Source organism: Kitasatospora sp. NPDC048365 (genome assembly GCF_043200835.1).
Taxonomy (GTDB): domain Bacteria; phylum Actinomycetota; class Actinomycetes; order Streptomycetales; family Streptomycetaceae; genus Kitasatospora; species Kitasatospora terrestris.
Genome location: NZ_JBICYJ010000023.1, coordinates 1 through 56397 on the forward strand (window position 1 = coordinate 1; position 56397 = coordinate 56397).

Annotated in this window: 50 protein-coding genes and 1 pseudogene (1 of these 51 only partly in view); 23 read left to right on the plus strand and 28 right to left on the minus strand. The window is 73.0% G+C overall.

The window, feature by feature from the left end:
- Positions 1 to 83: 83 nt before the first annotated feature.
- Complete coding sequence (locus tag ACGFX4_RS22975; RefSeq protein WP_393077452.1) at positions 84 to 1346, minus strand: choice-of-anchor A family protein; 1263 nt, start codon at positions 1344 to 1346, stop codon at positions 84 to 86.
- Positions 1347 to 1537: 191 nt separating this feature from the next.
- Here ACGFX4_RS22975 and ACGFX4_RS22980 point away from each other — a divergent pair, with 191 nt between their 5' ends.
- The gene (locus ACGFX4_RS22980) at positions 1538 to 2506 is read left to right on the plus strand and encodes a heme A synthase (protein WP_393077454.1); all 969 of its coding nucleotides are present in this window, start codon (positions 1538 to 1540) and stop codon (positions 2504 to 2506) included.
- Between the two features lie 61 nt (positions 2507 to 2567).
- Here ACGFX4_RS22980 and ACGFX4_RS22985 read toward each other — a convergent pair whose 3' ends face one another.
- The 3 genes from ACGFX4_RS22985 to ACGFX4_RS22995 all read right to left on the minus strand — a co-directional run bounded on the left by ACGFX4_RS22985 (position 2568) and on the right by ACGFX4_RS22995 (position 3704).
- On the minus strand, positions 2568 to 2897 hold the full coding sequence (locus tag ACGFX4_RS22985; RefSeq protein WP_345699415.1) for a hypothetical protein: 330 nt from the start codon (positions 2895 to 2897) through the stop codon (positions 2568 to 2570).
- Between the two features lie 91 nt (positions 2898 to 2988).
- Positions 2989 to 3189, minus strand: a complete 201-nt coding sequence (locus tag ACGFX4_RS22990) for a hypothetical protein (RefSeq protein ID WP_393077458.1) — start codon at positions 3187 to 3189, stop codon at positions 2989 to 2991.
- A complete protein-coding gene (locus ACGFX4_RS22995) occupies positions 3186 to 3704 on the minus strand; it encodes a carboxymuconolactone decarboxylase family protein (protein WP_393077461.1) in 519 nt (172 codons plus the stop codon). Before ACGFX4_RS22995 ends, ACGFX4_RS22990 begins: the two co-directional genes overlap by 4 nt.
- A 109-nt stretch (positions 3705 to 3813) precedes the next feature.
- On the opposite strand from ACGFX4_RS22995, the gene ACGFX4_RS23000 reads away from it, so the two are divergent.
- The gene (locus ACGFX4_RS23000; RefSeq protein ID WP_393077464.1) at positions 3814 to 4368 is read left to right on the plus strand and encodes a TetR/AcrR family transcriptional regulator; all 555 of its coding nucleotides are present in this window, start codon (positions 3814 to 3816) and stop codon (positions 4366 to 4368) included.
- Between the two features lie 4 nt (positions 4369 to 4372).
- Complete coding sequence (locus tag ACGFX4_RS23005; RefSeq protein WP_393077467.1) at positions 4373 to 5017, plus strand: DUF2461 domain-containing protein; 645 nt, start codon at positions 4373 to 4375, stop codon at positions 5015 to 5017.
- A 10-nt stretch (positions 5018 to 5027) separates the two neighbouring features.
- Here ACGFX4_RS23005 and ACGFX4_RS23010 read toward each other — a convergent pair whose 3' ends face one another.
- The gene (locus tag ACGFX4_RS23010; RefSeq protein ID WP_393077726.1) at positions 5028 to 5966 is read right to left on the minus strand and encodes a heme o synthase; all 939 of its coding nucleotides are present in this window, start codon (positions 5964 to 5966) and stop codon (positions 5028 to 5030) included.
- 413 nt (positions 5967 to 6379) lie between these two features.
- On the opposite strand from ACGFX4_RS23010, the gene tkt reads away from it, so the two are divergent.
- The 5 genes from tkt to pgl all read left to right on the plus strand — a co-directional run bounded on the left by tkt (position 6380) and on the right by pgl (position 13225).
- Positions 6380 to 8476: a transketolase gene (gene tkt / locus ACGFX4_RS23015; protein WP_393077470.1), complete on the plus strand. Its 2097-nt coding sequence runs from the start codon at positions 6380 to 6382 to the stop codon at positions 8474 to 8476.
- A 95-nt stretch (positions 8477 to 8571) separates the two neighbouring features.
- Positions 8572 to 9684 carry a transaldolase gene (gene tal / locus ACGFX4_RS23020; RefSeq protein WP_393077472.1) on the plus strand — a complete coding sequence of 371 codons (1113 nt, stop codon included), beginning with the start codon at positions 8572 to 8574 and terminating at the stop codon, positions 9682 to 9684.
- Between the two features lie 66 nt (positions 9685 to 9750).
- Positions 9751 to 11295 carry a glucose-6-phosphate dehydrogenase gene (gene zwf, locus ACGFX4_RS23025; RefSeq protein WP_393077728.1) on the plus strand — a complete coding sequence of 515 codons (1545 nt, stop codon included), beginning with the start codon at positions 9751 to 9753 and terminating at the stop codon, positions 11293 to 11295.
- Entirely contained in the window at positions 11292 to 12440 is a 1149-nt protein-coding gene (gene opcA / locus ACGFX4_RS23030; RefSeq protein ID WP_393077474.1) for a glucose-6-phosphate dehydrogenase assembly protein OpcA, read from the plus strand. The genes zwf and opcA overlap by 4 nt, the downstream gene beginning before the upstream one ends.
- Entirely contained in the window at positions 12437 to 13225 is a 789-nt protein-coding gene (gene pgl, locus ACGFX4_RS23035; RefSeq protein WP_393077477.1) for a 6-phosphogluconolactonase, read from the plus strand. Before opcA ends, pgl begins: the two co-directional genes overlap by 4 nt.
- 121 nt (positions 13226 to 13346) lie before the next feature.
- On the opposite strand, the gene ACGFX4_RS23040 is transcribed toward pgl, so the two are convergent.
- The 10 genes from ACGFX4_RS23040 to ACGFX4_RS23085 form a co-directional block, all read right to left on the minus strand.
- Positions 13347 to 13634 carry an RNA polymerase-binding protein RbpA gene (locus tag ACGFX4_RS23040; protein ID WP_393077731.1) on the minus strand — a complete coding sequence of 96 codons (288 nt, stop codon included), beginning with the start codon at positions 13632 to 13634 and terminating at the stop codon, positions 13347 to 13349.
- 190 nt (positions 13635 to 13824) lie between these two features.
- Positions 13825 to 14061: a preprotein translocase subunit SecG gene (gene secG, locus ACGFX4_RS23045; RefSeq protein ID WP_393077480.1), complete on the minus strand. Its 237-nt coding sequence runs from the start codon at positions 14059 to 14061 to the stop codon at positions 13825 to 13827.
- Between the two features lie 95 nt (positions 14062 to 14156).
- A complete protein-coding gene (gene tpiA, locus ACGFX4_RS23050; RefSeq protein ID WP_393077482.1) occupies positions 14157 to 14942 on the minus strand; it encodes a triose-phosphate isomerase in 786 nt (261 codons plus the stop codon).
- 7 nt (positions 14943 to 14949) lie between these two features.
- Positions 14950 to 16155, minus strand: coding sequence for a phosphoglycerate kinase (locus ACGFX4_RS23055; RefSeq protein ID WP_393077485.1), 1206 nt, complete (start codon positions 16153 to 16155; stop codon positions 14950 to 14952).
- A gap of 149 nt (positions 16156 to 16304) precedes the next feature.
- Entirely contained in the window at positions 16305 to 17312 is a 1008-nt protein-coding gene (gene gap / locus ACGFX4_RS23060; protein ID WP_393077488.1) for a type I glyceraldehyde-3-phosphate dehydrogenase, read from the minus strand.
- Between the two features lie 195 nt (positions 17313 to 17507).
- Positions 17508 to 18488: a DNA-binding protein WhiA gene (gene whiA / locus ACGFX4_RS23065; protein ID WP_253794268.1), complete on the minus strand. Its 981-nt coding sequence runs from the start codon at positions 18486 to 18488 to the stop codon at positions 17508 to 17510.
- Positions 18479 to 19582, minus strand: coding sequence for a uridine diphosphate-N-acetylglucosamine-binding protein YvcK (yvcK, locus tag ACGFX4_RS23070; RefSeq protein ID WP_393077733.1), 1104 nt, complete (start codon positions 19580 to 19582; stop codon positions 18479 to 18481). The genes whiA and yvcK overlap by 10 nt, the downstream gene beginning before the upstream one ends.
- A gap of 69 nt (positions 19583 to 19651) precedes the next feature.
- Positions 19652 to 20482, minus strand: a complete 831-nt coding sequence (gene rapZ / locus ACGFX4_RS23075; protein ID WP_393077735.1) for an RNase adapter RapZ — start codon at positions 20480 to 20482, stop codon at positions 19652 to 19654.
- A 50-nt stretch (positions 20483 to 20532) separates the two neighbouring features.
- The gene (uvrC, locus tag ACGFX4_RS23080) at positions 20533 to 22605 is read right to left on the minus strand and encodes an excinuclease ABC subunit UvrC (protein ID WP_393077492.1); all 2073 of its coding nucleotides are present in this window, start codon (positions 22603 to 22605) and stop codon (positions 20533 to 20535) included.
- A 61-nt stretch (positions 22606 to 22666) separates the two neighbouring features.
- Positions 22667 to 23686, minus strand: a complete 1020-nt coding sequence (locus tag ACGFX4_RS23085; RefSeq protein ID WP_393077494.1) for an ArsR/SmtB family transcription factor — start codon at positions 23684 to 23686, stop codon at positions 22667 to 22669.
- Positions 23687 to 23808: 122 nt separating this feature from the next.
- Here ACGFX4_RS23085 and ACGFX4_RS23090 point away from each other — a divergent pair, with 122 nt between their 5' ends.
- Complete coding sequence (locus ACGFX4_RS23090; RefSeq protein ID WP_393077497.1) at positions 23809 to 24753, plus strand: MerR family transcriptional regulator; 945 nt, start codon at positions 23809 to 23811, stop codon at positions 24751 to 24753.
- Entirely contained in the window at positions 24750 to 25637 is an 888-nt protein-coding gene (locus ACGFX4_RS23095) for a phosphotransferase enzyme family protein (RefSeq protein WP_393077500.1), read from the plus strand. The genes ACGFX4_RS23090 and ACGFX4_RS23095 overlap by 4 nt, the downstream gene beginning before the upstream one ends.
- Before the next feature lie 7 nt (positions 25638 to 25644).
- Here ACGFX4_RS23095 and ACGFX4_RS23100 read toward each other — a convergent pair whose 3' ends face one another.
- The 3 genes from ACGFX4_RS23100 to uvrA form a co-directional block, all read right to left on the minus strand.
- Complete coding sequence (locus ACGFX4_RS23100) at positions 25645 to 26646, minus strand: ArsR/SmtB family transcription factor (RefSeq protein ID WP_393077502.1); 1002 nt, start codon at positions 26644 to 26646, stop codon at positions 25645 to 25647.
- Between the two features lie 174 nt (positions 26647 to 26820).
- A complete protein-coding gene (locus ACGFX4_RS23105; RefSeq protein ID WP_393077505.1) occupies positions 26821 to 27288 on the minus strand; it encodes a Rieske (2Fe-2S) protein in 468 nt (155 codons plus the stop codon).
- 127 nt (positions 27289 to 27415) lie between these two features.
- Entirely contained in the window at positions 27416 to 30295 is a 2880-nt protein-coding gene (gene uvrA / locus ACGFX4_RS23110; protein ID WP_393077507.1) for an excinuclease ABC subunit UvrA, read from the minus strand.
- A 205-nt stretch (positions 30296 to 30500) separates the two neighbouring features.
- Between uvrA and ACGFX4_RS23115 the strand changes: the two genes are divergently transcribed.
- Together ACGFX4_RS23115 and ACGFX4_RS23120 are read left to right on the plus strand one after the other, a co-directional pair.
- On the plus strand, positions 30501 to 31274 hold the full coding sequence (locus ACGFX4_RS23115) for a maleylpyruvate isomerase family mycothiol-dependent enzyme (RefSeq protein ID WP_393077509.1): 774 nt from the start codon (positions 30501 to 30503) through the stop codon (positions 31272 to 31274).
- A 114-nt stretch (positions 31275 to 31388) separates the two neighbouring features.
- Positions 31389 to 32042 carry an MBL fold metallo-hydrolase gene (locus ACGFX4_RS23120; RefSeq protein ID WP_345699395.1) on the plus strand — a complete coding sequence of 218 codons (654 nt, stop codon included), beginning with the start codon at positions 31389 to 31391 and terminating at the stop codon, positions 32040 to 32042.
- A 59-nt stretch (positions 32043 to 32101) separates the two neighbouring features.
- On the opposite strand, the gene ACGFX4_RS23125 is transcribed toward ACGFX4_RS23120, so the two are convergent.
- The 5 genes from ACGFX4_RS23125 to zapE form a co-directional block, all read right to left on the minus strand.
- Positions 32102 to 33091 carry a TerC family protein gene (locus ACGFX4_RS23125; protein WP_393077512.1) on the minus strand — a complete coding sequence of 330 codons (990 nt, stop codon included), beginning with the start codon at positions 33089 to 33091 and terminating at the stop codon, positions 32102 to 32104.
- Between the two features lie 232 nt (positions 33092 to 33323).
- Complete coding sequence (locus tag ACGFX4_RS23130; RefSeq protein ID WP_393077514.1) at positions 33324 to 35399, minus strand: TerD family protein; 2076 nt, start codon at positions 35397 to 35399, stop codon at positions 33324 to 33326.
- Between the two features lie 47 nt (positions 35400 to 35446).
- Positions 35447 to 36025 (minus strand): TerD family protein, encoded by a 579-nt coding sequence (locus ACGFX4_RS23135; RefSeq protein ID WP_345699392.1) that lies wholly within the window; start codon positions 36023 to 36025, stop codon positions 35447 to 35449.
- Between the two features lie 136 nt (positions 36026 to 36161).
- A complete protein-coding gene (gene uvrB / locus ACGFX4_RS23140; RefSeq protein ID WP_393077517.1) occupies positions 36162 to 38252 on the minus strand; it encodes an excinuclease ABC subunit UvrB in 2091 nt (696 codons plus the stop codon).
- A gap of 32 nt (positions 38253 to 38284) precedes the next feature.
- Positions 38285 to 39310: a cell division protein ZapE gene (zapE, locus tag ACGFX4_RS23145; protein WP_393077737.1), complete on the minus strand. Its 1026-nt coding sequence runs from the start codon at positions 39308 to 39310 to the stop codon at positions 38285 to 38287.
- Between the two features lie 112 nt (positions 39311 to 39422).
- Here zapE and ACGFX4_RS23150 point away from each other — a divergent pair, with 112 nt between their 5' ends.
- The 5 genes from ACGFX4_RS23150 to ACGFX4_RS23170 all read left to right on the plus strand — a co-directional run bounded on the left by ACGFX4_RS23150 (position 39423) and on the right by ACGFX4_RS23170 (position 44874).
- Positions 39423 to 40205, plus strand: a complete 783-nt coding sequence (locus ACGFX4_RS23150; RefSeq protein ID WP_393077519.1) for a pyrimidine reductase family protein — start codon at positions 39423 to 39425, stop codon at positions 40203 to 40205.
- Between the two features lie 117 nt (positions 40206 to 40322).
- A complete protein-coding gene (locus ACGFX4_RS23155; RefSeq protein WP_393077522.1) occupies positions 40323 to 40784 on the plus strand; it encodes an indole-3-glycerol phosphate synthase in 462 nt (153 codons plus the stop codon).
- Positions 40785 to 40874: 90 nt separating this feature from the next.
- Entirely contained in the window at positions 40875 to 42266 is a 1392-nt protein-coding gene (gene murC / locus ACGFX4_RS23160) for a UDP-N-acetylmuramate--L-alanine ligase (protein WP_393077524.1), read from the plus strand.
- A 13-nt stretch (positions 42267 to 42279) separates the two neighbouring features.
- Positions 42280 to 42684 carry a peptide-methionine (R)-S-oxide reductase MsrB gene (gene msrB / locus ACGFX4_RS23165; protein ID WP_345699387.1) on the plus strand — a complete coding sequence of 135 codons (405 nt, stop codon included), beginning with the start codon at positions 42280 to 42282 and terminating at the stop codon, positions 42682 to 42684.
- Positions 42685 to 42735: 51 nt separating this feature from the next.
- A complete protein-coding gene (locus tag ACGFX4_RS23170; RefSeq protein WP_393077527.1) occupies positions 42736 to 44874 on the plus strand; it encodes a restriction endonuclease in 2139 nt (712 codons plus the stop codon).
- A 343-nt stretch (positions 44875 to 45217) separates the two neighbouring features.
- Here ACGFX4_RS23170 and ACGFX4_RS23175 read toward each other — a convergent pair whose 3' ends face one another.
- Positions 45218 to 46126 carry a GNAT family N-acetyltransferase gene (locus ACGFX4_RS23175; RefSeq protein WP_393077529.1) on the minus strand — a complete coding sequence of 303 codons (909 nt, stop codon included), beginning with the start codon at positions 46124 to 46126 and terminating at the stop codon, positions 45218 to 45220.
- 176 nt (positions 46127 to 46302) lie between these two features.
- Between ACGFX4_RS23175 and ACGFX4_RS23180 the strand changes: the two are divergent.
- The 3 genes and pseudogenes from ACGFX4_RS23180 to ACGFX4_RS23190 all read left to right on the plus strand — a co-directional run bounded on the left by ACGFX4_RS23180 (position 46303) and on the right by ACGFX4_RS23190 (position 49561).
- Positions 46303 to 47581: pseudogene (locus tag ACGFX4_RS23180) on the plus strand (DUF692 domain-containing protein).
- 110 nt (positions 47582 to 47691) lie between these two features.
- On the plus strand, positions 47692 to 48708 hold the full coding sequence (locus ACGFX4_RS23185; RefSeq protein ID WP_393077530.1) for a TIGR04222 domain-containing membrane protein: 1017 nt from the start codon (positions 47692 to 47694) through the stop codon (positions 48706 to 48708).
- A gap of 79 nt (positions 48709 to 48787) precedes the next feature.
- Positions 48788 to 49561 carry a TIGR04222 domain-containing membrane protein gene (locus tag ACGFX4_RS23190; protein ID WP_393077533.1) on the plus strand — a complete coding sequence of 258 codons (774 nt, stop codon included), beginning with the start codon at positions 48788 to 48790 and terminating at the stop codon, positions 49559 to 49561.
- Positions 49562 to 49620: 59 nt separating this feature from the next.
- Here ACGFX4_RS23190 and hemQ read toward each other — a convergent pair whose 3' ends face one another.
- The 3 genes from hemQ to ACGFX4_RS23205 are packed head-to-tail and all read right to left on the minus strand — an operon-like array spanning position 49621 to position 52337.
- Positions 49621 to 50331, minus strand: coding sequence for a hydrogen peroxide-dependent heme synthase (gene hemQ, locus ACGFX4_RS23195; protein ID WP_345699382.1), 711 nt, complete (start codon positions 50329 to 50331; stop codon positions 49621 to 49623).
- Positions 50328 to 51737 (minus strand): protoporphyrinogen oxidase, encoded by a 1410-nt coding sequence (gene hemG, locus ACGFX4_RS23200; RefSeq protein ID WP_393077535.1) that lies wholly within the window; start codon positions 51735 to 51737, stop codon positions 50328 to 50330. Before hemG ends, hemQ begins: the two co-directional genes overlap by 4 nt.
- 24 nt (positions 51738 to 51761) lie before the next feature.
- The gene (locus tag ACGFX4_RS23205) at positions 51762 to 52337 is read right to left on the minus strand and encodes a Uma2 family endonuclease (protein WP_393077538.1); all 576 of its coding nucleotides are present in this window, start codon (positions 52335 to 52337) and stop codon (positions 51762 to 51764) included.
- A 153-nt stretch (positions 52338 to 52490) separates the two neighbouring features.
- On the opposite strand from ACGFX4_RS23205, the gene ACGFX4_RS23210 reads away from it, so the two are divergent.
- The gene (locus ACGFX4_RS23210; RefSeq protein WP_393077541.1) at positions 52491 to 53489 is read left to right on the plus strand and encodes a DUF4349 domain-containing protein; all 999 of its coding nucleotides are present in this window, start codon (positions 52491 to 52493) and stop codon (positions 53487 to 53489) included.
- Positions 53490 to 53531: 42 nt separating this feature from the next.
- On the opposite strand, the gene hemE is transcribed toward ACGFX4_RS23210, so the two are convergent.
- Entirely contained in the window at positions 53532 to 54626 is a 1095-nt protein-coding gene (hemE, locus tag ACGFX4_RS23215) for a uroporphyrinogen decarboxylase (protein WP_393077544.1), read from the minus strand.
- Positions 54627 to 54781: 155 nt separating this feature from the next.
- On the opposite strand from hemE, the gene ACGFX4_RS23220 reads away from it, so the two are divergent.
- Positions 54782 to 55432: a DUF3000 domain-containing protein gene (locus ACGFX4_RS23220; RefSeq protein WP_393077547.1), complete on the plus strand. Its 651-nt coding sequence runs from the start codon at positions 54782 to 54784 to the stop codon at positions 55430 to 55432.
- A 327-nt stretch (positions 55433 to 55759) separates the two neighbouring features.
- A protein-coding gene (locus ACGFX4_RS23225; RefSeq protein WP_345699377.1) for a response regulator transcription factor crosses the window boundary here: on the plus strand, positions 55760 to 56397 show its 5' portion. Its footprint extends 79 nt past the window's final position; the window shows 638 of its 717 coding nt (coding positions 1-638); it begins with the start codon at positions 55760 to 55762; its stop codon lies beyond the right edge, outside the window.

A 56397-nucleotide genomic window follows, 5' to 3' on the forward strand; every position in this document is an offset into this window, starting at 1 on the left:
ACACACACACCCCCCCGGGGGGGGGGGCAACCCCCCCCCCCCCCCCCGGGCCCCCCCCCCCCCCCCCCCGAGCCCCTGAAGAATCACGCGCGCTTGCGCCGCGCCACGAAGACGATCCCGCCGCCGACCGCCAGGACCAGCACGCCGCCGATCGCCAGCGGGATGATCCCGTTCGCGCCGGTGAACGCCAGGCCACCGCCCGTCGTGCTGCTGCCGTGGGTGGCCGGTGCGCTCGGCGAGGGGCTCTGCGAACCGTTCGGCGGGGTGGACGCGGGCACCGATCCGGACGGCGTCGGGGTCGGCGTGGGCGTGGTTCCGCCGCCACCGGTCGTCGTGGTCCCACCGCCCGTCGTGGTCGTGGTCGTGGTCGTGGTCGTGGTGCCCGGCGGGGTGGTCGCCGGCGGGACGGGCGTCGGCAGGCAGCCGGTGAACGGGTAGTGGTGCGTCTCCGCGCCGCCGCTGCCGACCAGCGACTTGGCGATCACGGATCCGTTGACCGGGCCGCCGCTGCCGAGCTCGAAGTGCGCGTTGGGGGCGAGCACGCTGCCGGGCCACGCGTTGCCGCTGTTCTTGACCACCTTGGTGGCGGTGGGGAAGTTCCACAGCAGCTTGGCGCGGATCGCCCCGCCGGCCGCGCTCTGCGTCTTGTCGTCGAGCACGTCCTTCTTCGTCGCGGCGTCGTGGATGAAGAAGCCGCTGGTCCCGGCCTTGGCCTGGTCGTAGGCGTCGCCCGTCACGTTGATCACGGTGACCGAGCCGACCGGTACGTCCAGGAAGACCTCCTTGGCCTTCTCCAGCTGCGCGGCGGGCAGGACGAAGCTGTTCAGCGCGGCGTCGGTGCCGGTGAGGGTCAGCCGGTTGCCGGTGACCTTGAGCTGGACGCCGGCGGTCTGGGTCTTGGCCAGTTCGGCGGAGGCGGCCCGCAGCTTGGTGAACTCGGCAGCGAAGTCGATCGGCGAGGCGCCCTGGGCGGCCTTGCCGGCGTGCGCGTCGACCTTGCCGACGAGCTTGCCGTAGACGCCGTTGCCCTTCATCAGCTGGACGTTGCCGGTGAGCGTGCCGGCGACGACCAGGGCGTTGCCGCCGGGGAGCTTGGCGACCTGGTCGGCCGTCAGTTCCTGGCCGACGGAGAAGGCGGCGAAGTTGGCGTTGCCGCCGACGGCGACCGCCCCCTCGGCGTCGGGGGTGTGGGTGTCGTCACCCTCGACGAACTCGCCGTAGAGGTTGGCGACGCCGAGGCTCTGGCACTGCTCGCCCGGGACGGCGTGGGCGGCCGGCGCGACGAGCGCGCCGAGGGCCAGCGAACCGCCGAGCGCCAGGGCGGCGGCGGATACGGATATGCGCATGTGCAGGAACTCCGCTGTGGGTGCGGTAAATGGGTATGGACCAATCCGCACTCTCCCGACCGGACGCCGCACCGGTCAAGACCAATGTCCGACTTGATCGAAAAGCCTGCTTCGTCCCGCGCGGCGCGGTGGCGCGGCGGCAGCACCGGACCCGCCCCAAGATCGGGTGTAAGCCCACCTACGATGGTCCGGTGCGTACCCCGTTCTCCCTCCTCGCCGACCGCTGGCACCCGAGCGCCGCCCACCTCCGGCGGGCCACGCTCGCCGCGCTGGTGATGGCCGTGGTGATCGTGCTGACCGGCGGCGCCGTCCGGCTGACCGCCTCCGGCCTCGGCTGCACCACCTGGCCCCGCTGCACCGGCGAGAGCCTGACGCCGACGCCCGAGATGGGCATCCACGGCGTCATCGAGTTCACCAACCGGATGCTGACGTACGTGCTGTGCGCGGCGATCGGCTGGGCGATCCTGGCCGCCCGCGCGCGCAAGCCGTGGCGGCGGTCGCTGACCCGGCTCGGCTGGGCGCAGTTCTGGCTGGTGATGAGCAACGCCGTGATCGGCGGCATCACGGTGCTGACGGGTCTCAACCCGTACGTGGTGGCGCTGCACATGGTGGCGGCGATGGCCCTGGTGTGGGTCGCGGTGCTGATGTGGGAGCGGGCGAAGGAGGACGACTCGCCGCCGCGGCTGCTGGTCGCCGCGCCGATCAACCGGCTGGCGCACGTGCTGGTCGCCACCATCGGCCTGCTGGTCGTCGCGGGCACGCTGGTGACCGGTGCGGGGCACCACCCGGGCGCGCCGGGCAAGGACGGCAAGCCGGTGTGGCGGATCCCGCTGGACTACGACCGGCTGGCGCAGGCCCATGCGGACCTGGTGTTCCTCTCGGTCGGGCTGACCCTGGCCGCGCTGCTGGTCTTCGCGGCGGTCAAGGCGCCGGCCCCGGCGCGGGCCCGGGTGCGCGAGCTGTTCGTGCTGCTGCTCGCCCAGGGCGTGCTGGGCTTCGTCCAGTACTTCACCGACGCGCCGGAGCTGATGGTCGGTCTGCACATGCTGGGCGCGGCGCTGATCTGGGCGGCGGCGCTGCGCGTCCCGCTGGCGCTGCGCGAGCGCCGGGCCGAGCAGGTCGCCGCCGTGCCGGCCCCGGCGGAGCTCGCCACCCACTGATCCAGGACGACGACAGGGCCCCCGTCACCGTCCGGTGGCGGGGGCCCTGTCGTCGTGCGGGTCAGATCTGGATGCCGGCCATGCGCTTCCACTCGTACGGGCCGGTCTTCACCTTGAGGCCGAGCTCGCCCTCGAAGGAGTCGTGGACGGTGAGGCCGGCGAGCTGGGCGGCGCGCTGCCCGATCTCGTAGGTCGGGGCAACCTGGTCGCCCCAGGCGCCGTCGGCGCCGACCAGGACGATCCGGGTGGCGGTGCGGCCGACGTACTCGACGACGCCCTCGGCGCTGCCGCCGTGCTGGGCGGCGAAGCTGGTGATGTTCTTGGCGATGCGCTTGGCCCGGCGCTCGACGCGGGCGTTGGGCGCGGCGGTGGTGGTCTCTGCGCTGGTCATGTCCCGCATGCTACCGATCAGTAGAGCGGCTGGCGACGGCAGCGCCGTGTGCCCGCCGCCACACCCGGCCCAGCTCTCCGCCGCACCGGGCTCAGCTCTCCGCCAGCACCAGCCGCACGCCCGGCGCGGACACCAGCTGGACGCCCTCCCGGCCGGGCACCCGGACGTTCAGGTACCCGCCCTCCACGGCGAACTCCACGTCCGCCAGCCGCCGGACGGGCACCCCGGCGCCGTCCAGCAGGACGTACCCGTCGACCAGCTCGACCGAGCCCTTGCGCCACTCGCGGTTCATGCCGTGACCTCCGGGAAGTCCAGCTCGGGCTGGGCCAGGTGGTTGAAGTAGTTGGAGAGGGTGTTGAGCGCGACGTGCGCCACGATCTCGGCCAGCTCGGCGTTGCCGACGCCGGCCGCCCGGGCCCGGGCGAGCTCCGCGTCGCCGACCCTTCCGCGCTGCCGGACCACCTCGCGGGCGATCTGCAGCACCGCCTCGGCGTGCGGGTCGGCATCGGTGGCGTCCCGGGTGAGCAGCAGCTCCTTCTCGGTGAGGCCCATCGTCGAGCCGCGCAGGGTGTGGGCGCTGACGCAGTAGGTGCAGTCGTTCTCCTGGGCGATCAGCAGGGCCAGCTGTTCGCGCAGCCGGGGGCCGAGCACGCCCTTGACCAGCTGGTCGCGCATCGCGAGGTAGCCGCCGAGCGCGGCCGGGCCGTTGGCCAGCGCGGCGTACAGGTTGGGCACCCGGCCGAGCTGCCGGCGGGTCTCGTCGAGCAGTCCGGCGTCGTCCTCGGTGAGTTGCGGCAGTCGCGGCATGGCAGGTACCCCCTCCTCGCGAGAAACAGTACCGATCGGTACCGTTCTGACGGGACAAGACGGTACCGATCGGTTCCGTTGTGGTCAAGGGCTGCCGTACGATGCGGACATGCCGACCCACGCCCGCGAGCGGTTGCTCGCCACCGCCGAGGAGCTCTTCTACGCCGAGGGCATCCGCGCCGTCGGCCTGGACCGGATCCTCACCGAGTCCGGCGTCGGCCGGGCCTCCTTCTACCGGCACTTCCCGGGCAAGGACGACCTGGTGGTGGCCGTCCTGACCGACCGGGACGTGCGCTGGCGCGCCTGGCTGGCCGAGCGGGTGACCGCCCTGGGCGGCGGGCCGCTGAACGTCTTCGACGCCCTCGCCGAGCGCTTCGAGCGGGCCGACTTCCGGGGCTGCGCCTTCATCAACACCATCGTGGAGACCGCCGACCCGGACTCCCCGGCCCACCACGTCGCGGCCGCGCACAAGCGGGCCGTCACCGCGTACGTCGCCGGGCTGCTGGCCGAGGACGGCTGCCCCGACCCGGCGGGCACCGCCCGCTCGCTGGTGCTGCTGATGGACGGCGCGATCGTCACCGCACTGCGCGAGGGGTCCGCCGAACCCGCCGCACTGGCCCGCGCCGCCGCCGGGGCCCTGCTGGGGAGCGGGCGCGTAGGCTGAGGCCGTGACCTTCCAAGGCTGGCCGGTCGAGGCGCTCGAGTTCTACGAGCACCTGGAGGCCGACAACTCGAAGACCTTCTGGGCCGAGCACAAGGCGGTCTACGAGGACGTGGTGCGCGCCCCGATGGAGGCGCTGCTGGAGGAGCTGGAGCCGGAGTTCGGCCCGGCCAAGATCTTCCGCCCCAACCGGGACGTGCGGTTCAGCGCCGACAAGTCGCCGTACAAGACGCACCTCGGCGGCTTCTTCGAGGCGGGCGGCTACATCCAGCTCTCGGCGGACGGCCTGGCCTGCGGCAGCGGGATGTACCACCTGGCCAGTGACCAGCTGGCCCGGTACCGGGCCGCGGTGGCCGAGGAGGTGACCGGCGCCGAGCTGGAGCGGGTGATCGCGAAGGTGCGGAAGGCCGGCCCCGAGGTGGTCGGCCGGGACGCCCTGAAGAGCGCCCCGCGCGGCTGGGCCAAGGACCACCCGCGGATCGAACTGCTCCGCTACAAGGGCCTGATCGCCTGGCAGGAGTGGGAGCCCGCCGAGTGGCTGGGCACCCGCGAGGCGAAGAAGAAGATCACCCGGTTCCTGACCGTGTCCCGGCCCCTGAAGGACTGGCTGGACGGGCACGTCGGCCCGTCCGAGCTCCCCGAGCGGCGTTAGGTCCTGCGGGTCAGATGAACGGGTCGACCGCGATGACCACGAACAGCAGGGTCAGGTAGGTGATCGACCAGTGGAACAGCCGCATCTCCTTGAGCTTGGCGCCCACCAGCCCGGCCTTGGCGCGGGCCTGCAGGCCGTGCGCCTCCTTCAGCCAGAACGCGCCGAGCAGCACCGCGGAGACCGGGTACAGCCAACTGGTGTTCCCCAGCGGCCAGAGCAGCAGCGAGACGCCGACCATCACCCAGGAGTAGATGACGATCTGCTTGGCCACCGCGACGTTGCCCTTGAGCACCGGCAGCATCGGCACGCCGGCCTTGGCGTAGTCGTCGCGGACCTTCATGGACAGCGGCCAGTAGTGCGGCGGCGTCCAGAAGAAGATCACCAGGAACAGCACCAGGGCCGACCAGGAGAGCGCGTTCGTCACCGCGGCCCAGCCGACGAAGACCGGCATGCAGCCGGCGATGCCGCCCCAGACGATGTTCTGCGCGGTGCGGCGCTTGAGGCCCAGCGTGTAGACGAAGACGTAGAACAGCAGTGCGGCCAGCGCCAGCCCCGCGGAGAGCGGGTTGACCAGGGCCCACAGCCAGACCGTGGAGCCGATCGCCAGCGCGATGCCGAAGACCAGGGCCTCGCGCGGCGACACCATGCCGGTGACGAGCGGGCGGCGCTCGGTGCGGGACATCACGGCGTCGATGTCGCGGTCGATGTACATGTTGAGCGCGTTGGCGCCACCGGCCGACAGGTAGCCGCCGACGACGACCTCCAGCACCAGCAGCAGGTTCGGCACGCCACGCTGGGCCAGGAACATCACCGGCACCGTGGTGATCAGCAGCAGCTCGATGATCCGCGGCTTGGTCAGTGCGACGAAGGCCCCGACGCGGGCCCCGATCGGCCGGTGCGCCGGAGTCGTCCCGGCCGCCCCGGCGGGGCGGGATTCGACGGCGGTCACGGACACCCCAACATTCGACGAACTTCCACAGGCGACCCCCGGACCGCAAGGGTGCCCGTGTCCGCTCTGCGCGTACCACGCCACCTTAGACGCTCCATATTCCCCGACCGGCCCCGGGGTGCCCCGGCGAGCCGAGAACTCGCCCGTCTTGCCCCTCGGACGGGCAAACCCTCCCCGGGCGGGTGAAGGTAGGACAGGAAAGTTGACACAGTGCGCCGGGAATGCCGCCCAGGTGTCCCCGGTTGTCCCGCCACGCAGGGTGAGGTGCCCCGTGGGCGGTAGGCTCGCACAGAGAAGCGGGATCAACCCTCCGTGACCGGAACCGTCTCCAAGTCGAGCCACAGCGGCGTGGCGCGGCTCGGTCCCCTTCACGGGGTCACTCTTCACAAATTCGGAAGGAGCCCTGAGTCAGGGTGAGCACGACGCCGAACGTATTCGAGTGGAGCGAGCTGGACCAGAGGGCCGTCGACACGGCCCGAGTCCTGGCCATGGACGCCGTGCAGAAGGTGGGCAACGGTCACCCGGGCACCGCGATGTCCCTGGCCCCCGCCGCCTACCTGATCTTCCAGCGCTTCCTGCGCCACGACCCCACGGACCCGACCTGGGTGGGTCGAGACCGCTTCGTGCTCTCGCCGGGGCACACCTCGCTGACGCTCTACACCCAGCTGTTCCTCTCCGGTTACGGCCTGTCGCTGGACGACCTCAAGGCCTTCCGGGTCGCCGGCAGCCGGACCCCGGGCCACCCGGAGCACGGCCACACCGCGGGCGTGGAGACCACCACCGGCCCGCTCGGCCAGGGCATCGCCAACGCCGTGGGCATGGCGATGGCCGCCCGCTACGAGCGCGGCCTCTTCGACCCGGAGGCCCCGGCCGGCGAGTCGCCGTTCGACCACACCATCTGGGCGATCGTCTCCGACGGCGACCTGGAGGAGGGCGTCTCCGCCGAGGCCTCCTCGCTGGCCGGCCACCAGAAGCTGGGCAACCTGGTCGCGCTGTACGACGACAACCACATCTCGATCGAGGGCGACACCGCCACCGCCTTCTCCGAGGACGTCCTCGGCCGGTACGAGGCGTACGGCTGGCACGTCCAGCGGGTCACCCCGAAGGCCGACGGCGACATCGACGTGCACGCCCTGGCCACCGCGCTGGCCGAGGCCAAGGCGGAGACCTCCCGCCCGTCGATCATCGCGATGCGCACCATCATCGCCTGGCCGGCGCCGAACGCCCAGGACACCGCCAAGGCGCACGGCTCGGCCCTCGGCGACGCCGAGATCGCCGCCACCAAGAAGGTGCTGGGCTTCGACCCGACCAAGACCTTCGAGGTCACCGACACGGTCGTCGAGCACACCCGCGAGGTCGTGGCCCGCAACAAGGCCGTCCGCGAGGGCTGGGAGAAGTCCTTCCACGCGTGGCGCGGTGCCAACGCGGCGCGCGCGGCGGAGTTCGACCGGATCCAGATCGGCGAGCTGCCCGACGGCTGGGAGAAGGCGATCCCGGTCTTCCCGGCCGGCAAGGAGGTCGCCACCCGCAAGGCCTCCGGCGACACCCTGAAGGCGATCGGCCAGCTGATCCCCGAGCTGTGGGGCGGCTCGGCCGACCTGGCCGAGTCCAACCTGACCACCATCGACGAGGAGTCCTCCTTCCTTCCGGAGGGCAACCCGCTGAAGTCGGCCTCGCCGTACGGCCGCACCATCCACTACGGCATCCGCGAGCACGCCATGGGCTCCGTGATGAACGGCATCGCGCTGCACGGCCGCACCCGTATCTACGGCGGCACCTTCCTGGTGTTCTCCGACTACATGCGCCCGGCGGTCCGCCTGGCCGCGCTGATGAAGCTGCCGGTCACCTACGTCTGGACGCACGACTCGATCGGCCTCGGCGAGGACGGCCCGACCCACCAGCCGGTGGAGCACCTGGCCGCGCTGCGCGCCATCCCCGGCCTCGCGGTGGTCCGCCCCGGCGACGCCAACGAGACCGCCGTGGTCTGGCGGGCGCTCATCGAGCGGCAGACCAGCCACCCCGGCCCGGTCGGCCTGGCGCTGACCCGCCAGGGCGTGCCCACCTGGGACCGCGAGGTCTTCGGCTCCGCCGAGGGCGCGGCCAAGGGCGGCTACGTGCTGGCCGAGGCCGAGGGCGCCTCGCCCAAGGTGATCCTGATCGGCACCGGCTCCGAGGTGCAGCTGGCCGTCCAGGCCCGCGAGGCCCTGGAGGCCGAGGGCATCCCGACCCGGGTGGTCTCGATGCCGTCGATCGAGTGGTTCAACGAGCAGGACCAGGCGTACCGCGACAGCGTGCTGCCGCCGAACGTCCGGGCCCGGGTCTCGGTCGAGGCGGGCATCGCCCAGGGCTGGCGCGAGCTGGTCGGCGACGCCGGTCGGATCATCAGCCTGGAGCACTTCGGCGCCTCCGCCGACTTCAAGGTGCTGTACACGGAGTTCGGCATCACCGCCGAGGCCGTCGCCAACGCCGCCCGCGCCTCGCTCCGTACGGTCGAGGCCGTCTCCCGCTAAGCGCGCCACGGGCCGGGCAGCCGACCGCACATCGGCCGCCCGGCCCGTTCCACGGACCCCACCCGGACTTCTGAATACAAGAGGGATGAAGCACCATGACTGACGCTCTGAAGCGCCTCAGCGACGAGGGCGTGGCGATCTGGCTGGACGACCTGAGCCGCGAGCGACTGAACTCCGGCAACCTGGCCGAGCTGGTGCAGGAGAAGCACGTGGTCGGCGTGACCACCAACCCGACCATCTTCCAGAAGGCGATCGGCGGCAACGGCGCCTACGCCGGCCAGCTGGAGGACCTCGCAGTCCGCAAGCTCACCACCGACGAGGCGATCCGCATGATCACCACCTCGGACGTGCGCGACGCCGCCGACGTGCTGCGCCCGGTCTACGACGCCTCCAACGGCCGCGACGGCCGGGTCTCCATCGAGGTCGACCCGCGCCTGGCCCACAAGACCGCGCCGACCGTCGCCGAGGCCAAGCAGCTGTGGTGGCTGGTCGACCGCCCGAACGTGCTGATCAAGATCCCGGCCACCAAGGCCGGCCTGCCCGCCATCACCGCCGTGCTGGCCAAGGGCATCAGCGTCAACGTCACGCTGATCTTCTCGCTGGAGCGCTACCGCGAGGTGATGGACGCGTACCTGACCGGCCTGGAGCAGGCCAAGGCCGCCGGCCTCGACCTCTCCTCGATCGAGTCGGTCGCGTCCTTCTTCGTCTCCCGGGTGGACACCGAGATCGACAAGCGCCTCGACAAGATCGGCGGCGCGGCCAAGGAGCTCAAGGGCAAGGCCGCCCTGGCCAACGCCCGCCTCGCCTACCAGGCGTACGAGGAGGTCTTCTCCTCCGACCGCTGGAAGGCGCTGGAGGCCGCCGGGGCCAACCCGCAGCGCCCGCTGTGGGCCTCCACCGGCGTCAAGGACCCGAACCTCCCGGACACCCTGTACGTGACCGAGCTGGTCGCCCCGGGCACCGTCAACACCATGCCCGAGGCCACCCTGGACGCCACCGACGACCACGGCGTGGTCACCGGTGACACCATCCGCCCGAACTACGCGGACGCCAAGGCCGTGCTGGAGGCCATCGCGGCCGCCGGCGTCGACTACGACGACGTCGTCCAGGTGCTGGAGGACGAGGGCGTGGAGAAGTTCGAGATCTCCTGGAACGAGCTGCTCGACACCGTCACCGCCACCCTTGCCGCCCACGGCGACCAGGCCTGATCCCTGCTCACGACTCGACGCAACGGAATTCGGAGCACACCACCAGTGAGCGACTCCTATCCCGAGGTGGAGCAGGGCGACCCCCCGGCTCCGCCCGCCAACCCGCTGCGCGATCCGGCCGACCGCCGACTGCCGAGGATCGCCGGGCCCTCCGGCCTGGTGATCTTCGGCGTCACCGGTGACCTGTCGCGCAAGAAGCTGATGCCCGCCATCTACGACCTGGCCAACCGCGGCCTGCTGCCGCCGGGCTTCTCGCTCGTCGGCTTCGCGCGCCGCGAGTGGGAGGACGAGGACTTCGCCAAGGAGGTCCACGACGCGGTCAAGCAGCACGCCCGGACCCCCTTCCGCGAGGAGGTCTGGGCGCAGCTCGCCAAGGGCATGCGCTTCATCCAGGGCACCTTCGACGACGACGACGCCTTCGACAAGCTCCGCTCCACCATCGAGGAGCTCGACAAGGCCCAGGGCACCGGCGGCAACTTCGCCTTCTACCTCTCGGTGCCGCCGAAGTTCTTCCCCACCGTGGTCCAGCAGCTGAAGAAGCACGGTCTGACCGACCCGCCGAAGGGCTCCTGGCGCCGCGCAGTGATCGAGAAGCCGTTCGGCCACGACCTGGAGTCCGCCCAGGAGCTGAACCGGATCGTCCACGAGGTCTTCCCCCGTGACGAGGTCTTCCGGATCGACCACTACCTGGGCAAGGAGACGGTCCAGAACATCCTGGCGCTGCGCTTCGCCAACCAGATGTTCGAGCCGATCTGGAACCGGTCGTACGTCGACCACGTGCAGATCACCATGGCCGAGGACATCGGCATCGGCGGCCGCGCCGGCTACTACGACGGCATCGGCTCGGCCCGTGACGTCATCCAGAACCACCTGCTCCAGCTGATGGCGCTCACCGCCATCGAGGAGCCGGCCTCGTTCCACCCCAAGGCCCTGGTCGCCGAGAAGCTCAAGGTGCTCAGCGCCGTCAAGCTCCCCGCCGACCTCGGCAAGCACACCGTGCGCGGCCAGTACGCGGCCGGCTGGCAGGGCGGCGAGGAGGTGGTCGGCTACCTGGACGAGGACGGCATCAACCCCGAGTCCAAGACCGACACCTACGCCGCCATCAAGCTGGAGATCAACAACCGCCGTTGGGCGGGCGTCCCGTTCTACCTGCGCACCGGCAAGCGGCTCGGCCGCCGGGTCACCGAGATCGCGGTGGTCTTCCAGCGCGCCCCGTACCTGCCGTTCGACTCCTACGCCACCGAGGAGCTGGGGCAGAACGCCCTGGTCATCCGGGTGCAGCCGGACGAGGGCGTCACCGTGCGGTTCGGCTCCAAGGTGCCGGGCACCGCGCTGGAGGTCCGGGACGTCACGATGGACTTCGCCTACGGCGAGTCCTTCACCGAGTCCAGCCCCGAGGCGTACGAGCGGCTCATCCTGGACGTGCTGCTGGGCGACGCCAACCTCTTCCCGCGGCACCAGGAGGTCGAGCTCTCCTGGCAGATCCTCGACCCGATCGAGAAGTACTGGGACACCCACGGCAAGCCCGCGCAGTACGCGTCAGGCACCTGGGGGCCGACCGAGGCGGACGAGATGCTCGCACGAGACGGCAGGAGCTGGCGCCGGCCATGAAGATCGACCTGACGGACACCACCTCCAGCAAGATCAACAACGCGCTGATGGACGCGCGCCGGGCCAGCGGCTCCACCGCCGCCGGCATGGTGCTCACCCTGGTGATCGTGACCGACGAGGGCAGCGCCTACGACGCCCTCAAGGCCGCCAACGACGCCTCCCGCGAGCACCCCTCGCGCACCCTCGCGGTGATCCGCCGCGAAGGCCGCTCGCCGCGCGCCCGGGCCGAGACCCGACTCGACGCGGAGATCCTGGTCGGCTCCGACGCCGGCTCCGGCGAAACGGTCATCCTGCGGATGCACGGCGAACTCGCCTCGCACGCCCAGTCGGTCGTCCTGCCGCTGCTGCTGCCGGACGCCCCGGTCGTGGTCTGGTGGCCCGACAACGCGCCGCTGCACCCCGCGCACGACCCGCTGGGCGCCATCGCCCAGCGCCGGATCACCGACGCGGTCACCGCCGAGTCCCCGGTCGGCCAGCTCGCCCAGCGGGCCGCCAGCTACACCCCCGGCGACACCGACCTGGCCTGGACCCGGATCACCGGCTGGCGCTCCATGCTGGCCGCCGCGCTCGACCAGAAGCCCGTCAAGGTCACCGGCGCGGTGGTCGAGGGCGAGTCGTACAACCCCAGCGTCGAGCTGCTCGGCCTGTGGCTGCACAACCGCCTGCGGGTGCCGGTCGAGCGGCTGGTCACCGGCGGCCCCGGCATCACCGCCGTCCGCCTCAGGACCAAGGACGGCGAGATCGTCCTGGACCGTCCCGACGGCCTGCTGGGCACCCTCTCGATGCCCGGCGCGCCGGACCGGATGGTCGCCCTCAAGCGGCGCGACACCGCGGAGCTGATCTCCGAGGAGATGCGCCGGCTCGACCCGGACGACATCTACGCCACCGCCGTCCGCACCCCGGTCGACCGGCTCAAGGAGCCCGCCGGCACGGCCGCCCCGGCCCCCGCCGCCGTCTCCGAGGCCGCGGTCGCCGCCCCGCCGGTCCGGGTCACCGCCAAGGTGCCCGCCGCCGAGCAGGACCCGGCACCGGCGAAGAAGGCCGCCGCCCGCAAGGCACCGGCCAAGAAGACGGCCACCGCCGCCAAGAAGACCGCGGCCGGCACCAAGAAGGCCGCCGCGCCGCGCAAGCGGAGCGGCGCATGACCGGCTCCACCCCGCAGCTGGTCGTCCACCGCGACAAGGAGCTGATGGCCCAGGCCGCCGCCGCGCGCCTCATCACCCGGATCGTGGACGCCCAGGCCGCCCGCGGCACCGCCTCCGTGGTGCTCACCGGCGGACGCAACGGCAACGCCCTGCTGGCCGCGATCGCCGCCTCCCCGGCGCGCGACGCGGTCGACTGGGCGCGCCTGGACCTGTGGTGGGGCGACGAGCGGTACGTGCCCTCCGCCGACCCGGAGCGCAACGCCGTCCAGGCCCGGGACGAACTGCTCGCCCGGGTGCCGCTCGACCCGGCCCGGGTGCACGAGATGCCCGCCTCCGACGGCCCCGACGGCTCCGACGTGGAGGCCGCCGCGGCCCGCTACGCCGAGGAGCTCGCCAAGGCCGCCGAGCCGGGCTCCCGGCTCGGGGTGCCCGCCTTCGACGTGCTGCTGCTCGGCGTCGGCCCGGACACCCACGTCGCCTCGCTCTTCCCCGGCCACCCCGGTGTCCGGGAGGGCGAGCGGACCGTCGTCGGCGTGCGCGGGGCCCCCAAGCCCCCGCCCACCCGGGTCTCGCTGACCCTCCCGGCGATCCGGGCGGCCCGCGAGGTCTGGCTGCTCGCCGCCGGCGAGGACAAGGCCGACGCGGTCGCCCTGGCCCTCACCGGCCCCGGCGAGATCCAGGCACCCGCCTCCGGCGCGTACGGCACGGCCCGCACCCTGTGGCTCCTCGACCGCACCGCCGCGGCGAAGATCCCGCCCCAGCTCTACCCGCCGGCCTCGGCCTGACGGCCCTTCGGTACGGCACGGCCCGGTCCCGGATCCTCGGGGCCGGGCCGTCGCGCGTCCGGCCCCGGACACGCCGAAGGGCGCCGTCGACCGGTGGTCGGGGCGCCCTTCGGAGGGGTGCTCAGATCTCGCCGCGGAGCTTGGCGAGGGCCTCGGCGAGGATGGCCTCGCCGTCGGCGTCGGTGCGCCGCTCACGGACGTACGCGAGGTGCGTCTTGTACGGCTCGTTGCGGGCCGGGGCCGGGGGGTTGTCCTGGTCCTGTCCGGCGGGGAAGCCGCAGCGCGGGCAGTCCCAGGTGTCCGGGATGGCCGCCTCGGCGGCGAAGCTGGGGCGCGTCTCGTGCTTGTTCGCGCACCAGAAGGAGATCCGGTTGCGGGGGGCGGACTCGCCGCGCTCCGCCTCGCCCATCGGGCCTGCGCCGACTCTGCTGCCTCGGATGGCGTTGCCACTTGCCACGGTCTGACTCCCTGCGTACTGGTGCCGTCCGGCCGCGGCGTGCTCCGGGCGGCGGCGAAGTCCACCTAGTGTAAGCGGGAGTTAAGAATCTGCCACCACCGCCTCCACAGGCGGCCGGCTCCCCCGCCGGTCGGGCCGAACGTCAGCCCTGGCCCTTGTACTTGAGCAGCAGGCCGAGCACCACGATGCAGGCGAACCAGGCCAGGCCCACCACAATGGTGATGCGGTCGAGGTTGCGCTCGGCCACCGCCGAGCCGCCGCCGGTCGACATCGCGCCGCCACCGAACATGTCGGACAGGCCGCCGCCCTTCCCCTTGTGCAGCAGCACCAGGAGGATCATCAGCGAGCTCAGGATGATCAGGGCAATCGAGAATCCCATAACCACGGCGGGACCAACTCTCTCGTTCATTCGGCGAAGGGGCCGGCACCGCTGTGTCGCGGTCCGGCCCCAAAGCCTACGTTGCTGCGGCGGCGTTAGCCTACTGCCTGCTCACGGTAGCGCACGATCTTGACGAACTCGTCGGCGTCCAGGGAGGCACCGCCGATCAGTGCGCCGTCGACGTCGGGCTTGGCCATCAGGCCGGCCGCGCTGGAGGACTTCACCGAACCGCCGTAGAGGACGCGGACCTTCTCGGCCAGCTCGGCGTCGTACAGCTCGGCCAGGCGGCCGCGGATGGCACCGCAGACCTCCTGGGCGTCCTCGGGGGTCGCCACCTCGCCGGTACCGATCGCCCAGACCGGCTCGTACGCGACGACGATCGACTCGGCGTCGGAGGCCGGGACGTCGGCGAGCGCGCCGTCGAGCTGGGCCAGGGTGTACTCGACGTGGGTGCCGGCCTTGCGGATCTCCAGCGGCTCGCCGATGCACAGGATCGGGGTGATCCCGTTCCGGTAGGCGGCCTTGACCTTGGCGTTGACGATCTCCTCGTTCTCGCCGTGGTACTGGCGGCGCTCGGAGTGGCCGATCACCGCGTAGGCGCACTTGAGCTTGGAGAGCATCGGGCCGGAGATCTCGCCGGTGTAGGCACCGGAGTCGTGCTGCGAGATGTCCTGCGAGCCGTACTTGATCTTCAGCTTGTCGCCGTCGACCAGGGTCTGCACCGAGCGCAGGTCGGTGAAGGGGACCATCACCGCGACCTCGACGGCCTCGTAGTCCTTGTCGGCCAGCGCGAAGGCCAGCTTCTGGGTGTGCTGGATGGCCTCGAGGTGGTTGAGGTTCATCTTCCAGTTGCCCGCCATCAGCGGGAGACGCTCAGTCATCGTGCCCTCAGTCTTCCAGGGCGGTGAGACCGGGGAGCTGCTTGCCCTCCAGGTACTCCAGGCTCGCGCCACCGCCGGTCGAGATGTGTCCGAACTTCGCCTCGTCGAAGCCCAGGATGCGGACGGCCGCGGCGGAGTCGCCGCCACCGACCACGGTGAACGCGTCGCCGTCCACCAGCGCCTGGGCGACCGCCCGGGTGCCGTCGGCGAACGCCGGGTGCTCGAAGACGCCCATCGGGCCGTTCCAGAACACGGTGGCCGCGTCGGCGATCTTCTCGGCGAACAGCGCCGCGGTGCGCGGGCCGATGTCCAGGCCGAGTGCGCCGTCCGGGATGGCCTCCACGTCGACCACCGCGAAGTCCTCGACCGGGGCGCCGCCCTTGACGTCCGGGAAGCTGCCGGAGACCGCGGTGTCCAGCGGGATCACGAACTCGACGCCCTGCTCGGCGCCGCGCTTCAGGTAGTCCTGGACGACCGGGATCTGGTCCTCCTGCAGCAGCGAGGCACCGACGCCGTGGCCCTGGGCCGCGATGAAGGTGTACATCATGCCGCCGCCGATGAGGATCCGGTCGGCCTTGCCCAGCAGGTTCTCGATCACGCCGACCTTGTCGGAGACCTTGGAGCCGCCGAGCACCACCACGTACGGGCGGGCCACCTCGTCGGTCAGGCGCTTGAGCACGCCGACCTCGGTGGCGATCAGGTCGCCGACGGCGTGCGGCAGGCGGGCCGGCAGGTCGAACACCGAGGCGTGCTTGCGGTGCACCGCGCCGAAGCCGTCGCCCACGTACAGGTCGGCGAGGGCCGCCAGCTCGTCGGCGAAGGCGCCGCGCTCGGCGTCGTCCTTGCTGGTCTCACCCGCGTTGAAGCGCAGGTTCTCGAGCAGCGTGACCTCGCCGTCGCCGAGGGCGGCGACGGCGGCCTTCGCACTGTCGCCCACGGTGTCGGTCGCGAACGAGACCGGCTTGCCGAGGATCTCCCCGAGCCGGACGGCGACCGGGGCGAGCGAGAACTGCGGGTCCGGCTCGCCCTTGGGGCGGCCGAGGTGCGAGGCGACGACCACGCGGGCGCCGCGCTCCAGCAGCTTGGCGATGGTCGGCGCGACGGCGCGGATCCGGCCGTCGTCGGTGATCGTGCCGCCGGACAGCGGCACATTGAGGTCGGCGCGGACGAACACCCGCCGGCCTGCAACGTCGAGGTCTTCGATCGTCTTCACGGTCTGATTGTCTCCCGGGGAGAAAGTGGCTGACGGCTCGGCGACGAGCCGTCGGAGAGAGTGAGGGTACGTGTGCAGAGGAAGGGCCCGGGAGGCCGTCGTGCGCCTTCCGGGCCCTGCCCCTTACATCACGTCAGCTCCCGCTGCGGTCAGAGCTGGCCACCGACGAGGGTGGTCAGGTTCACCAGGCGGTTAGAGTAGCCCCACTCGTTGTCGTACCAGCCGAGCACCTTGACCTGGTTGCCCTGGACCATGGTCAGCTGGGCGTCGAAGATGCAGGAGTGCGGGTCGTTGACGATGTCCGAGGAGACGATCGGGTCCTCGGTGTAGGCCAGGATGCCCTTGAGCGCACCCTCCTGGGCGGCCTTCTGGAACGCGGCGTTGACCTCGTCCTTGGTGACCTCGCGCTCGAGGGTGACGACCAGGTCGGTGATCGAGCCGGTCGGGACCGGGACGCGCAGCGAGGTGCCGTCCAGCTTGCCCTTCAGCTCCGGCAGGACCAGGGCGGTCGCCTTGGCGGCACCGGTCGAGGTCGGGATGATGTTCTGCGAGGCCGCGCGGGCGCGACGCAGGTCCTTGTGCGGGAAGTCCAGCGTGACCTGGTCGTTGGTGAACGCGTGCACCGTGGTCATCAGACCCTTGACGATGCCGAAGTTCTCGTTCAGCACCTTCGCCATCGGCGCCACGCAGTTGGTGGTGCAGGAAGCGTTGGAGATGATCTCGTGCGCCGCCGCGTCGTACTTGTCGTCGTTGACACCGAGGACGATGGTGATGTCCTCATCGGTGGCGGGCGCGGAGATCAGGACCTTCTTCGCACCGGCCGCGATGTGCTTCTTCGCAGCGGCGGCCGAGGTGAAGATGCCGGTGGACTCGACGACGATGTCGGCGCCCAGGGCGGCCCAGGGGAGGTTGGCGGGGTCGCGCTCGGCGGTCACCTTGAAGGTGTGGCCGTCGACGGTGATGCTGTCCTCGGTGTGCGAGACCTCGCCGGGGAAGGTACCAAGGGTGGTGTCGTACTTGAGCAGGTGAGCCAGGGTCTTGGTGTCGGTCAGGTCATTGACACCGACGATCTCGATGTCAGCGCCCTGGGACTTGACCGCGCGGAAGAAGTTGCGGCCGATACGGCCGAAGCCGTTGATTCCTACCCGGATCGTCACGAACCGATCTCCTCATTGGTACGCCGGCCGAAGCCGACGAGATGGAAATTGGGTTGTCCCCGACCACCACTGACCCTACCTCCCCGGGCCGCGCCCAGGCACATCGCCTCTCCGGAAACAACAGCCGAGGGACGCGAGCAACATCACTTCTGGATGTCGCCCGCGTCCCTCGTCCAACTCGTCGGCAGCGCCTGCTCAGCTCAGCGCCATCTCCTCGGTCAGGTTCGCCTCGGTGTTCGGCAGGCCGAGCTCGGCGGCCCGCTTGTCGGCCATCGCCAGCAGGCGGCGGATCCGGCCGGCCACCGCGTCCTTGGTCAGCGGCGGGTCGGCGAGCGCGCCCAGCTCCTCCAGCGAGGCCTGCTTGTGCTGCATCCGCAGCTGGCCGGCGGCCGCCAGGTGCTCCGGCACCTCCTCGCCGAGGATCTCCAGCGCCCGCTGCACCCGCGCGCCGGCCGCGACCGCGGCCCGGGCCGAGCGGCGCAGGTTGGCGTCGTCGAAGTTGGCCAGCCGGTTGGCGGTGGCCCGCACCTCGCGGCGCATCCGCCGCTCCTCCCAGGCCAGCACCGACTCGTGCGCGCCCAGCCGGGTCAGCAGCGCGCCGATCGCGTCGCCGTCCCGGATCACCACCCGGTCCACCCCGCGGACCTCGCGGGCCTTCGCCGGGATCCCGAGCCGCCGGGCCGCGCCGACCAGGGCCAGCGCCGCCTCCGAGCCGGGGCAGGTGATCTCCAGGGAGGAGGACCTGCCGGGCTCGGTCAGCGAGCCGTGCGCCAGGAACGCGCCGCGCCACGCCGCCTCGGCGTCGCAGGTCGCGCCCGAGACCACCGCCGGGGGGAGCCCCCGGATCGGCCGTCCCCGCCCGTCCACCAGCCCGGTCTGCCGGGCCAGCAGCTCGCCGTCCTTCACCACCCGCACCACGTACCGGCTGCCGCGTCGCAGGCCGCCGGGGGCCATCACCACCAGATCCGAGGAGTGTCCGAAGATCTCCAGGAGGTCCTTGCGCAGCCGCCGTGCCGCAATGCCGGTGTCCAGCTCCGCCTCGATCACGATGCGGCCGCTCACAATGTGCAGTCCGCCCGCGAAACGCAGGATCGCCGAGACCTCCGCCTTGCGGCAGCAGGCACGGGTGACGGGAAGCCGGGAGATCTCATCCTTCACCGCTGCCGTCATCGCCATGGGCCGATCCTTCCATGAGTCCGGAAAATCCGGTCGTACGCGGCTGCCAAGAGCTCCGGGTCGTGTCGCGGCGTGCCGTCCGCGCGGGCCACCCGGCCGAGTACCAGGGAGGCTCCCATCCGCTCGGCGGCCTTCTCCAGTCCCGTCAGGTCCGACACGCCGAAGGCGCCGCCGGTGACGGCCCGCTCGTCCACCAGGATCGCATCCACCACGAGGTCCGGGGCGTGGTCGAAGATCACGTCCAGGTGGCGCTGCGGGGTGAAGCCCTCGGTCTCGCCCGGCTGCGGGGCCAGGTTGAGGGTGAGCAGCCGGCGGGCGCGGGTCTCGGTGAGCGCCCGGGCCAGTTCGGGGACCAGCAGGTGGGGCAGCACGCTGGTGAACCAGGAGCCCGGGCCGAGCACCACCCAGTCCGCCTCCAGCACCGCCTGGACGGCCTCCGGGACGGCCGGCGGCTCGTCCGGCAGCAGCCGGACCGACTCCACCGTGCCCGGCGTGACCGCCACGCTGGCCTGGCCGCGGACCGCGGTCACCTCGGTCGGCCGGGCCGGGTCGTGGCCGCGCACCTGCGCCTCGATGTCCAGCGGGACGGCCGACATCGGCAGCACCCGGCCCTGGACGTTGAGCAGCCGGCCCACCCAGTTCAGCGCCTCCACCGGGTCGCCGAGCTTCTCCCACAGCGCGACGATCAGCAGGTTGCCGACGGCGTGGCCGCCCAGCTCCCCGGTGCCGGTGAAGCGCTGCTGGAGCACCTCGGACCAGGTGCGGCCCCAGTCGTCGTCCCCGCACAGCGCGGCCAGCGCCTTGCGCAGGTCGCCCGGCGGCAGCACGCCCAGCTCGGCGCGCAGCCGGCCGCTGGAGCCGCCGTCGTCGGCGACGGTGACCACGGCGGTCAGCTCGGTGGTCAGCCGGCGCAGCGCCGACAGCGAGGCGGACAGCCCCTGGCCGCCGCCCAGTGCGGCGATCCGCGGCGCGCCGGGGCGGTTCTGCTGCTTCTGCGCGGGGCGGCTCTGCTGCTGGGCGGCGCGGCTGGAGTGTTGGGACGCTCGCTCGGCGGGCCGGTACTGCTGCTGCCGTGCTGGCGAGTATCCCGTCACGCCGACCCCACGTTCCTGTCTCATGCTCCTTCGAGCGACCGGCGGGGCGCCGCCGTCACTCCCGGGGCGTCACTCCCTGCCCATGTCGCGGTGGACCAGCACCGTCTCCACGCCGTCCGCGACCAGACGCTTCGTCAACCGCTCGGACATCGCGACGCTGCGGTGCTTGCCACCGGTGCAGCCTACGGCAAGAGTCATGTAGCGCTTGCCCTCGCGCCGGTAACCCTCCGTGACGATGCGCAGCAGCTCGGTGTACCCGTCCAGGAACTCCTGGGCGCCGGGCTGCTGGAACACGTACTCTGCCACGTCCGCGTCGGTTCCGGTACGGGCGCGCAGCTCGGGCACCCAGTGCGGGTTCGGCAGGAAGCGGCAGTCCACCACCAGGTCGGCGTCGACCGGCAGGCCGTACTTGAAGCCGAAGGACATCACGGTGGCCCGCAGCTCCGGCTCGTCGTTGCCGCTGAACTGGGCGTCGAACTTGGCGCGCAGCTGGTGCACGTTGAGGTTGGAGGTGTCGATCACCAGGTCGGCCTCGCCGCGCAGCTCGCGCAGCAGGTCGCGCTCGCGCTCGATGCCGTCGACGATCCGGCCGTCGCCCTGCAGCGGGTGCGGGCGGCGGACGTTCTCGAAGCGGCGCACCAGGGCCTCGTCGGAGGACTCCAGGAAGACCACCCGCAGCCGGACGCCGCGCTTCTCCAGCTCGTCGAGCGAGGTCAGCAGCTCGTCGAAGAAGCTGCGGCTGCGCACGTCGACCACCACGCCGATGCGCGGCACCGCGCCCTGCGAGCGGGCCCCCAGGTCGACCATGGTCGGGATCAGCGCCGGCGGCAGGTTGTCGACCACGAACCAGCCGAGGTCCTCCAGGCACTTCGCGGCGGTGGACCGGCCGGCCCCGGACATGCCGGAGATGATCACCAGCTCGGGGACGCTCTCTCCCCCGTTGGACACTGTCACGTCGGTTCCCCGCTCTCGGTGGTACTGCTCAGGTCGCGACCGGCCGGCTCGGCGGCCCCGTCGCCGCTGTGGTCACGGTCGTCGCTGTCGTCAATGATCTCGCCCGTGGCGGTGTTCACCGCGAATGCGGCGGGTGTACGGGAGGCCAAGGCTGCGGCAACAGTCTCCGCAGTCCGGCGACCGACCCCCGGCACCTCGCACAGCTCGTCCACGGTGGCCGCGCGCAGCTTCTTCAGCGAACCGAAGTGCTTCAGCAGGGCCTGGCGGCGAGTCTCTCCAAGGCCGGGGACGGAGTCCAGCTCCCCCGCCGTGAGCCGCTTGGAGCGCTTGGCGCGCTGGTAGCCGATGGCGAACCGGTGCGCCTCGTCGCGCACCCGCTGCAGCAGGTACAGGCCCTCGCTGCTGCGCGGCAGCACCACCGGGTCGTCCTGGCCGGGCAGCCAGACCTCCTCCAGCCGCTTGGCCAGGCCGCACAGCGCCACGTCGTCGATGCCGAGCTCGTCCAGCGCCCGCCGGGCCGCCGCCACCTGCGGCTGCCCGCCGTCCACCACCAGCAGCTGCGGCGGGTAGGCGAAGCGGCGCGGGCGGCCGTCGTCGGTGCGGGCCTGGTCGTCCGCGGCATCGGTGGCGTCGGCGGCGTCCTCGTCGGCCTCCGGGACCGCCCACTCGCCGGTCTGCTCGCGCTCCCGCAGGTAGCGGCGGAAGCGGCGGCCGATCACCTCGTGCATCGAGCGGACGTCGTCCTGCCCGGCGAAGCCCTTGATCTGGAAGCGCCGGTACTCGCTCTTGCGGGCCAGGCCGTCCTCGAAGACCACCATCGAGGCGACCACGTCCTCGCCCTGCAGGTGCGAGATGTCGAAGCACTCGATCCGCAGCGGGACGGAGTCGAGCTCCAGCGCGTCGGCGATCTCCTGCAGCGCCCGGCTGCGGGTGGTCAGGTCGGAGGCGCGCTTGGTCTTGTGCAGCGCCAGCGCCTGCTGGGCGTTGCGCCGGACCGTCTCCATCAGGTCCTTCTTGTCGCCGCGCTGCGGCACCCGCAGGTCGACCTGGGCGCCGCGCAGGCCGGACAGCCACTCGCGCACCGCGTCGTCCGGCACCGCCGGCACCAGCACCTCGCGCGGCACCGGCTCGGTGCCCGCGCCGTACAGCTGCTGCAGCGCGTGCTCCACCAGCGCGACCGTGTCCACGTCCTCGACCTTGTCGGTCACCCAGCCGCGCTGGCCGCGCACCCGGCCGCCGCGCACGTGGAAGATCTGCACCGCCGCCTCCAGCTCGTCCTCCGCGAGGGCCAGCAGGTCGGCGTCGGTGCCGTCCGCGAGGACGACCGCGTTCTTCTCCATCGCCCGCTTCAGCGCGCCGAGGTCGTCGCGCAGCCGGGCGGCCTTCTCGTACTCCATCTCGGCGGCCGCGTCCTGCATCTGCTGCTCCAGGCGGCGCAGGTAGTTGCCGGTGCGGCCGGCCATGAAGTCGCAGAACTCCTCGGCCAAGTCCCGGTGCTCGGCCGCCGACACCTTGCCCACGCACGGCGCCGCGCACTTGCCGATGTACCCCAGCAGGCACGGCCGCCCGACCTGCTGCGCCCGCTTGAAGACGCCGTTGGAGCACGTCCGCACCGGGAAGACCCGCAGCAGCAGGTCCACCGTCTCGCGGATCGCCCACGCGTGCCCGTACGGGCCGAAGTAGCGCACGCCCTTCTTGTGCGCGCCGCGCATCACCTGGACCCGGGGGAACTCCTCGTTCAGCGTGACGGCCAGCTCCGGGTAGCTCTTGTCGTCCCGGTACTTCACGTTGAACCGCGGGTCGAACTCCTTGATCCAGGAGTACTCCAGCTGGAGTGCCTCGACCTCGGTGCCGACCACCGTCCACTCCACCGACGCGGCGGTGGTGACCATCGTCGCCGTGCGCGGGTGGAGGTTGGCCAGGTCCTGGAAGTACGAGGAGAGCCGCGGCCGCAGGCTCTTCGCCTTGCCGACGTAGATGACCCGCCCGTGGGCGTCGCGGAACTTGTACACCCCGGGCGAGACCGGAATCGCCCCCGGGGCCGGACGGTAGGTGGACGGGTCAGCCATGACCCCTACCGTACCGATTGCCGGTGACAGTCCGTGGCCGCATCCGCAGGCCGGACGCCCGTCACCCCGTGCGGGCACGGCCGAGCAGGTCGGCGCCGAGCGGGGTGAGGGAGTGCAGGACCGCGCCGCCGCGGCGGCGGGTGGAGATCAGCTCGGCGCCCCGCAGCACCGCGGTGTGCTGGCTGGCGGCGGCCGGCGACACGTTCAGGCGGCGGGCCAGCTCGGTGGTGGAGCAGCCGTCGGTGACCTGCTCCAGGGCGGCGGCCCTGGTCCGGCCGAGCAGGGCCGCCAACGGGTCGGCGCCGGCCCGTTCGTCGCCCGCCCGGTCGGCGCCCCACAGCTCCGCCGCGGTCAGCGGGTCGCGGACGGTCGGGACGATCAGCCCGGTCGGCGCGGCCTCGTCGGTGAGGTCGCAGAGCAGGCTCGGCCGCCCGGCCAGCAGGACCATCGGCGTGATCACCAGGCCCCGGCCCGCCAGGTGGACGTCGAACGGCGCCCCGCCGCCGACCTCCAGCACCGGCGCCCGCCACCGGACCACGCCCGGGCACAGGGTCTCCAGCAGCCGCTCCACGCCGCCCTCCAGCAGGGTCCGCGCGCAGTCCGCCCGGAAGGCGTCCAGGTGGGCCCGCATCCGCCGCCAGTGCGGGGCGACCAGCGCCCGGTGGCCGGCCGCCAGCGAGTCGGCGAGCTGCCGGCGGGCCGTCAGGTCGCCGGACATCAACTCGCCCAGCCAGGACCGGTCGGCGGCCGGCAGGCTGGCGTAGCCGAGTTCGAGGCGCAGGGTGCGGTCGGCGACGCCGAGCAGGCTGTCCAGCCCCGCCTCGGCCGACGGGTCGGTACCGGCCAGCCCGGCCAGGTCGAGCACCTGGCGGGAGATGCCCGGCTCGGGCAGCAGCGACCAGATCGGCCGGCACGCCCGGTCGAGCCGGCCGGACAGCCGGGCCCGCCACGGCCGGTACAGCGGGTCGCTGCCGCCCTCGGCCAGGATCTGCAGGCCGGCGAAGGTCTCGGCGAGCGGGCCCGCGGTCGCGGCGACCCGGACCCTGGCCAGGTCCTGCGCGGTGAAATGGATCCTCAGCACTGGCCGCTCCCCCCGTCGCGCGCCGATCCGCACGGCCATTCTCCCCGGCTGCGCCGTCGCCGACGGCCTTTTCCGCCGCCGGACTTGAGTCTCCCGCAGGGGGAGACGGAAGAGTGGCGGGCATGGACGGCGACGCGCTCCTCACCATCGGCGACCTGGCCCGGCGGACCGGGCTCACGGTCAAGACCATCCGGTTCTACGCGGACAGCGGGATCGTGCCGCCGACGGACCGCAGCCCGGCCGGGTACCGGCGGTACGACCTGGCGGCGCTCGCCCGGCTCGACCTGGTGCGCACCCTGCGCGAACTGGGGCTGGACCTCGCGGCGATCCGGCGGGTGCTGGACCGCGAGGTCTCCGTGCCGGAACTCGCCGCCGCCCACGCAGACGCGCTGGACCTGCAGATCCGCACCCTGCGGCTGCGCCGGGCCGTGCTGCGCGCCGTCGCCCGACGCGGATCGACCCCCGAGGAGACGAACCTGATGCACAAGCTCGCCAAGCTCTCCGACGCCGAACGCCGGCGCCTGATCACCGAGTTCGTCGACGACACCTTCGGCGGCCTGGACGCCAACGCCGAGTTCGTCGAGATGCTCCGCGGCGCCGTCCCCGAACTGCCCGACGACCCCGAGCCCGAGCAGGTCGACGCCTGGGTCGAACTCGCCGAACTCACCCGGGATCCCGGCTTCCGCGCCGCCGTCCGGCGGATGGCCGAGTACCAGGCCGCCGAACGCGCCGACGGCGACCGCACCGGGCTGCACCACGAACTGACCGAGGCCGTCCGCGACCGCGTCGGCGAGGCCCTGGACGCGGGCCTCGCGCCGGACGCGCCCGCGGCCGCCGCCACCGTCGCCGACCTCACCGCCCGCTACGCGCGGACCTTCGGGCGGCCCGACGACGCCGCGCTGCGCCGCTGGCTGCTGAACCGGCTGGAGGTCGCGGGCGACCCGCGCGCCGAGCGCTACTGGCAGCTGCTCGCCACCGTGAACGGCTGGCCGGTGCCGCCGGGCCTGACCCCGGTGTTCGCCTGGTTCACCGCCGCGCTGCGGGCCCATCCGGCGGCTGCCGGATGAGCGGGGACCGCGCCGCGCCGCTCCGGGCCGTGCTGCTCCGGGCCTGCGCGGCGGCCAGCCTCCCGGCGGCGGGCGCCGCGGTGATCCGGATCGGGGAGAACGCGCTGTGGCGGCTGCCCGGGCGGGTCGTCGCCCGGATCGGGCGGCCGGGGCAGACGGCCGCCGCCCGGGAGCCGGCGGTGGCCCGCTGGCTGGACGACTGCGGGGTGCCCGCCGTACGGCCGCTGGTGGCGGTGCCCGGGCCGGTGGAGGTCGACGGGCGGCCGGTCACCTTCTGGCACGAGCTGCCGCCGCACCGGGCCGGGACCGCCGCCGAGCTGGCGCCGCTGCTGCGCCGGCTGCACGGACTGCCGACGCCGGACCTGGCGCTGGGCCGGCTCGACCCGTTCGTCCGGCTCGCCGCGCGGATCGACGGCGCGGCCACCCTCGGCGCCGAGCAGCGGCGCCGGCTGCACGGCCGGCTGGCCGAGCTGGAGGCGGCCTGGGCCGGGCTCCCCGCGGGACGGCCGACGGCCGTGCTGCACGGCGACGCCTGGGGCGGCAACCTGGCCGTCACCGCCACCACCGCGTACCTGCTCGACTTCGAGCGGACCTCGACCGGCCCGCCCGAGTGGGACCTCGCCTCCACCGCCGTGGCCCACGGCACCTTCGGCACGGTCACGGACCGGGAGTACGCGGCGTTCTGTGCGGCGTACGGCGCCGACGTGACGGACTGGCCGGGGTATCCGGTCCTGCGGGACGTCCGGGAGCTGCGGGTGACCTGCTACGCCCTGCAGCTCGCCGCCGCCGACCCGGCCCGGCACCGCGCGCAGGCGCACTACCGGCTGGCGTGCCTGCGCGGCGAGCACGGCCCCCGCCCGTGGGCCTGGACCGCCATCAGTTGACGGAGGGTCAGCCCACCGCGTGGGCGCGGGAGAGGAGGTCGGCGCCGAGCGGGGTGATGGTGTGCAGGACGGCCCCGCCGCGGCGGCGGGTGGTGATCAGGTTGGCGTTGCGCAGGACGGTGGCGTGCTGACTGGCGGCGGCCGCCGAGACGTTGAGGCGGCGGGCGAGCTCGGTGGTGGAGCAGCTCTCGGTGACGATGTCGAGGGCGGCGGCGCGGGTGCGGCCGAGCAGGGCCGCGAGCGAGGCGTCGCCGGCCTCCCGGTCGGCGTCCCAGAGCGCGGCCGCGGCGAGCGGGTCGCGGAGCGTGGGGACGGTGAGGATCGGTGCGGCGCCCTCGTCGCTGACGTCGAAGAGCAGTTGCGGGCGCCCGGTCATGAAGACCATCGGGGCGACGACCAGGCCCCGGCCTTCGAGGCGGACGTCGACCTCGGGGCCGCGGCCGATCTCCAGCACGGGGGCGCTCCAGCGGGTGTGCGGCGGGCAGAGCGACTCCAGCAGCCGCTCGATGCCGCCGTCCATCACGGTGCGGGCGCAGTCGGCGCGGTAGGAGTCGAGGTGGCCGCGCATCCGGGACCAGTGCGGGAGCACCAGGGCGCGGTGGGTGGCGTCGAGGGAGTCGGCGAGCACCCGGCGGGCCGGGAGGTCGCCGCTCATCAGGGCGGCGAGCCAGCCGCGGTCCGCACCGGGCAGCCGGGCGATCTCCAGCTCGACGCGCATGGTGTGGTCGGCGACGCCGAGCAGGGTGTCCAGGCCGGCCTCGACGGACGGGTCCATGCCGGCCAGGGCGATCAGGTCGAGCGCCGAGTCGGGCGCGGGCACCAGGGAACGCAGCGGCCGGCTGCCCTCGGTGAGCCGGCCGGCGAGGCTCCGGCGCCAGGCCTGGAAGGGCAGGCTGTTGCGGCAGCGGGAGAGGATCTGGAGGCTCTGGAAGGTCTCGGCGAGCGGGCCCGCCGTCGGGGCGACCCTGACCCTGGCCAGGTCGGTGGCGGTGAAGTGGATCCGCAGCACTGCCCGTCCTCCCCCAAGGCCCGTCCGGTCACCGGCTCCCGGCGCGACCATTTTAGGCACGGCTTAAAGCCGTGGTGGTCCGGGACGGAGGCGTCCGACCATGGGGAACACGCACGGACGCCTCCCGCCCGTCACGGGGGTGCGGGCAGGAGGCGTCCGGGAGTTGACGAGGAATCAGGCCTTGGTGACCTGGATCTTGCCGTCCTGGACGGCGACCTTGTACTCGGGCAGCGAGGAGGGCGCCGGGCCGGCCGACACCGAGCCGTCGGCGACGGCGAACTTGCTGCCGTGGCACGGGCAGGAGATCTGACCGGAGGTCACCTGGTCGACCACGCAGCCCGCGTGGGTGCACTTGGCGCTGAACGCCTTGTACTGCCCGGCGGTGGGCTGGGTGACGACGATCTTCTGGTCGCGGTACACCTTGCCGCCGCCGACCGGCACCTCGCTCGCCGCGCCCAGGTCGACCGCGCTGCCCCCGCCGCCCCCGGAGGAGGAGGCGCCGCCGCCCGCGCCGGACGAGGAGGAGTCGGAGTCCGAGGAGCAGCCGGTGACCGCGACGGCGCTGCCGCCCGCGAGCACCGCGGCGGCGCAGCAGAGCAGGGTACGGCGGGAGGTGGCGGGGCTCTCGACGGCCTCGGTCATGGCGGTCTCCTCAGGGGCGGAAGCGAAGTCGACGGGGAAGTCTATGCGCTGAGGATGAGAGCGGAAGGGGGCGCAAGACTTGGCCTCGCGCCCCCTCGGGGCCGTCACCCGACACGGACCGCCGGGGTCAGCTCTTCTTCCGGGACCGGACCGGCGTCGCGTCGGAGACACCGGGCAGGATGTCGCGGAGGAACTTGCCGGTGTGGCTGGCCGTGGAGGCAGCCACCTCCTCCGGGGTGCCCTCGACGGTGACGGTGCCGCCGCCGCTGCCGCCCTCGGGGCCCATGTCGACGATCCAGTCGGCGGTCTTGATCACATCGAGGTTGTGCTCGATGACGATCACCGTGTTGCCCTTGTCGACCAGGCCCTCCAGGACCTTGATCAGCTTGCTGATGTCCTCGAAGTGCAGGCCGGTGGTGGGCTCGTCGAGCACGTACACCGTCCGCCCGGTGGAGCGCTTCTGCAGCTCGGAGGAGAGCTTGACGCGCTGCGCCTCGCCGCCGGAGAGCGTGGTGGCGGGCTGGCCGAGCCGGACGTACCCGAGACCGACCTCCTTGAGGGTGCGCAGGTGGCGGGCGATCGCGGGGACGGCCTCGAAGAAGTCGAGCGCCTCCTCGATCGGCATGTCCAGCACCTCGGCGATGGACTTGCCCTTGTAGTGCACCTCCAGCGTCTCCCGGTTGTACCGGGCGCCGTGGCAGACCTCGCACGGCACGTAGACGTCCGGCAGGAAGTTCATCTCGATCTTGATGGTGCCGTCGCCGGAGCAGTTCTCGCAGCGGCCGCCCTTGACGTTGAAGGAGAACCGGCCGGGCAGGTAACCCCGGACCTTGGCCTCCTGGGTCTCCGCGAAGAGCTTGCGGACGTGGTCGAAGACGCCGGTGTAGGTCGCCGGGTTGGAGCGCGGGGTGCGGCCGATCGGCGACTGGTCGACGTGCACCACCTTGTCGACCAGGTCGGTGCCGGTGATCCGGGTGTGCCGGCCGGGGACCGAGCGCGCGCCGTTCAGCTCGCGGGCGAGGTGGGTGTAGAGGATGTCGTTGACCAGCGTGGACTTGCCGGAGCCGGACACGCCCGTCACCGCGGTGAAGGTGCCGAGCGGGAAGGCGACCGTGACGTCCCTCAGGTTGTGCTCGCGGGCGCCGTGCACGGTGATCTGGCGCTTCTTGTCGCGCGGACGGCGGGCCGCCGGGATCGGGATGGACTTCTTGCCCGAGAGGTACTGGCCGGTCAGCGACTCGGAGTTCTTCAGCAGTTCCTTGAGCGAACCGGAGTGCACCACCTTGCCGCCGTGCTCGCCGGCGCCGGGGCCGATGTCGACGACCCAGTCGGCGGTCTTGATGGTGTCCTCGTCGTGCTCGACGACGATCAGGGTGTTGCCGATGTCGCGCAGCCGGACCAGGGTCTCGATCAGCCGGTGGTTGTCGCGCTGGTGCAGGCCGATGGACGGCTCGTCCAGCACGTAGAGCACGCCGACCAGGCCGGAGCCGATCTGGGTGGCGAGCCGGATGCGCTGGGCCTCGCCGCCGGAGAGGGTGCCGGCGGCGCGGTTGAGCGAGAGGTAGTCCAGGCCGACGTCGACCAGGAAGCGCAGCCGCTCGTTGACCTCCTTCAGCACCCGCTCGGCGATCTGCTTGTCGCGCGCGGCGAGCTTCATCGCGCCGAGGAAGTCGGCGCAGTCGCTGATCGACATCCCCGAGACGTCGGCGATCGACTTGTCCTGGATGGTGACGGCCAGCACCACCGGCTTGAGCCGGGTGCCCTGGCACGCGGGGCACGGCACCTCGCGCATGTACCCCTCGAAGCGCTCGCGGCTGGCGTCGCTCTCCGACTCCGAGTGGCGCCGGGTGACGAACGGGACGGCGCCCTCGAAGGCCGTGGTGTACGAGCGGTCGCGGCCGTAGCGGTTGCGGTACTTCACCTCGACCTGGGTCTTGTGCCCGTACAGCAGTGCCTTCCTGGCGCGCGCGGGCAGGCCGGCCCAGGGGATGTCGGTGCGGAATCCGAGCTCGCCGGCGAGGGCGTCGACCAGGCGGCTGAAGTACTCCTTGGTGTGGCCCTGGGACCACGGGTGGATGGCGCCCTCGTCGAGCGACTTCTCCTCGTCCGGGATGATCAGCTCCGGGTCGACCTCCATCCGGTTGCCCAGGCCCGAGCAGTCCGGGCAGGCGCCGAAGGGCGAGTTGAAGGAGAAGGAGCGCGGCTCCAGCTCCTCGAACGACACGTCGTCGTACGGGCAGTAGAGGTGCTCGGAGTACATCCGCTCGCGCTCGGGGTCGTCCTCCGGGAGGTCGACGAAGTCGAGCACGACCATGCCGCCGGAGAGCCTCAGCGCGGTCTCCACCGAGTCGGTGAGGCGGCGCTTGGCGCTGCTCTTCACGGCGAGGCGGTCGATCACCACCTCGATGGTGTGCTTCTCCTGCTTCTTGAGCGTCGGCGGCTCGGTCAGCTGGACGGTGGCGCCGTCGACCCGGGCCCGGGCGTACCCCTTGGACTGCAGGTCGGCGAAGAGGTCGACGAACTCGCCCTTGCGCTCGCGCACCACCGGGCTGAGCACCTGAAAGCGGGTGCCCTCGGCCAGCTCCAGCACCCGGTCGACGACGGCCTGCGGCGACTGCCGGGCGATCGGACGCGAGCAGTGCGGGCAGTGCGGCTTGCCGATCCGGGCGAACAGCAGGCGCAGGTAGTCGTACACCTCGGTGATGGTGCCGACGGTGGAGCGCGGGTTGCGGTTGGTGGACTTCTGGTCGATCGAGACGGCCGGGGAGAGGCCCTCGATGAAGTCGACGTCGGGCTTGTCCATCTGCCCCAGGAACTGGCGGGCGTAGGAGGACAGCGACTCGACGTAGCGGCGCTGCCCCTCGGCGAAGATCGTGTCGAAGGCCAGCGAGGACTTGCCGGACCCGGAGAGGCCCGTGAAGACGATGAGGGAGTCGCGGGGCAGGTCGAGCGAGACGTTCTTGAGGTTGTGCTCGCGAGCACCACGGACGACGAGGCGGTCGGCCACTGCTTCTGGCGCCTTTCTCCGGGCGAGATGAATGTGTACTTCTTCCAGGATGCGGCAGCCAGCCTATAGCTCAGGCGTTCGAATATCGAGCTTGTCCAGCCGAGTCCACCCGAATGAGTGAACAGGTCCGCCGGGCGCGATAGCGTCAACGACGCAGGACCCGTCCGGGCAACGCCCGGAGGCGTGATCACCCGGAGGCCACCGCATGACCGACGCCCGGACCGACGCCGCCAGAGCGGCCGAAGCGCTGCGCGCGACCGTCGAATCCACCGAGCTGCTGCTGCACACCGTCGCCGGGCTGAAGCCGGACGCGGTCGCCGGGGCCTCCGCCCTGCCGGGCTGGACCCGCGGCCACGTGCTGACCCACCTGGCCCGCAACGCCGACTCCCTGGTCAACCTCCTGGACAGCGCCCGCACCGGCCGCGACATTCCCCAGTACGCCAGCGCGGAGGCCCGGGACCGGGACATCGAGGCCGGCGCCGGCCGGCCGCTCGACGAGCACCTCGCCGACCTGCGCGACAGCCACCGGCGCTTCCTGGACGCCGCCGCCCTGCTGCCCGACGCGGCGTGGAGCGCCCTGGTCCGGCACCGCGCCGGGTACACCTTCCCGGTCCACGAGCTGCCCGGGAAGCGGCTGGCCGAGGTCGAGTACCACCACGTCGACCTGGACGCCGGGCACACCCCCGCGCACTGGCCGGAGGCCTTCGCCCGCCGCGAGTTCGCCCGGCTCGGCGCGCAGTTCGCCGGGGTCGACGGGCTGGACGCGGTGCTGCTGATCGCCGAGGACACCGGGCAGCGGGTCCAGCTCGGCACCGCCCCCGGCACCGGCGCGCCCGAACTGACCGCCGAGGGCCCGGTCCGGGCGCTCACCGCCTGGCTGTCCGGCCGGGCCGACGGCGACGGCCTCCAGGTGCACCGGGGCGGCGAGCAGCTGACCGACGCCCGCACCGCCCTGCCGAAGCTGCCCCCGATGGGCTGAGCGCGGGATGATGATCGAGACAGCCCTGAACGAGACACCCCCGAACGAGACGGCCCTGAACGGGACGGCCCGGAACGGGACCACCCCGAAGCGGCGGCAGCGAGGAGCGGCACGATGACGTACCACGGCTCGGTCAAGGTCGGCGGCCCGCCGGACGTGCGGGAGCTCGCCCACCTGATCATCACCAAGATCGCGGTCGGCCCGTACGAGAACAACGCCTACCTGCTGCGCTGCCGGGCCACCGACGAGCAGCTGCTGATCGACGCGGCCGCCGAGGCGCCGGTGCTGCTGGAGACCGTCGGCGACCGGCTGGCCACCGTGGTCACCACCCACCGGCACCACGACCACTGGAGCGCGCTGGCCGAGGTGGCCGCCGCCACCGGCGCCCGCACCGCCGCCGGCCGGATCGACGCCGAGGGCATCGACGTCCGCACCGACCTGCTGCTGGACGACGGCGACGTGCTGCGGGTCGGCCAGGTCGGGCTGACCGTGCGGCACCTGGTCGGGCACACCCCCGGCGCGATCGTGCTGGTCTACGACGACCCGCAGGGCCACCCGCACGTGTTCACCGGCGACTGCCTCTTCCCCGGCGGCGTCGGCAACACCTGGAAGGACCCGCAGGCCTTCGCCAGCCTGTTCCGGGACGTCAACGAGAAGATCTTCGACGTGCTCCCGGACGAGGCCTGGGTCTACCCCGGCCACGGCAACGACACCACGCTCGGCGCCGAGCGCCCGCACCTCGACGAGTGGCGCGAGCGCGGCTGGTGAGGACGCGGAAGGGGCCGCCCGGCGACTGCCGGGCGGCCCCTTCACGCTGTGCCTGCGGGTCAGGCGTCTATCGTCTCCGGCTCGGACTGCTCCGCCTCCCGCCGCTCCGCCCGGCGGGAGGAGATCAGGCTGGCCACCGTGGTGACGCCCAGCACCACCACGATGAAGCCCAGCGAGAGCGGGATGCCGATCTCCGGCACGTGCACGCCGCTCTCGTGCAGCGCGTGCAGCACCAGCTTCACGCCGATGAAGCCGAGGATCACCGACAGGCCGTACGACAGGTAGACCAGCTTCTTCAGCAGGCCGCCGATCAGGAAGTACAGCTGGCGCAGGCCCATCAGGGCGAAGGCGTTGGCGGTGAAGACGATGTACGGGTCCTGGGTCAGGCCGAAGATCGCGGGGATCGAGTCCAGGGCGAACAGGACGTCGGTGGTGCCGATCGCCAGCATGACGATCAGCATCGGCGTCATCAGCCGCTTGCCGCTCTCCACCACGAACAGCTTGGTGCCGTGGTACCGGTCGGTGGAGGGGAAGCGCCGCTCGATGGACTTGAGGAGTCGGTTCTCCTCGAACTCCTCGTCCTCCTCGCCGCCCATCGCCTCCTTGACCAGCTTCCACGCCGTCCAGATCAGGAAGGCGCCGAAGATGTAGAAGACCCAGGAGAAGTTGGCCACCAGGGTCGCGCCGCCGGCGATGAAGACCGCGCGCAGCACCAGCGCAATGATCACGCCGACCATCAGGACGCGCTGCTGGTAGATCCGCGGAACAGCGAACTTGCCCATGATCAGAATGAACACGAACAGGTTGTCGACACTGAGCGACTTCTCGGTGATGTAACCCGCGAAGAACTCACCGGCCGGCTGCGAACCGCCGTACCACCAGAGGAATCCGCCGAAGAGCACGGCGAGCGCGACCCACACGCCCGTCCAGATCCCGGCCTCCTTGATGGAGACCTCGTGCGGCTTGCGGCCGCCGATGAAGAAATCGGCCACGATCAGCGCTATCAGGACACCGATGGTGCCGATCCACAGGCCAAGGGAAACGTCCACGACTGCTTGCTCCTCCGGCAATAGGCGAGATGGACATCGTCACTGCCGGAGGTCTCTTCCACCGGTCGGCGCGCCGACCCGGCCGGTGCCCCGGGGCGCCCGTGGAACGGGCGCCCGTGATGACGGGAACACCGCGGGGGAATACTCCCCTCCGCTCCCGTCGAGGCTAACAGATCCACCAAGAGAAGGTAAAGAAGGTAAAGAGCAATGCCCTTTCGGGACTCCTCGGGGGTCAGCGGCCGCGGGCGATCTGGTCGAGCAGGGCGGGCAGCGCGGGGTCACCGGGCGCGGGCACGGCCGGGGTGAAGGTCCACAGGTGCTCCACCCACGGGTCCGCCAGGTAGTCCTGGGCGACCGGGGCGAGCCGGGTCATCGAGCGGAAGAACGAGTCCAGCAGCGGGCCGTACTCCCGGCCGTCCGCCCGGTCCGCCACCACCAGCAGGTGGACGCCGACCGACGGCCCCTCCTCCGCGAGGTAGCGCAGCTTGGCCAGCGTCCGGTCGTCGAACCCGTACGGGAAGTCGTGCACCAGCAGCAGCCGGTCCGCCGGGTCGATGTGCGGCGGCAGCGCCACCGGGGCACCGGCCCGGCGCGCCATCTGCACCAGGTCGACCCGCTCCACCAGGATCTCCAGCAGCGCCGTGACCAGGGACGCGTCGGTCGCGGGCGGCCCGGACAGCAGCCCGGCCCGGGCGAACGGCGCGACCGCGCCGGCCGCGTCGCCGCCGGGTGTGACCGCGTGCAGCAGCAGGCCGCCCGGTCGGTAGCAGGCCAGCATCCGGGCCGCGGCGGCGTTGGCCACCCCGGCGGCGAACGCCTTCCGGTCGGCGGAGCCCAGCGGCACGCTGCCCGGGCCGTCCGACTCCGCGCCGCTGCCGGTGTCCACCCACAGGCCTCGGGTCGAGGGGAAGCGGACCAGCATCGGCACCCGGAGGTCCGGGTTCTCGGGCAGGTGGAGGTCGCCCAGGCGCAGGGCGAACGGCGGCTCCTCGGGGGGCTGCCAGGCCGACCAGGCCGGGCTGTCCCAGCGGGCCATCGGGGCGGGCATCGCCGCCTCGACCACCCGCAGTTCCTCCAGCAGCTGGGCGGAGTCGCGGTCCCGCACCTCGCGGGCCCGGCCCTCCAGGTCGTCGCGGCGGGCCCGGGCCTGGGCCCGGCCGGACTCGGCCTCCGTGCCGAAGCGCGCCCGGGGGTCGGAGAGCAGCGCCTCGACCTCCTGGGACTCGCGCTGGTCGGCGAAGTCCACCGCCGAGCGGTAGGCCGCGGCGGAGCGGGCGGCGTCCTCGAAGACGCCCCAGACCTGGTTGTAGAGCCGCTCGTCCATGGTGAACCCGGCGGCGTCACCGGCGACTGGCGGCGGGGTGCCGGGCGGCACGGCGGCGGCCGGCGAGGGCATGCCGACGGTCGGCGGGCCGCTCGGCATCGGCGGCGGCGTCGGCCGGCCGGGGTGGCTGGTGTCGATCCCCGGCGGGTACGGGACGCCGTCGGCCGGGGTCGCGTCGGACGGCGACGGGGTCGTCAGCCGGCGGCGCGGGTGGACGGTGTCGATCCCGGACGGGAACGGCACCGTGTCGGTCGGGACGGCGTCGGTCGGGGCCGTGCCGGTCGGCACGGCGTCGGCCGGGAGGGCGTCCGTCGGGCGGCGGCGGGGGTGGACGGTGTCGATCCCCGCCGAGCCCGGGACGGTGTCCGTGACCGCGTCCGCCGGGGGCGTGGCCGCGCGCCCGGGGTGGGCGGTGTCGATGCCGGTCGGCGCGGTGCCCGCGGGACGGCCGGCGCCGGCCGCGGCCGGGGCGGGCGTCAGGTCCGGGGCGAGGGCGGCCGGTCCGTGGTGGTCGGCCAGCAGGGCGGCGGCGCCGCCCTGGTAGCCCTGGCCCACGGCGCGGACCTTCCAGCCCGGCCCGCGCGCGTACAGCTCGACGGCGACGACCGCCGTCTCGCCGCCGAGCCCGGCGAGGGTGAACGCGGCGACGGCGGGCCCGCCGTCCGCGGCGACCTCGGCGCGCGGCTCGCCCTGTGCCCCGAACCCGGTGGAGTCGGCGGGCAGGACCAGCGCCAGCAGCACCCGGCGGACCCCGTCCGGCAGCGCGTCGAGGTCGGCCTCGACGGTGCCGTCGGCGGTCAGCCGGACGCCGGGCAGTTCTCGGGCCCGCTCGTGCAGCAGGTACCCGGGGTCGCCGAGCAGGCGACCGTTGTCGTCGGTGAGCAGAACGGCGGCGGCCGCCGTCCCGGCCGCCGAGACCCGGACGGAGATCCGGGTACCCGGCAGCGGGTGGTTCTGCCCGCGCACCAGTTCGGCGGCGGCCATGCGGTGACGTTCCTCCCCTGTGGCGTTCTCTTCCCGGTGACCGGGGGTCAGAGGAACGGCTCGATGTCCGGCAGCATGTCCTGGAAGGTGCGGGCGCGGGCGGGGGTGCCGATCGCGGTCATCTTCCAGCCGCTCCCGTCGCGGGAGACCTTGGCCATGATCTGGCCGGTGTGCGCGCCGCCGCCGGTGAGCTCGTAGCGGGCCAGCTCCTGGCCGGTGAGCTCGTCGATCAGCCGGCAGTGCGCGTTCTCGACTTCCTGGAAGGTCTGGCCGGTGTACGAGCTGACGGTGAAGATGATCTGGGTGATGTGCACCGGCACCCGGGCCAGGTCGACCAGGATCGACTCGTCGTCGCCGCCCGAGCCGACGCCGCCGACCAGGTTGTCGCCGGTGTGCCGGACCGAGCCGTCGTTGCTGACCAGGTGCTGGAAGAAGACCACGTCGGTGGGGGTCTTCTCGGCGTAGAGCAGGGCGGAGGCGTCGAGGTCGATCTCGCGGGTGCGCCGGCCGAAGAGGCCGCGCCGGGCGGCGGCCTTCCAGCCGAGGCCCATCCGCACGACGCTCAGCGACTCGCCGGTGGACTTCTGCAGGTTGACGCTCTGGCCCTTCGCCAGGTTCACCGACACGGTGCTGTCCTCTCTTCCCGGAGCATGTCCGGTGCGTTCCGGAGGTATCTCAGGACGTCCCCGGGCGTCCCCCGGTTCCACCCGAACGGCGGCACGGCGGCCCCCCGCCCCATACCCTAGGGCCTACCCCCGGGGGTCACGCCATCCCCGCCTCCCGCATCTGCCGGAGCTCCTTCTTCAGCTCCTTCACCTCGTCGCGCAGGCGGGCGGCGACCTCGAACTGCAGCTCCGCCGCGGCGGCGTGCATACGGTCGGTCATGTCCTGGATGAGCTGGGCCAGTTCGGCGGCCGGCAGGCTCTTGGCGGGCTTCCGGTCGGCGCCCAGCGCGGGCACCGGGGCCTTGCCCTTGCCCTGGCCGCGGTACCCGGTGGAGAGCAGCTGCTCGGTGTCCACGTCCTCCCGGCTCAGGGTGTCCAGGATGTCGCCGATCTTCTTCCGGAGCGGCTGCGGGTCGATCCCGTGCTCCTCGTTGTACGCCTGCTGGACGGCCCGGCGCCGGTTGGTCTCGTCGATGGCCAGCGCCATCGACGGGGTGATCCGGTCGGCGTACATGTGCACCTGGCCCGAGACGTTGCGGGCGGCGCGGCCGATGGTCTGGATCAGCGAGGTGCCGGAGCGCAGGAAGCCCTCCTTGTCCGCGTCGAGGATCGCGACCAGCGAGACCTCGGGCAGGTCGAGGCCCTCGCGCAGCAGGTTGATGCCGACCAGCACGTCGTACTCGCCGGCGCGCAGCTCGCGCAGCAGCTCGACCCGGCGCAGCGTGTCGATGTCGCTGTGCAGGTACCGGACCCGGATGTCGAGGCCGATCAGGTAGTCGGTGAGGTCCTCCGACATCTTCTTGGTCAGCGTGGTGACCAGGACGCGCTCGTCCTTCTCGACCCGCTGCCGGATCTCGTGCACCAGGTCGTCGATCTGGCCCTCGGTCGGCTTGACGATCACCTCGGGGTCGATCAGGCCGGTCGGGCGGATGATCTGCTCCACCGGCTTCTCGCAGCGGGAGAGCTCGTACTTGCCCGGGGTCGCCGAGAGGTAGACGGTCTGGTCGATCCGCTCCAGGAACTCCTCCCACTTCAGCGGGCGGTTGTCCATCGCGGAGGGGAGGCGGAAGCCGTGCTCGACCAGGGTGCGCTTGCGGGACGCGTCGCCCTCGTACATCGCGCCGATCTGCGGGACGGTCACGTGCGACTCGTCGATGACCAGGAGGAAGTCCTCCGGGAAGTAGTCGAGCAGCGTGTTCGGCGGGGAGCCGGGCTCGCGGCCGTCGAAGTGCATCGAGTAGTTCTCCACGCCGGAGCAGGTGCCGATCTGGCGGAGCATCTCGATGTCGTACGTGGTGCGCATCCGCAGGCGCTGGGCCTCCAGGAGCTTGCCCTGCTTCTCCATCCGGGCGAGGGTCTCCTCCAGCTCCTTCTCGATGTCGTTGACCGCGCGCTCCATGCGCTCGGGGCCGGCGACGTAGTGCGAGGCGGGGAAGACGTAGACCGAGTCGTCCTGGCTGATCACCTCGCCGGTGAGCGGGTGCAGGGTGTAGAGCGCCTCGATCTCGTCGCCGAAGAACTCGATCCGGACGGCCAGCTCCTCGTACACCGGGAAGATCTCGACGGTGTCGCCGCGGACCCGGAAGGTGCCGCGGCTGAAGGCCAGGTCGTTGCGGGTGTACTGGATGTCGACGAAGCGGCGGAGCAGGGCGTCCCGGTCGATCTCCTCGCCGACCTTGAGCGGGACCATCCGGTCCACGTACTCCTGCGGGGTGCCGAGGCCGTAGATGCAGGAGACGGAGGCGACCACCACCACGTCGCGGCGGGTGAGCAGCGAGTTGGTGGCGGAGTGGCGCAGCCGCTCGACCTCCTCGTTGATCGAGGAGTCCTTCTCGATGTAGGTGTCCGTCTGCGGGACGTACGCCTCGGGCTGGTAGTAGTCGTAGTACGAGACGAAGTACTCGACCGCGTTGTTCGGCAGCAGCTCGCGGAACTCGTTGGCCAGCTGGGCGGCCAGCGTCTTGTTCGGCGCCATCACCAGGGTGGGGCGCTGGAGCTTCTCGATCATCCAGGCCGTGGTCGCCGACTTGCCGGTACCGGTGGCACCGAGCAGGACGACGTCCTTCTCGCCGGCACGGATGCGGCGGTCCAGCTCGGCGATGGCCGCCGGCTGGTCGCCGTTGGGCTGGTAGGGGCTGACGACCTCGAAGGGCGCCACGGACCGCTCAATGCTCGTGATGGGACGCACGGGTCCACCGTACGTCCCGCCACCGACAACGATCAGGGCTTCGCGCTGTCCCGGGCCAGGGCGACCAGGCGGGAGACGGCCCGCAGGTACTTCTTGCGGTAGCCGCCGCGCAGCATCTCCTCGGTGAAGACCTGGTCGAACGGGACGCCGGAGGCGGTGATCGGCAGCTCGCGGTCGTACATGCGGTCGGCGAGGACCACCAGGCGCAGCGCGGTGGACTGGTCGTCGACCTGGCGGACGCCGCGCAGGAAGACCGCCTGGACGTCGTCGAGCAGCGCGCCGTAGCGGCTCGGGTGGACCGACTTCAGGTGCTCCAGCAGGCCGTCGAAGTCGTCCAGCGAGGCGCCGGCGGTCCGGCCCGCGCGGGCGTCGACGTCGGCGTCGGTGTACGGCGGCGGGGCGGCGGGCAGGCCGCGGTGCCGGTAGTCCTGGCCGTCGATCCGGACCGGCCGGAAGTGCCCGGACAGGCCCTGGATCTCGCGGAGGAAGTCGGCGGCGGCGAACCGGCCCTCGCCGAGCTTCTCGGGCAGCGTGTTGGAGGTGGCGCAGAGCTTGACGCCGTTCTCGACCAGCCGGCCGAGCAGGGTGGAGACCAGGACGGTGTCGCCCGGGTCGTCGAGCTCGAACTCGTCGATGCACAGCAGGCGGTGCGAGGAGAGGGTGTCGACCGCGCCCTTGAAGGTGAGGGCGCCGACCAGGTTGGTCAGCTCGACGAAGGTGCCGAAGGCCTTGGGGCCGGGGGTGGCGTGCCAGAGCGAGGCGAGCAGGTGGGTCTTGCCGACGCCGTAGCCGCCGTCCAGGTAGATCCCGGCCGGGCCGGTCGGGGCGGGGGCGGAGCGGCGGAACCAGCCGCGCTTGGCGGTGCCGGCGGAGTTCCCGTTGAGGCCGGCCGCGAACTCCTCCAGGATCCGGACCGCGTCGGCCTGGCTCGGCTGGGTGTGGTCCGGGAGGTAGCTGCCGAAGCTGACGCCCGCGAAGCGGGGCGGCGGTACCATCTCGGCCACCAGCCGGTCCGCGGTCACCGAGGGGTGGCGCTGGGTCAGGGCTATCGCGGTCATGGCGTCGGAGGACGAGGCAGCAGGCACGCAGTAGAGGGTACGCCGCCGGGCGGGGCCCCCGGGCCGCCGTGAGACCAGGAGCACACCGCGCGCGCGTGGAAGACTCGGTTCCATGCAGCTCTTGATCAACCCCCTGGACGTGCCGGTGGACGACCCGTGGGCGCTGGAGTCGCTGGCGCGGCTGTACGCGTACCCGGAGCGGGTCCGGGAGGGCCGGCCCTGGCTGCGGGCCAACATGGTGTCCGGCCTGGACGGCGCGGCCAACCTGGCGGGCCTGTCCGAGGGCCTGTCCGGCGCGGCGGACAAGCGGATCTTCGGTGTGCTGCGGGCGCTGGCGGACGTGGTGCTGGTGGGCGCGGAGACGGTCCGGGCCGAGGGGTACCGGCCTGGCCGGGCGCGGGCCGAGTTCGCCGAGGCCCGCCGGGCGGCGGGGCAGCCCCCGGCACCTGTGATCGCGGTGGTCACCCGCAGCCTGGCGCTGGACCTGGACTCCGCGCTGTTCACCGAGCCGCTGGTGCGGACGGTGGTGATCACCACCGAGGACGCCCCGGCGGAGCGGCTGGCGGCGGTCGCCCGGACGGCGGACGTGATCACCGCGGGTGAGGGGTCGGTGGACCTGCCGCGGGCGGTCGCGGAGCTGGCCGGCCGCGGCTGGACCCGGCAGCTGACCGAGGGCGGCCCCCGGCTGCTCGGGCAGGTCGCGGCGGACGGGCTGCTGGACGAGCTGTGCCTGTCGCTGGCCCCGCTGGTCACCGGCGGTGATTCACCACGAATCATGAAAGGTCCGCAAATGCCGGACACGCACCGTATGCGGCTGGTCTCATTGATCGAGCAGAAAGGTTTCCTCTTCACCCGCTACCTGCGCCCGGCCCACCCGGCGCCCGTCTCCGAGTGACCCTGCCCCCGTGTGGCCCGTGTGGCGCGTGGGCAGCGTGAGGAAAGCTTCCTCCGGGCACTATGAGTATGGGAAGGGACACCGGACCCGGGGGCCTGCACCAGCGAAGGGACTCACGTGTTCAAGACCGTACTGATGATCGAAAAGGCGCTCTCCGACGCCGACGTGGAGCTGGTCACCACGCTCCACGGCGAGGAGAAGGTCTCCTTCGTCGTCCTGATGCAACCGCGCGGGAAGCAGGACGAGCTGCTGCGCGCCCTCGACGACGTGGCCCTCGGCCATCTGGACAAGGCGGTGCACGAGCACGACGACCAGGGCGATCCGGCCGCCGTCGCGACCGAATCACTGGAACACAGCCTGCGCCACCTGCGGCAGGCCGGCGCCGAGGCGACCGGCGAGGTCGTCCAGGACAGCCCGCTGGACCACCTCAAGGAGATCGTGGAGACCAGCCGGGCCGACGAGGTGCTGGTGCTCACCTCCCCGCACTTCGTCGAGGAGTTCTTCCACCGGGACTGGGCCTCCAAGGCCCGGCACAAGGTCGGCGTCCCGGTGCTGAAGCTGTTCGCCAGCGACTCGTAGCCCGGCCCGGCGGGGCCGGTAGGGCAGAATTCGTAGTGCCGTGCCACACGGATCCTGCCCTGCCCGCCCCCGCACCGACGGAGCCCCGCCTTGAACGACGCCGCGCACGACCTGCACGCCCCGCACTTCATCGGCATCGGTGGCGCCGGCATGTCCGGCCTGGCGAAGATCCTCGCGGTGCGCGGTGCCAAGGTGTCCGGCAGCGACGCCAAGGAGTCGGAGACCGTCCTCGCGCTGCGCGCCCTCGGCGCCGAGGTGCACGTCGGCCACGCCGCCGAGAACGTCCCGGCCGGCACCAGCAGCGTGGTCGTCTCCAGCGCGATCCGCGCCGACAACCCCGAGCTGACCGCCGCCCGCGAGCGCGGCATCCCGGTGGTCCACCGCTCCGACGCGCTCGCCGCCCTGATGGGCGGCCGCCGGGCGCTGGCCGTCGCCGGCACCCACGGCAAGACCACCACCACCTCGATGCTGGCCGTCTCGCTCGGCGAGCTCGGCCTGGAGCCCTCGTACGCGATCGGCGGCGACCTCGACGCTCCCGGCTCCAACGCCCACCACGGCACCGGCGAGATCTTCGTCGCCGAGGCCGACGAGAGCGACCGCAGCTTCCACAAGTACGCGCCCGAGGTGGCGATCGTGCTCAACGTGGAGCTCGACCACCACGCCAACTACGCGTCGATGGACGAGATCTACGAGTCCTTCGAGACCTTCGTCGGGCGGATCGTCCCCGGCGGCACCCTGGTCGTCTCCGCCGACCACGAGGGCGCCCGCGAGCTGACCCGGCGGGTGGCCGGCCGCGAGGAGCTGAACATCGTCACCGTCGGCGCCGCCGACGACGCCGACGTGCGGGTGCTCTCCGTGGTGCCGCGCGGCATGACCAGCGAGGTCACGGTCGCGATCGGCGGCTCGGAGCTCACTTTCACCGTCTCGGTGCCCGGCCGGCACTACGCCCACAACGCGGTCGCCGCGCTGGCCGCCGGCGTCGCGCTCGGCGTGCCCGCCGACGGCCTGGCCAAGGCGCTCGGCTCCTACACCGGCGTCCGGCGGCGGCTGCAGCTCAAGGGCGAGGCGGCCGGCGTCCAGGTGATCGACTCCTACGCCCACCACCCGACCGAGATGGCCGCCGACCTGGAGGCGATCCGCGAGGCGGTCGGCGACAGCGGCCGGGTCCTGGTGGTCTTCCAGCCCCACCTCTTCAGCCGCACCCAGCAGCTCGCCGAGGAGATGGGCAGCGCCCTCGCGATGGCCGACGCCTCCGTGGTGCTCGACATCTACCCGGCCCGCGAGGACCCGATCCCCGGCGTCACCAGCGAGCTGATCATCGACGCCGCCCGCCGGGCCGGCGCCGACGTCCGGGCCGAGCACTCCTTCGCCGCCGCCCCCGCGGTGCTCGCGGGAATGGCCAAGCCCGGCGATCTGCTGCTCACCATGGGCGCCGGCGACGTCACCAACCTGGGGCCGGCCATCCTGGACGAACTGAGCTGACGGGAGCGGTGTCGTGACCTACGAGATCGAGAAGACGGACGCCGAGTGGCGGTCCGAGCTGTCACCGGAGGAGTACCACGTCCTGCGCGAGGCGGGGACGGAGCGGCCCTTCGTCGGCGAGTACACCGACACCAAGACGGTCGGGGTGTACAGCTGCCGGGCCTGCGGGGCCGAGCTGTTCAGCAGCGAGACCAAGTTCGACAGCCACTGCGGGTGGCCGTCGTACTACGCCCCGCTGGCGGAGGACCGGGTGGAGTACATCCAGGACACCTCGCTGGGCATGCGGCGGGTCGAGGTGCGCTGCGCCACCTGCGGCAGCCACCTCGGGCACGTGTTCGAGGGCGAGGGGTACGGGACGCCCACCGACCAGCGGTACTGCATCAACTCGATCTCGCTGACCCTGAAGCCCGCTCCCTGAACCCCCGACTTCGCCTCATACTGATCATCTGACCGTATGAGGAGGACCGGGGTGGCGCGGCGTCAGGGTTCGGCGGGGTTGCTGGGCATGCTCGCGGAGGCGCAGCGGCAGCAGCACCGGCGCGAGGAGGAACAGCGCCGGGCGGCCGCCGAACAGCGCCGCCAGTACGAGCGGGCCCAGCGCGAGGCGCAGCGCGCCGCCGCGCGCGGCGAGAAGGAGGCGCTGCGGGCGTACCAGCAGGGGCGCGAGGCGGACCTCGCCGCGCGCACCGCCGAGCTGGACGCCCGCGTCGCCGAACTGCGCGGCGTCCTCGCCGCCGGGCTGTCCGGCCCCGCCTTCCGGCTCTCCGAGACCTCCGGACGGGTCGAGGTGCCGCCCTTCGACCCCGGCCCGCTCGGCACACCCGTCCCGATGCCGGACCAGAACTGGTACCTCGTCCCGCCGCTCACCGGCGCCCAGGCCTACGACCCCGCCGCCCGCCGCTGGTGGGACGAGCAGGCCGCACAGGCCCGGGCCCGCTTCGAGCACGACTGGTACGCCGCACAGGCCGCCGAGCAGGACCGGCAGCGGCAGCTCGCCGAGTACCGGGCCGGCTACGAGGCCTGGGCCGCCGAACGCCGACAGCTCGCGGCCGGACAGGCCGGGCAGGCCGCGCAACTCGCCGAACAGGTCCGGGCCGGCGCCGCCGAAGCCGTCGTCGAACTGTTCGAGGCCGCGCTGCGCTGGCGCGACGACTGGCCCGAGGGCTTCCCCGTCGAGTGCGAACTCGCCTGGGACGCCGGCGCCCGCCAACTGGTCGTCGAATGGGAACTGCCGCCGTACGAGGTGGTGCCGCCCGTCGCCCGCTACCGCTACGTGAAGACCGACGACAGCGAGGCCGAGGTGGCCCGCCCGGCCACCGAACGCAAGGCGCTGTACCGCGCGGTGCTCGCGCAGTGCGCGCTGCGGGTGCTGGACGTGCTGTTCCGGGCCGACGAGACCGGGCTGCTCGACTCCGTCGCCGTCAACGGCATACTCACCGCGGTCGACCCGGCGACCGGCCGGGAACAGCGGCGCTGCCTGGTGTCGGTCGCGGTGGAGCGGGCCGAGCTGCTCGCCGTCGCGCTGGACCGGGTCGAGCCGGTGGACTGCCTCGTCGACGGGCTCCGCGGGCGGCTCTCCACCCGCCCCGAGAAGGCCGAGCCGGTCAAGGTCGAACGCTCCACCGCCTCCGTCGGCTCCGCCGCCGCTGCCCCCGTGGCCGCGCCCGCCGGGTCCCCCGGCACCGCGGACGACTCCGACGAGCCGGACCTGTTCACCATGGACCCGATCGCCTTCGAGGAACTGATCGCCGAACTCTTCCGGCGACGCGGCCTGGTCACCCGAACCACCGCGCGCAGCGGCGACGAGGGCGTCGACGTCCTCGCCGAGGACCCCGACCCGATCACCGGCGGGCGGATCGTCATCCAGGCCAAGCGCTACCGCAAGACCGTGCCGCCGACCGCCGTCCGCGACCTGGACGCGACCATGTCCCGGCAGGGCGCCAACCGCGGCATCCTGGTCACCACCTCGGGCTTCGGACCCGGCTCCCGGCGCTGGGTCGACGGCAAGCCGCTCACCCTCGTCGACGGGCCGATGCTGGTCGGCCTGCTGCAGGAACACGGCCTGCGCGGCCGGCTGGGCTCCCCCGTCCCGCCCGCGGAGCGCCGGGCCGAACCGGCCGTCCTCTCCCCCGGCGAGAACGCGCCGCTGCCCGCCGAGGAGGTCGCCGTCGCCTTCCGCACCACCGGCGCGGAGGCCGACCTCACCCTGCTCCTGCTCACCGCCGACGGCGTGGTCCGCGACGACGGCGACTTCGTCTTCTACCACCAGCCGACCGCGGCGGACGGTGCGGTGCGACTGCGTCCGCTGGACGGCACCGCGACCGTCCGCCTCGGGGACCTCCCGGACGCCGTCCGGCGGGTCGCCGTCTCCGTCAACATGGACACCGACACCGGGCTGACCTGCGCCGACCTCGGCGACGCCGAGCTGGAGATCCAGTCCGGCCCCGCCGCCTGGCGCTTCCGGCCCCCGGCCGACCCCGCGATCTCCGCCATGCTCGTCGCCGAGCTCTACCGGCACAACGGCACCTGGAAGCTCCGCGCCGTCGGCCAGGGCTGGTCCGACGGCCTCGCCGGCCTCGCCCGCACCCACGGCGTAGACGTCGCCTGAGCCCCGCACCGGCCCCGCCGAACACCGACCCACGGCCGCGGCGCCGGCGAAGGCGTGGAACCCGCCCACAGGGCAACCGCCGAAGGCGGCTCGGCCGGCTTCCCGCCGGGGGCGGAGCAGACCGCCGGAGGCACCTCGGCGACGCAGGTGGCGGACGGCTGGCCGGCTTCCCGCCGGGGCACGGGGAACCCGACCACCGGAGACGTGGGGAAGCTGCCCGCAGGGCCGCCGCCGGAGGCGCGGGGAACCCCGCCCGCAGGGTTACGACCAGGCGGGGCACGGCCGGTGGCTGCGGCTCGGCGGGGTTCCCCGCCGGAGGCGGGGGCGTGCGGCTCGGCGGGGGCTACAACGCGCGGGAGTGGCGGCGTTCGCCGGCGCAGATGTGGTAGCCGAGCCAGGCGTTGATGGCGAGCATCGGGGCGTTGGTGGCGTCGTTGGCGGTGTAGGCCGCGGTGAGGCCGGCCGCGCGGGCGCGGTGGAGGGAGTCGGTCTTGGCGATCTTGGCGAGGCCTCGGCCGCGGTGCGACTCGCGGGTGGCGGTGAAGGCGGACCAGTAGCGGCCGCCGTCGGTCTGGGCGGCGCTGAACGCGACCGGTTCGCCGTCGGCGAGAACCACGGTGGTGAGCTCGTGGGAGAGGTCGGGGCGCCGCCAGATGGTGGCGAGCCACTCCTCGTAGGGCTGGTCCCCGGTCTCCAGGTCGCCAGGCTCGGCGCGGGTGCCGTCGATGTCGACCAGGTAGATCGGGTACGGGTCGTCGAGGTAGTCCGCGGCGGTGCGCAGTTCGGTGCCGGCGGGGAGTGCGGGGACGGGCGGCAGCCCGGTGGTGAGGTCGCGCGCGGAGAAGTGGCCCTGCCGGCCGGCCGTGTAGCCGCGGGCTGCGGCGAAGGCGAGGGCGCCGGGTTCGTCGTCGGCCCAGCAGCTGATCCGGGTGGCGCCGGCACCGGCGAGGAGTTCCTCGCCGGCGGCGACCAGGCGGCCGCCGACGCCGCGGCGGCGGTGCGCGGGGAGCACGGAGACGTTGAGGACGGCCTCGCCGGGGGTGGCGGCTTCGGGCACGAGGGCGTGCCGGGCGGTGCCGACGATCTCGCCGTCGGCCTCGGCGACCAGGATGCCGTAGTCGGGCGTGTGGAGGACCTGCCAGGCGACGACCTCGGGGGTGATCACGAGGTAGGGGCGGCCGGCGCTGTACGCTGCGGCGGCTCCCGCGGCATCGGCGGGGTGGAATTCACGAATCGTCAGAGACATAGGCATGTCACGTTAACCAGCAGCGCACTGAATCGCCTCTGAATTTGGGTTCTCTGCACGGAAAGCTCAAGTTCAGCTCTGAGTTTCGCCGTGACGGCTTGGCACCGGGGCGCCGGGGCGAGACTCTCGGCAACGGGGGGCAGGAGCGCACGGCGGGGCCCACTGGAGAGGGGGAGTTTCCGATGGACGTACCGCCGGCGTTCCGACTCGGTGTCGGTCTCGGATGGCGAGCCGAGATCGACACCGTGGTCGAGCGGCTGAACGGTGTGGACTGGGTCGAGGTGGTGGCGGAGAACGTCTGCGCCGGCCACCTGCCGGAGTCGCTGGGGCTGTTGCGGGAGCGGGGCGTCACGGTCGTCCCGCACGGGGTCTCGCTCGGTCTCGGCGGCGCGGAGGTGCCGGACGCGGGGCGGCTGGCGCGGCTCGCGGAGACCGCGCTGGCGCTGGGGGCGCCGCTGGTCACCGAGCACCTGGCGTTCGTCCGGGCGGGCGGGCTGGAGGCGGGTCACCTGCTGCCGGTGCCGCGGACCCGGGAGTCGCTGGCGGTGGTGGCGGCGAACGTGCGGATCGCGCAGCGCGAGCTGCCGGTGCCGCTGGCGCTGGAGAACATCGCCGCCCACCTGGCCTGGCCGGGCGACGAGCTGACCGAGGCCCAGTTCCTCGCCGAGCTGGTCGAGCGGACCGGGGTGAAGCTGCTGATCGACGTCGCCAACCTGCACACCAACCGGGTCAACCTGGGGGTGGACGTCGCCGCCGAGCTGGACCGGCTGCCGCTGGAGGCGATCGCGTACGTGCACGTGGCGGGCGGGGTGGAGCGGGACGGGGTGTGGCACGACACGCACGCCCACCCGGTGACCGAGCCGGTACTGGAGGTGCTCGCCGAGCTATGCCGGCGGACCACCCCGGCCGGGGTGCTGCTGGAGCGGGACGACCGCTTCCCGCCGCCGGCCGAGCTGGCCGGCGAACTGGCCGCCGTCCGGCGGGTCTACGAAGGGCAGGGGGTGCCCCAGCATGTCTGATCACAGCGTGTCCCAGCACGACGGACGCTTCGAGTACCTGGTGCGCGAGCGGGAGGACGCCGAGCTGCTGCTGGCCCGGGCCTCGCTGGCCCGCCGGCAGACCGAGCTGCTGGCGGCACTGACCGCCGGCGGCCCGGTGCCGGCCGGCTTCGACGCCGAGCAGGTGCGCGTCCAGACGGAGGGCCTGGCCGCCAAGCGCCGGGACACCGTCGCGCACCTCGCGCCGGAGCTCGCCGCGATCCTGGGCGCGGACTACGGCCCGCTGTTCCTGCGGTACGCGGCGGGCCGCCCGCAGACCGGCGGTTACCGGGCCGACGCCCGGGCCTTCGCCGAGTGGGCGCTGGGCACCGACCCGGCCGCCGACCGGCGCCGGGCGCTGCGGCACTGGCTGCGGCCCGGCGGCAGCCGCTGGAACCGGCTGCTGGCCGGCCGCCGTCACTGACCTCGCCGCGCCCGTACCCGGCAGGACTCCGGACCCGCCGGTACCCGCCGGTACCCGCCTGAACGCACCTTCGAACACTGTGCACCACTGAACGACACGGGGGACTGACGATGTGGCACGTTGAGTTCGCCATCGCCTGCGCGGTGGCGCTGATCGCCCTGGTCGCCGTCGGCGTCACCAGGGCCCGGGCGCTGCGGGCGCCCGCCCCGCAGGGGCTGGTCGGCATCGGGCTGCCGCTCCTGGAGACCGCGTTCCTGGCCGGTGGCCCGGGCCGGGTGGTCGAGGTCGCGCTGGTCCGGATGGAGCGCGAGGGCCGGGTGGTCATCTCGCGCGGCCGCCGGGTCACCGTCACCGATCCGGTGCCCCGGGACGCGATCGAGGCCGTGGTGATCACCGCGGCCGGCCGGAGCAGCCGCGACCTGAACACGCTGCGCCGCGCCGTGATGCGCGACCCCGAGGTGCAGCGGATCGGCGACCGGCTCGCCGACCGCGGCCTGATGCGCCGCCCGGACCGGCTGCGGGCGGCCGCCTGGGCCCGCCGGCTGATGTGGCTGGCGCTGCTGCTGACGGTCGTGCTCGGGCTGGTGACCATGATCGGCTGGATGGTCCAGCCGATCACCGAGCGGGACGCCACCACTCCCCCGCTGTTCGTCTTCGGCGCGCTGGTGGTGTTCCTGGCGGTCATGCTGCGGGTCACCCGGCTGCCCCGCTCGCGGGTCACCCCGGCGGGCGCCCGCCAGCTCGGCATGGTCCGCGACGGCGGCTCGTGGCGGCCGCGCGACGCCGGCCCCGAGGACGCCCTGCTGCTGGGCGCGCTCGCCCTCGGCGGGGTGGCCGTCCTGGAGGACGCCGAGCTGCGGGACGCCCTGCTGCCCCGGCCGCTGATCGGCGGCACGAACACGGGCGGCGGCTCCGGCTCGTCCTCCGACTCCGGGTACTGGTGCGCCTCCTCGGCGACCGGCTCGTGCGGGTCGACCACCAGCTGCGGGTCCTCGTCGAGCTGCGGTTCGTCGTCGAGCTCGTGCGGCTCCTCGTCCAGCTCGTGCGGCTCCTCGTCGAGCAGCTCGTGCGGGTCGTCCAGCTCCTGCGGGTCGAGCTGCGGCGGCGGCGGATGCGGCAGCTCGTGACCGCGCCCGGCGGTCACAGTTCGGTATCGCGACCCGGGGTTCCGTTTCCCGGGGAGCCGGACGGGTCTAGAAAAATCCCATGTGGGTGATCCTCCTGATTCCGGCCTGTGCCGCCGCGGTGTTCTCCTGCCTGCGGCTGGTCCGGGTCGCCGCCACGGCAGACTCGCTGTCCGCGATCGGCCCGGCCCGGCCGGAGGAGGCCGTCGGCGTCGGTCTGTTCGAGACCGCCTACCTGGCCGGCGGCCCCACCCGGGTGGTCGACCTCGCCCTCGTCCGGATGGCCGGGCGGGGGCGTCTGCACCTCGCCCACACCGGCTGGACCACCGTCGTCGACCCGCAGGGGCGCAGCCGGCTGGAACGCGCGCTGATCGGCGAGATCGGCCCCGACGGGCAGTGCCGGACGGCCGCGCTGCGGGCCGCGCTGGCCGCCCACCCCACCGTCCGCGACATCGGCGAGCGGCTGACCATGGCCGGTCTCGCCACCCCGACGACCGTCCGGGAGAGCGCGCTGCTGGCCATCCGTCAGGTCCGGTACGCGCTGCTGCTGGCCACCGGGCTGCTGGTCGCGGCGCTGGTGCTGGCCGCCCCCGGCAGCGGGCAGGCCGGGGCGACCGTCGCCTGGTTCGCGCTGCCGCTGGTGCTCACCGGCGGGACGCTGCTGATGGCCCGGGTCGACGTGCACGCCTACACCGCGTGGGCCGCCCCCGCCGGCCAGGAGGTGCTGCGGGCGGCCCGGATCCCCCGCCAGTACGGGCCGGCGGACGACGCCGAGCGCGAGCTCCTCACCGCCGTCGCGATGGTCGGCCCCGACGCCGTTCCCGACGCGAGGCTGCGCGCCGCGCTCCGCGGCTGAGCGGTCGGGGGCCGCTGCCCCCGACCGCCGGCGGCCTGCGCGCGAGGCCGTGAGGGCCGTTACGCCAGGCCGTTGAGCAGCTCGGCGACCGGCTTGCGGCGGCCGGTGAAGAACGGGACCTCTTCGCGGACGTGCAGGCGGGCCCGGGAGGGGCGCAGGTCGCGCATCAGGTCGACGATCCGGTGCAGCTCGTCCGCCTCGAAGGCGAGCAGCCACTCGTAGTCGCCGAGCGCGAAGGAGGCGACGGTGTTGGCGCGGACGTCCGGGTAGCCGCGGGCCATCATGCCGTGCTCGGCGAGCATCGCCCGGCGCTCCTCGTCCGGCAGCAGGTACCACTCGTAGGAACGCACGAAGGGGTACACGCACACGTAGTCGCGGGCCCGCTCGTCGGCGAGGAACGCGGGGATGTGCGACTTGTTGAACTCGGCGGGGCGGTGCAGCGCCATGTTCGACCAGACCGGCTCCAGCAGGCGGCCGACGGCGGTGCGGCGGAAGCGGTTGTACGCCTCCTGCAGGTCGTCGGAGTTCTCCGCGTGCCACCAGACCATGACGTCCGCGTCGGCGCGCAGGCCGGACACGTCGTAGGTGCCGCGGACGGTGACGTCCTTCGCGGCCAGCTGCTCGAACAGCTCGTCGACCTCGGCGGCCAGGGCGGCGCGGTCCTCCGGGAGGTCACCCTTGAGCTTGAACACCGACCACATGGTGTAGCGGATGACCTGGTTGAGGTCGCGGGCCTTCTTCTTCACGGGCTGCTCAGTGCTATCGGTCATGCGCCCATTGTCCCTTCTGCGACGGGTCCGCCCGCCGTCGGGGTCGACACGTCCTCGACCGCGCGCCGGGCACCGGCGATCACGGCGGGGATGCCCACGCCGTCGTACGCGGCGCCGCAGACGGCCAGTCCGCCGACGCCCGCGACCTGGGCGCGGACCCGCTCGACCCGCTCCAGGTGGCCCACCGGGTACTGCGGCAGCCCGCCGCGCCAGCGGGTCACCGCGGTCGCGTACGGGGTGGCCCGCAGGCCGACCGCCGCGCCGAGGTCCGCCAGCGAGCGGGCCACCAGCTCCTCGTCCGGGAGGTCCAGCGCGGCCTCCTCGCGGTGGCGGCCGAGCGAGGTGCGCAGCAGGAACGCGTCCGGCGCGGAACGCGCCAGCCAGCCCCACTTGTTGGAGGAGAAGGTGGACGCCTTGATCTGCCGGCCGTCCACCGGCGGGACCAGGAAGCCACTGCCGGTCAGCGGGCTGTCGGCCAGGTCCGCGCGGCGGAACGCCATCGTCACCAGCGCCATCCCCGCGTACTCGATCTGCCGCAGCTCGGCCGCCGCGCCCGGCAGCTCGGCCTCGACCAGCCGGGCGGCCTGCGGCGCCGGCACCGCCAGCACCACCGCGTCCGCCTCCAGCACCGAGCCGCCGGAGACCACCCGCCAGCCCGTCGGCGTCCGGCGCAGCTCGTCGACCGGGTGGTCGGTGCGCAGGTCCGCGCCGGCCTTGCGCAGATGGGCCTCGGCCGCCTCGGGCAGGGTGCCGAGGCCGCCGCGCAGGCCCTGGAAGACCGGGCCGGCGGCGGCTGCCCGGGAGGTCAGCTCGCGGACCCCGGCCGTCAGCGAGCCGCCCGCGCGGGCGATGCCCAGCAGCTGCGGTACGGCCGCGCGCAGCGACAGCTCGTCGGTCCGGCCCGCGTACACGCCGCCGAGCAGCGGCTCGACCAGCCGCTGCACCACCTCGGGGCCGAGCGCGGCGCCGACGTACGCGCCGAGCGGGACGTCGTCGGCGACCGGTCCGGTCGGCCGCTCGTGGCGGGCCCGCTCCAGGCCCTCCGCGGACAGCACCCCGGACGCGGCCAGCGCCTCCAGGTCGCCGGGGACACCCATCACCTGCCCGGCGGGGATGGGCCGCAGCCGCCCGCCGGTCCAGATCGCCGCCTTGGCGGTGCTCGGCGGCTCCAGCTCCTCCGCCAGCCCGACCAGCCGGGCGAGTTCCACCGCCTCGGGCCGCCGGGCCAGCACCGACTCGGCCCCGAGGTCCACCCGGACCCCGCCGACCTCCCCGGACCGCAGCTTCCCGCCGACCCGCCCGGACGCCTCCAGCAGCGTCACCCGGCCCGGCCCCGCACTCAGGAACACCGCCGCCGCGAGCCCCGCGATCCCGCCACCGACCACCACGACATGAGGTTCTGCCATGTGCGGCAGTCTCTCAGCCTTTACTCACTTCCCCTGCACCAGCGCGTCGAGCTCGACCACGAGCGGGAAGGGCACCGGGCGCTCCAGCTTCTCCCGGAAGATCCCCGCCGACACGTACGCCCCGGTCGGCACGTCCAGCTCGTAGACGTGCACCACGGGCTTGTGCTTCTCGTCCTCGACCAGCCAGTAGTGCGCGATGCCGGCCTCGGCGTACTTGCGGAGCTTGACCGTGCGGTCCCGGTGCGCGGACTCGGGAGAGACCACCTCGACCACGAGCGAGACGTCCTCGGGAGCGAACCAGGTCCGGTCGAAGTCGACCGGCGCGGTGACGGCCACCAGGTCGGGCTCCGGCCGGTTCCGCCGGTCGAGCCGGACCGTGATCTCGCGCAGGACGTTCACCCCGTCCGGGGCCTGGTCGTTGAGGACAGCCGTCAGCGCCTGGACGACGAGGCTGCGCCAGACACGCTGGGGCGACATCATGAAGACCAGTGCTCCGTCGATCAGTTCGGTGTGCCGCGGCGCCTCGGGCAGCCGGTCGAGGTCCTCCGCGAACCAACCCTCTTCGCGTGGCGGGTGCATCCAGTCGGGCAGTGCCGTCATGGGGTCCACGGTAGCGCTTCGGGTCCCGAGACCGGGGTGTGGCCGGGATGTGATCGAGCCGGTACCGGGTGGGTGGGATCCGTTGCGGGGGTCGGGCCGTCCAATGGCCGATGGGGTGCGCGAGGGCGTGCGCCGAGGCGAGGGGGAGGGTGAATGGACGTGCGGGGCCGGAGAGTTGCGGTGGCGGCGGCGGTCGCGGCGGTGCTGCTGGTGGGAGGGTGCAGCGCCGAGGGCGGGACGAGTGCGAGTGACGCCGCGAAGCCGGCCGTGGCCAACGGCGCGGTGGCGCCGCAGGCGGCGGGCGGGGAGAAGGCCGCGGCGAGCGGCGGGCCGGTGACGGCGAAGGACGGCGCGACGGCCGCGCCGACCGCGCCGCGGCTGATCGCGTACAAGGCGCAGCTGACCGTCCGGGTGGAGAACGTGGGGACGGCGCGCGGAAAGGCGTTGTTGCTGCTGGACGCGGCGGGTGGCTACGTGTCGGGCGAGAGTTCGGACGGTCGCGGGGACGGCGTCATGGACGGCACCACGCTGACCCTGAAGGTGCCGTCGGCGGAGCACCGGAAGACCCTGGACGCGCTGGCGGCGCTGGGCACCACGCTGGACCTGAACAGCCAGGCGGACGACGTCACCCAGCAGGTGGCGGACGTGGAGAGCCGGCTGAAGTCGCAGCGGGCCAGCGTGGACCGGGTGCGGGCGCTGATGGCGGAGGCGAAGTCGCTGGCCGAGGTGGTGTCACTGGAGGGCGAGCTGACCCGGCGTGAGGCGGACCTGGAGAGTCTGCAGCGCCAGCAGCAGGACCTGTCGGCGAAGGTGTCGATGTCGACGGTGACGCTGCGGCTGGTCGCCCCGTCCGCGAAGCCCTCGCTGCCGACGGCCGAGCCCGAGAAGGGCTTCTGGGCGTCGGTGGGCGGTGCGCTGTCGGGCGGCTGGGACGCGCTGGTGACCGTGGTGAAGGTGCTGCTGATGGCGCTGGCGGCGGTCGCGCCGTTCCTGCTGGTGGCGGCGCCGCTGCTGGGCCTGGTGTGGTGGCTGCGGCGCGGTGCCCGCCGGCGGCCGGCGCTGCCGGTCCAGCGGTCGCCGCACCCGGAGCCGGGGCCGGAGCAGCCGCAGGAGGAGCCGGCCGGGCAGCCGGACGCCGCCGAGCAGCGGTGAGCCGCGCCGGGCGGGGGCCGACGCCCCCGCCCGGCGGCCGGGTCAGCGGGCGCTGGCCTCGTGGACGAAGGCGACCAGGCGGGTCAGCGCGTCCGGGTCCATGCTCGGCATGACGCCGTGGCCGAGGTTGAAGATGTGGCCGCTGTCGCCGATCGCCTGGGCGGCGTGCAGCACCTCGCGGGCCTTGGTCTCCACCACGTGGGTGGGGGCGTAGAGGACGGCGGGGTCGAGGTTGCCCTGCAGGCCCTTGCCGGGGCCGACCCGGTCGGCGGCGACGTTGAGCGGGACCCGCCAGTCGACGCCGACGATGTCGGCGCCGGCCTGGCCCATCAGGCCGAGCAGTTCGCCGGTGTTGACGCCGAAGTGGATCTTCGGCACGCCGTACGGGGTGACCGCGTCGAAGACCTTGGTGGAGGCGGGCAGCACCGAGCGGCGGTACTCGTCGGGGGCGAGCGCGCCGGCCCAGGAGTCGAAGAGCTGGATCGCCGAGGCGCCGGCCTCGATCTGGATCTTCAGGAAGGCGGCGGTGATCTCCGCCAGCCGGTCGACCAGGGCGGTCCACAGCTCGGGCTCGCCGTACATCATGGCCTTGGTGTTCTCGTACGTCCGCGAGGGCCCGCCCTCGACCAGGTAGCTGGCCAGGGTGAAGGGGGCGCCGGCGAAGCCGATCAGCGGGGTGCTGCCGAGCTCGTCGACGAGCAGGCCGACCGCCTCGGTGATGTACGGCATGTCGTCGGGCTCGAGCGGGCGCAGCCGCTGGAGGTCCTCGGCGGTGCAGATCGGGTCGGCGATGACCGGGCCGACGCCGGGCTTGATGTCGACGTCGATGCCGACGGCCTTGAGCGGGACGACGATGTCGGAGAAGAAGATCGCGGCGTCCACTTTGTGCCGGCGGACCGGCTGCAGGGTGATCTCCTTGACCAGCTCCGGCCGCATGCAGGACTCGAGCATCGGGATGCCCTCGCGCACCTTCAGGTACTCGGGCAGCGAGCGGCCGGCCTGGCGCATGAACCACACCGGGGTGTGCGGCACCGGCTCGAAGCGGGCGGCGCGCAGGAAGACGGAGTCGTGGGCGGCGCCGCGACGCGCGGCGGCCTCGGGCTGCTGACCGGTGGGGGCTGCGGAAGTCTCACTCACGGGCAAATCTTCGCACGCACCGTCCGCCCGCCCCGCTTCGCGCAGGTCGTGGGTTCCTCCAGAGGTTCCTCCGGACCGCTTCCGGACGGCGTTTCGGCACGCCGCGTACACGAAAGTGCTCGGAATGAGGGCTCCGGGCACCTAGGCTTCCGGACATGGCAACGGTCGGCGGGCAATCCGCACAGGGTGGCGGAACGGGCAAGGAGGCGGCGCCGATCGAGTTCCGGGAGGCCGTCGAGGCGTTGGGCTCGGCACGGCTGCGCCCCGAACTGGTGATCGCGCCCGCCCCGGCACCGCGCCGGCTCGCCCCGTACACCTTCGCGCTGTCGGCGACCGTCGAGGTGGACGGCGAGGAGCTGGCGGACGGCACGCTGGTGCTGCTGCACGACCCGGCCGGGCAGGAGCCCTGGCGGGGGGACTTCCGGGTGGTCACCATGGCCCGGGCCGAACTGGAGCCGGAAATGGCCGGCGACCCGGTGCTCTCCGAGGTCGGCTGGGCCTGGCTGCTGGACGCGCTGCAGGCGCACGGCGCCGGGTACGCCGAGCCGAGCGGCACGGTGACCCGCTGCCACTCGCAGTCCTTCGGGGCGCTGGCGGAACGCGGCGCGTCCACCGAGATCGAGCTGCGGGCGTCCTGGACGCCGTCGGACGGCCGCTTCGAGCGGCACCTGGCGGCCTGGGGCGACCTGCTGTGCACCTGCGCGGGCCTGCCGCCGGCCGCCGCCGGGCCGCTGCCGCTGCCCGACGCCGCGTCACTCGGCGGAGTGGTTCCGATGCCGGCCCGTCGCCGGCCGCGCCCCCACTGAGGGACAGCCGCTCACGATCGGCGGCGCGCCACCCGCAGGGCTGACGGAGTGTGACTTGTGTCGCACTCCGTGTCAATTCCCTGCCCGATTCTGACCGTCGCGCGTCACGTTCCGATCGAAACCGTACGAATCCCGGGCATGTCGTACCGGTCATCTGCGCGATTTGTCCGTATTGTTACTCACTAGATCGTGATCACCCGCTAAAGGCGGGCACGGTTGATGCCGAAGGTGTCAGTGACCCTTTCCAAACGCGGAACACTCCGAGCGCCCCCAGGCCAGAGGGCGGCGACGAGGAGCTGACGTCCGCCACTCCCTACAGGAGGCCTGGTGTCGGTCCTTCTCGAGCACCCCGCAAATGTGGTGGCCTACCGTCCGACGAAGCCCACCGCCATGGTGGTCATCGCTGATCCCCGCGTCCGGAACACCGTCACCCGGCACCTGTGGGCGCTCGGCGTCCGCGACGTCATCGAGGTCTCCTCGATCGCCGAGGCCCGGCCCCGCGTCGCCACGCCGCGCGACATCTGCATCGCCGACGTCCACCTGCCCGACGGCTCCGGCCTGACCATCCTGGCCGAGACCCGCGCCGCGGGCTGGCCGAACGGCCTGGCGCTGTCCGCCGCCGACGACATCGGCGCGGTCCGCTCGGCGCTGGCCGGCGGAGTCAAGGGCTACGTGGTCACCGGCACCCGCACCAACGTCGCGATGCCGGGCCGTCCGGGCATGCCGCTGGGCGCGGCCGGGCTGGCCGGGCGGATGCGCCGTCCGGGCATGCCGGGCCACCCCGGTGCGCACGGCCAGCCCGGCGCGGCGGGTGCCCCCGGTGCGCCCGGCGCCCAGCCGTCCGCGTACCGGGAGCTGTCCGGCCGCGAGGTCGAGGTCTTGCGGCTGGTGGCGGAGGGCCAGTCCAACAAGGCGATCGGCGTCGCGATGGGGCTGTCCGCGCTCACCGTGAAGAGCCACCTCGC

Excerpts from the sequence above, each read along its gene's own strand:
- ACGFX4_RS23220 (WP_393077547.1), top strand. The coding sequence starts at position 54,782 with ATGGCAACGGTCGGCGGGCAATCCGCACAGGGTGGCGGAACGGGCAAG.
- ACGFX4_RS23210 (WP_393077541.1), top strand. The coding sequence starts at position 52,491 with ATGGACGTGCGGGGCCGGAGAGTTGCGGTGGCGGCGGCGGTCGCGGCG.
- tpiA (WP_393077482.1), bottom strand. The coding sequence starts at position 14,942 with ATGACTGAGCGTCTCCCGCTGATGGCGGGCAACTGGAAGATGAACCTC.
- hemG (WP_393077535.1), bottom strand. The coding sequence starts at position 51,737 with ATGGCAGAACCTCATGTCGTGGTGGTCGGTGGCGGGATCGCGGGGCTC.
- ACGFX4_RS23205 (WP_393077538.1), bottom strand. The coding sequence starts at position 52,337 with ATGACGGCACTGCCCGACTGGATGCACCCGCCACGCGAAGAGGGTTGG.
- ACGFX4_RS23185 (WP_393077530.1), top strand. The coding sequence starts at position 47,692 with ATGTGGCACGTTGAGTTCGCCATCGCCTGCGCGGTGGCGCTGATCGCC.
- ACGFX4_RS22985 (WP_345699415.1), bottom strand. The coding sequence starts at position 2,897 with ATGACCAGCGCAGAGACCACCACCGCCGCGCCCAACGCCCGCGTCGAG.
- ACGFX4_RS23105 (WP_393077505.1), bottom strand. The coding sequence starts at position 27,288 with ATGACCGAGGCCGTCGAGAGCCCCGCCACCTCCCGCCGTACCCTGCTC.
- ACGFX4_RS23115 (WP_393077509.1), top strand. The coding sequence starts at position 30,501 with ATGACCGACGCCCGGACCGACGCCGCCAGAGCGGCCGAAGCGCTGCGC.
- zapE (WP_393077737.1), bottom strand. The coding sequence starts at position 39,310 with ATGACCGCGATAGCCCTGACCCAGCGCCACCCCTCGGTGACCGCGGAC.
- hemQ (WP_345699382.1), bottom strand. The coding sequence starts at position 50,331 with ATGACCGATAGCACTGAGCAGCCCGTGAAGAAGAAGGCCCGCGACCTC.
- ACGFX4_RS23000 (WP_393077464.1), top strand. The coding sequence starts at position 3,814 with ATGCCGACCCACGCCCGCGAGCGGTTGCTCGCCACCGCCGAGGAGCTC.
- ACGFX4_RS23190 (WP_393077533.1), top strand. The coding sequence starts at position 48,788 with ATGTGGGTGATCCTCCTGATTCCGGCCTGTGCCGCCGCGGTGTTCTCC.
- whiA (WP_253794268.1), bottom strand. The coding sequence starts at position 18,488 with ATGGCGATGACGGCAGCGGTGAAGGATGAGATCTCCCGGCTTCCCGTC.
- tal (WP_393077472.1), top strand. The coding sequence starts at position 8,572 with ATGACTGACGCTCTGAAGCGCCTCAGCGACGAGGGCGTGGCGATCTGG.
- rapZ (WP_393077735.1), bottom strand. The coding sequence starts at position 20,482 with ATGTCCGGGGCCGGCCGGTCCACCGCCGCGAAGTGCCTGGAGGACCTC.
- ACGFX4_RS23130 (WP_393077514.1), bottom strand. The coding sequence starts at position 35,399 with ATGGCCGCCGCCGAACTGGTGCGCGGGCAGAACCACCCGCTGCCGGGT.
- ACGFX4_RS22995 (WP_393077461.1), bottom strand. The coding sequence starts at position 3,704 with ATGCCGCGACTGCCGCAACTCACCGAGGACGACGCCGGACTGCTCGAC.
- ACGFX4_RS23090 (WP_393077497.1), top strand. The coding sequence starts at position 23,809 with ATGGACGGCGACGCGCTCCTCACCATCGGCGACCTGGCCCGGCGGACC.
- ACGFX4_RS22975 (WP_393077452.1), bottom strand. The coding sequence starts at position 1,346 with ATGCGCATATCCGTATCCGCCGCCGCCCTGGCGCTCGGCGGTTCGCTG.
- ACGFX4_RS22990 (WP_393077458.1), bottom strand. The coding sequence starts at position 3,189 with ATGAACCGCGAGTGGCGCAAGGGCTCGGTCGAGCTGGTCGACGGGTAC.
- ACGFX4_RS23095 (WP_393077500.1), top strand. The coding sequence starts at position 24,750 with ATGAGCGGGGACCGCGCCGCGCCGCTCCGGGCCGTGCTGCTCCGGGCC.
- uvrC (WP_393077492.1), bottom strand. The coding sequence starts at position 22,605 with ATGGCTGACCCGTCCACCTACCGTCCGGCCCCGGGGGCGATTCCGGTC.
- ACGFX4_RS23120 (WP_345699395.1), top strand. The coding sequence starts at position 31,389 with ATGACGTACCACGGCTCGGTCAAGGTCGGCGGCCCGCCGGACGTGCGG.
- ACGFX4_RS23150 (WP_393077519.1), top strand. The coding sequence starts at position 39,423 with ATGCAGCTCTTGATCAACCCCCTGGACGTGCCGGTGGACGACCCGTGG.
- ACGFX4_RS23040 (WP_393077731.1), bottom strand. The coding sequence starts at position 13,634 with ATGGGCGAGGCGGAGCGCGGCGAGTCCGCCCCCCGCAACCGGATCTCC.
- pgl (WP_393077477.1), top strand. The coding sequence starts at position 12,437 with ATGACCGGCTCCACCCCGCAGCTGGTCGTCCACCGCGACAAGGAGCTG.
- ACGFX4_RS23175 (WP_393077529.1), bottom strand. The coding sequence starts at position 46,126 with ATGCCTATGTCTCTGACGATTCGTGAATTCCACCCCGCCGATGCCGCG.
- secG (WP_393077480.1), bottom strand. The coding sequence starts at position 14,061 with ATGGGATTCTCGATTGCCCTGATCATCCTGAGCTCGCTGATGATCCTC.
- opcA (WP_393077474.1), top strand. The coding sequence starts at position 11,292 with ATGAAGATCGACCTGACGGACACCACCTCCAGCAAGATCAACAACGCG.